Consider the following 57,671-nt stretch of genomic DNA (forward strand, 5'->3'; position numbering starts at 1 on the left):
TAGACCTTTTTGACTTGAACGTTCATGAGAGAAAAACTCCTTCACTTTCCTTGTATGTCAAGGATTCATTCGACGATGGACATAAAAAATCCTCCCGATTTTCGTTGGGAGGGTGCGAAATGTGAGTATTAAACGGGCAAAAAATTTTCATCACCAACGGCGCCCGCGCTTCTTGGGTCGTCGTGTTCGCCACGGTTGATCCGAAGTTGGGCCGCGCCGGGCACCGGGCGTTTGTCGTCGAAAAAGGGACGCCGGGATTTGTCGCGACCCGCACCGTCCATAAGATGGGTTTGCGCGCCAATGAAACGGCGGAGCTCTTGTTTGAAGACTGCTTTGTTCCTGATGAAAATTTGCTTGGCGGTGAAGAGTTGTATAGCGCAAATGCGAATAAACCGTCCGGTTTCCAAGTGGCGATGAAAACATTTGACAGCACGAGGCCGATCGTCGCGGCCATGGCCGTCGGCATCGCCCGCGCCGCCTATGAATATACGCTTGACATCGTTCGCAGCGAGTACCCGAAACAAGGACGGTTGTACTATGAAGCAGCCGCCCTGCTTGCCGAGGCGGAGCAAGAGATTGACGCTGCTCGCCTGTTGACGTGGGAAGCGGCGTGGAAAGCCGACATTGGCGAGCCGAATGCGATGGAAGCGGCCGTCTGCAAAGCAGTCGCCGGTAAAATGGCGCTTCATGTCTGCGCTATGTGCCTTGAACTGCTCGGTCCCGTCGGCCTTGGCGGACATTTGGTCGAGAAATTGTACCGCGATGTGAAAGTGTTTGATATTTTTGAAGGCACGCAGCAAATCCAGCGCCTTGTCACAGCAAGACGGTTGTATGCGCCATACGGCGTGCACGTATAGAAGAGCGAGGCGGCGACCCAAACATCTCCGCTCGCGGTGGAGAGCGATGATCATTTGTGAAGTTTGCCGGTTCGATTGAACGAAAGGGGGAATTCCGATGCCTTATGAAACGTTGCGCATAGAGCGGCGAAACAAAGGAGTCGCTTGGGTGATGATCCACAACCCGCCGGCGAACGCCATTAGCGAGCGATTAATGGAAGAATTGGAGAAAGCGGCCGATGAATTGGAAGCCGACCGCGGAGTGCGCGTTGTCGTCATCGCGTCGGCCCATCCGAAAACGTTTCTCGCCGGCGCTGATTTAAAGGACATGATTCAGCGAGGAACCCAGTTTGCCGGCAATGAAGCGGGCATCGCCGAACAAAGCGCCCGCATGCAGCGCTGTTTCGACCGCTTCGCGACGATGCCGAAGCCGGTCATCGCGGCCATCAACGGCTATGCGCTCGGCGGCGGCTGTGAATTGGCCCTGGCGTGCGATTTCCGCATCATGGGCGGCGGCAAAATCGGCCTGACAGAAGTCTCGCTCGGCCTCATTCCCGGCGCGGGCGGCACGCAGCGGTTGACGCGCCTCGTCGGGCGGGCGAAAGCGACGGAACTCATTTTTCTTGCCAGACGGCTTGACCCGCAAGAAGCGCTCGAACTCGGCCTTGTTCATCGCGTCACGCCCCCGGAGCGGTTGGAAGAAGAGGCGTCGGCGTTTGCCGAGCAACTGTCAGAAGGGGCCGTGCGGGCGATGGGGCTCGCCAAGCGGGCCATCTATGCGGCCGAAGGGCTTCCAGAAGACGGATTTGGCATCGAAGCGGCGTCATTTGCGGCAACGTTTAAGACAGGAGAGCCGGCGATTGGGCTGGCGGCGTTTTTCCAAAAGAAACAACCGCAATTTTTACGTTAAACGGAGGGATCACCGATGTCGTCATGGGCGGAACTGCTGAAAGGAAAAGTGGCGGTCGTCACCGGCGCCTCACGCGGCCTCGGGCGCGCGGATGCCTTGGCGCTTGCCGAAGCGGGAGCGGATGTCGTCATTACCGATATTTTGCTCGAATCGGATGAAGAAAGCAAACAGACGGCGCAAAAATATGGGCCGCTCTCACAAGTGATGCAGAGTACAAAAGTGGTGTACGCCGAAAAGACAGCGGAAGACATTCGCGCCATGGGGCGGCGGGCGCTGGCTCTCAAAATGGACGTCACCGACCGCGAGCAAGTGAAAGAAGTGTTTGCCCGCGTCAAGGAAGAGTTTGGTTCCATTGACATTCTCGTCAACAACGCCGGCACGCTCGACCACGTTTCGCAAATCGAAAAGCAAAACGATGAGTTTTGGGAGCGCGATTTGCGGGTGAACCTGACCGGCACGTACAACTGTACAAAAGCGGTATGGCCGTATATGAAAGAGCAAGGATGGGGGCGGATCATCAACATGTCGTCCGTCGCCGGGACGCTTGGCGGCTTTGGCCAAGCGAGCTATTCGGCCACGAAAGGAGCGGTGTTGAGCTTTACGAAAAGCATGGCGCTTGAGGGGGCGCGCTACGGCATCACCGTCAACGCCATCGTGCCGGGCATCATCAATACAGAAGCGTTCCGCATGGGCAATCCGAAAATGAACGAGCGGATGATCCAGCGCACGGCGTTCCGCCGCCCGGGCGAACCGGAAGACGTCGCCAACGCCATCGTGTTCCTTTGTTCCGATAAAGCGAAGTACATCACGGGGATTGGGTTGAATGTTTCAGGCGGCATCGAATTGTTTACGTTCTGATGAATAAGCGGCCCGCTTTGGAATGTGGCGATTTGAACATAGGAAGAGAGGCCTGCGGCGGCTCTAGCCGCGCAGGAAAACGGTTCGATTTTGATACGGAACAGGAGGAGCGGCATGAGGGAAGTGGTGATTGTTGACGCCGTGCGCACGGCGATCGGCAAGAAAAAAGGGGCGCTCTCAAGCGTCCATCCGGTCGATTTGCTTGTTCCGGTGCTGCGGGCGCTTGTCGACCGAAATGGGCTGGATGCCGGCCTGGTGGAAGATGTCATCGTCGGCTGTGTGACGATGACCGGAGAGCAAGGGGGCAACATCGCCCGCCAAGCGGTGCTCGCCGCCGGATTTCCGGTCGGAGTGCCGGCGTTTTCCTTAAACCGGATGTGCGGCTCGAGTCAGCAGGCCATCCATAACGCGGCGCAAGCGATTTTGGCTGGCGACATCGACATCGCCATCGCCGCCGGGGTCGAAAGCATGACGCGCGTTCCGATGGGAAGCGACATGGGGCGGTTCAGCCGCCAGCTGACAAGTCGGTACAACATCGTGCCGCAAGGGATTTCTGCGGAGATGATCGCGAAAAAATGGGGATTGTCGCGGGAAGAGCTTGATGCGTTTTCCTTGCAAAGCCATGAAAAAGCGGCGGCGGCAACCGACCGCGGGATGTTTGAGCGGGAAATCATTCCGCTTGACGTGCCGGGCGAGGAGGGGACGGTGTCCTTCACCCGCGACGAAGGGATTCGGCGCGACACCTCGCTCGAAAAGTTAGCAGCGTTAACGCCATCATTTCAGCCAAAAGGCGGTGTCATCACGGCCGGCAACTCAAGCCAAGTGAGCGACGGAGCGGCCGGCGTGCTGCTCATGTCGGCAGAAAAAGCCCGGCAGCTCGGTTTGCGACCGAGAGCCCGCATCGTCGCCCGCGCGGTCGTCGGCGAAGATCCGATTCTGATGCTCACGGGCGTCATCCCGGCCACGCGCCGCGTGCTCGAAAAAACGGGACTGCGCCTTGAGCAAATCGATGTCATCGAAATCAATGAAGCGTTCGCTTCGGTCGTGAAGGCGTGGGAGCGGGAGCTCGAGCCGGATATGGCAAAAGTCAATCCGCGCGGCGGAGCGATCGCCCTCGGACACCCGCTCGGCGCGAGCGGCGCCCGGCTGATGACAACGCTGCTCCATGAGCTTGAGGACATGGACGGGAAATACGGATTGCAAGTGATGTGCATCGGCTTTGGCATGGCGACAGCCACGATCATCGAGCGGCTGTAAGCAGAAAGGAGGAAAGCGGGTTGCACGCATCACTCGAAACGGCCAAGCCAAAACCAGCGCGCGACTTTGCGGCCATTGGCGCTGCCATTGAAGAGGAGCTGGCTGCCATTACGGCGGGAAAACGGCGGCGGAAAATCATCGCTGTGCTTGTCAAAAACGGGCTTGGCATGGTGCTGGGCGACGCCATTGCCCGCAAGCTGCGAGGGAACGAGGGAGACAAACAATATTTGCACCATATCGGCCGGAGGCTGCGCCTAGCGTTTGAGGAGCTCGGCCCGACGTTCATCAAGCTCGGGCAGGTGCTTGTCACAAGGCAAGACTTATTGCCAGAGCCGATTACGCTTGAGCTGGAGAAATTGCTTGACCGGGTGCCGCCCATTGAGTTTGCCAAAATCGAATACATTTTGGAGCGGGAGCTGCCTGACGGCTTGGAGACGTTTGAATGGATTGAGGAGGAGCCGCTCGGCTCGGCGTCGCTCGCTCAAGTGTACAAAGCGAAACTTAAAGACGGGCCGGTTGTCGCGGTCAAAGTCGTGCGCCCGACGGTCGAAAAACTGTTTCAAACCGATATCGCCATCATTAAAAAAATGGCCGCCCGCCTGCAAAAGCGGCTGCCGCCTGAACTGCAGGCCGCCCTTGACCTCGGGGGGCTCGTGCAAGATTATTACAGCAGCGCCATGGATGAGCTGGACATGACGGAAGAAGCAAGAAAAATGCAAGAAATGAAGCAAAAGTACGAAAGGAGGGCTGAACATGTCACGGTTCCGCACGTGTATGAAGCGACGAAAAGCGTCTTGATCATGGAATACATTGACGGCTGGCTCATTAAAGACTTCCCTGTCGATTTTCTCACCTTCGAAGAGCGGATCAACATCATGATCGATCTTGTCCATCATTACGTGCAAACGATGCTCGACGGCCATTATCATGCGGATGCCCACGGTTCCAACATTATGATCGACAAGCGGACGAAAAAGGCGGTCATCATCGACTGGGGGATGACCGGGCGGATGGACAGCGTGATGGCGCAAATTTTGATGCGTGTCATTTTGCACATCCAGCTCAACCAGGCGGAAGACGCCGCCGAAGTGTTTATGGAACTGATGTCGCCCACCATTTACACCGATGTTGTCAAATTGAAAGATGAACTGCGGACGTTGACGTTAAACTATGTGTCCGCCCATCAAGGGAGCAGCCGCTACAACTACGGCCGCCTCGTCCTTGAAGCGACGGCGATCGGGCTCCGCAACTACTGCAAAGTCCCGAACGGCTTGGCGCTTTGGGCGAAAGGATTTTCCGCCACCGAAGGGACGGCGCGCTGGATTTGCCCGGAAATTTCGTACGGCGAAGTCGTGGAGGCGTATGAAATTCCAATTTTAAAAAGCATCCTCGGAAAGCGCTTTAATTTTCGCGCCAACGCGAGTCTTGTCGCTGAAACGGCGGAAATGATCGCCACCTTCCCGCGCCGGTTCAACAAAGTGTTGGAGACGATGGCCGAAAACAAATGGCGCATGACCGTGCAAGTCCAAACCGACCCGGTGACGCGCAATACGCTCAACCAAATCGCCAACCGTTTGGCGCTTTCCCTCATCGCGTTTGCCATCATTATGGCCACCGGGTTTATTGTCGCCAGCATCCCGGGCGGAACGTTTCTCGGCATGGAGAAAACGACGATCGCCAACATCGGGTTGGCCGTTTCTGTCATCTTGGTCGTTTTCCTTGGCTGGCGGCTGTTCCGGACGCGCAAACAGCGGCCGCGATTTTAAAGAGGGAGGAAGGAACATGCGCGAGGAACAAGAAGAGCTGACGATGTCAAAGCGCATCGAAGCGTTTTACCGGCAAAGCGGCGGGCCGGGAAGCCCGACGATCCGGCGGTTGCTCGATAAGCATTTGCTGTATGGGAAAGACCACGGCCTGCCGGGGAAAAAGGAAGAGTTTGAGGATGTCATCCGCGATGTGTTTTTGCAAGACCATTCGACCCGGCCGCTCGTCATCGGCCTTTTCAAGCTGAAAGAAACGCTCAAGCAGGAATGGGACGCCTATTTGGATGCATTGCGGGGCCGCGGCATCCGTGAAGAGGAAGCGGATATGGCCGGCAAGCGGGCGTAATGGGCGGATGGAAAAGGAGGGAACGACATGGCAAAAGCCGCAGTATTGCACCGCTACGGGGAGCCGCTGTCAATCGAAGAACTGGATTTGGCAAGCCCCAAGCGCGGGGAGGTCAAAGTGAAAATGAAAGCGGCGGGCCTTTGCCATAGCGATTGGCATGTGGTTCAAGGGCAATTGCCGCTCCCGCTTCCCATTGTGCTCGGCCACGAAGGAGCGGGCATTGTTGAGGAAGTCGGGGAAGGGGTGACAAGTGTCAAACAAGGCGACCATGTGGTGCTCAATTGGGTGCCGTCATGCGGGACGTGCAGCTATTGCCGCACCGGGCGGCCCGATCTATGCGAGGAGGCGGCTCGGCTGATGGCGACCGGCACGCTGCCGGATGGGACGACGCGCTTTTCGCTGCATGGAAAACCCGTCTATCAATTTTTAACCGCCGGCGCGTTCAGCGAGTACACCATCGTGCCGGAGCAGGCAGCCATCCCGATTCGCCGTGATGTGCCGTTTGAGTTGGCGGCATTGATCAGCTGCAGCGTCATGACCGGGGTGGGCGCCGCCATTCATACAGCGCAAGTGCGCCCGGGCAGCACAGTCGCTGTGATTGGCGCCGGCGGCGTCGGCTTCAACATCATCCAAGGAGCGGCGCTCGCCGGGGCCAAACAAATTATCGCCGTCGACATTGTCGAGGAAAAATTGGCGATGACGAAAACGTTCGGGGCGACGCACACCGTAAACGCCCGCGAGGACGATGCCGTCAGCGCCGTGCTCGACTTGACCGACGGCATCGGCGTCGACTATGCGTTTGAAGCGATCGGCCGCCCGGAGACGATGGCCGACGCATACAACATGACGCGAAAAGCGGGAACGACGGTCATCGTCGGCATCGCCGCGCCGCATGAAGCGGTGGAGATCAACGCCTTTTCGCTGCCGTCCCAATCCAAAGCGTTGACCGGTTCTTGGCTTGGCCAAGGCAATCCGCCGATTGACTACCCGAAGCTGCTTGATTTGTACGCGGCGGGCAAGCTGAAGCTCGAACCGCTCATCAGCGCCGTCTATTCGCTCGACCAAATCAACGACGGATTCGCCGCCTTAAAGAGCGGGCAAAACATTCGCGGCATCATTCGCTTTGAAGAATGAGACGACAAGCCGCCCCGCGTGCGTTTGGGTGAACAAACAAGAGAAGCCGTTGGGCGGTCGGAAAGATGGCGTTCCATCTGCCCTTGGACGAAAACGGGAAGGCCGGTGTTTGGGCGGGCAAACAAGGGGATCGAAAAAAACGTGGAACGATCGAGACGAGAGGGGGATTGACATGCCGGTGTTTCAAAGCGAGCAGGAAGTATACGACGTTCTCGGCCGCTTTTTTGAACGCGTGGCCGAAACGGAAGAGTCAAAAGAATTGATTGCGGCGACGGAGCTAGGACCTGGATATGACGCGTTTGTCCAATACATTTTCCATAAGCCGGAAGCGAAAATTACGTGGACGCATGAAAACGGGAAATTGAAAATTGTCTGCGGCGAAACAGCGCTGCGCCCGGAGCTCATTTTTGAGCAGACGGCGGATGTCGGGCATAAGTTTTGGCTTGGGAAGCTCGACTTGCAGCAGGCGCTCGCCCGCCAGCAAATCAAAGTGCAAGGCCCGCTTGTGAACGCCTTGAAAGTATTGCCGCAGCTTGACGCCATTTACCCGGCGTACCGCGACTATTTGCAGGAAATCGGGCGGAGCGATTTATTGCCGTAGCTTGGTTTCAAGATCCGATCAATCGGGAACGTGGAGCGATGGAAAGGAGGAGATGACAATGATTTCGGCGCAAACGACGGAAGCCGATTTATGGATTGATGGAGAATGGCGGCCGGCTGCCAGCGGCGAACGGTTTGACGTCATCGACCCGGCGACGGGCGAAGTGACGGCCCGCGTCGCCAACGCTGGCGAGGACGATGTTGACGCGGCGGTCGCCATCGCCGAAGAGGCGTTTTCGGATCGGCGCTGGCTGGCCATTTCCCCGCTTGAGCGCGGACGCATCTTGCGCCGCATCGCTGAACTGATCCGCCAGCATCATTGCGAGCTGGCGCAGCTCATGACGCGGGAAAACGGCATGCCGATCAATCTAGCGTTGTTTATTGAAATTCCGCTCGCCGCCGACTGCTTCGACTTTTTCGCCTCGCTTGTCGTCAAGCCGCAAGGGGAGGTGCTGCCGTTTTCCGTCGCCGGCTCGGCGCCGGATTATATGGCGTGGACGATGAAGGAGCCGATCGGGGTGGCTGGGCTCATCACCCCGTGGAACTTTCCGCTTTTGATGCCGACGTGGAAAATCGCCCCAGCGCTGGCGGCGGGCTGTACGATGGTGGTAAAACCGGCGCCGGAAACGCCGCTGACGGCGTTGAAGCTTGCTGAGATTTGCCATGAGGCCGGCGTGCCGGAAGGCGTCATCAACGTCCTGCCTGGACTCGATGAGGCCGGAAAAGCGCTCGTCCGCCATCCGCGCGTGCCGAAAATCGCCTTTACCGGCGAAACGGAAACCGGGCGCCACATCTTGCAGGCGGCCGCTCCCCACATTAAGCGGGTGACGCTCGAGCTTGGCGGCAAGTCGCCGAACATCATCTTTGCCGATGCCGATCTCGAACAGGCGGCGAAAAGCGCGCTGTTTGGCGTGTTCTACAACTCCGGGCAAGTATGCCAAGCGGGAAGCCGCATTTTAGTGGAGCGGACGGTGTACGAACCGTTTGTCGAGCGGTTGGCTGAGCGGGCGAAAAAGCTGAAAGTCGGCCCCGGGACGAACCCGCGCAGCGACCTTGGCCCCGTCATCAGCCGGGAGCAATACGAGAAAGTGTTGCGCTACATTGAGATCGGCAAGCAGGAAGGAGCGCGGCTTGCGGCCGGGGGAAGGGCTTTGGACGGGGGTGGCGGCGGCTATTTCATCGAACCGACGGTGTTTGCCGATGTATCGCCATCGATGCGTATCGCCTGTGAAGAAATTTTCGGCCCGGTGGCGGCAGTCATTCCGTTTGCCGATGAGGAAGAAGCCGTCCGCATCGCCAACGGGACGATGTACGGCTTGGCGGCCGCCGTGTGGACGAACGACATCAAGCGGGCGCTCCGTCTTGCCCGGCGGGTGAAAAGCGGAACGGTGTGGCTCAACACGTACCAAGTGCTGTCACCGACCGCGCCGTTTGGCGGGTACAAGCAAAGCGGACTCGGGAGAGAGCTTGGTATGCAGGCGCTTGATGCTTATCTCGAGACGAAAACGGTTATTTGCGACTTGAATGACCGGCCGATGACGTTGTTTTAACAGGCGGGGAAGGCGCTCTTTTGTGGAGGGAACACGTGCCTCCTTTCAGAGGACATTCGGTGAAAGATGAACCGATTCCAGCGCAGCGGAACGATAGAAGGAGGGAATAGGATGGTCCATCATGACGGTTTTCAAACGGTGAAAGCGACGATCGATTGGGAACATCCGATGTTTAAGTTGTATGAAAAAGCGAAACGAAACGGGAAATGGAATCCGGCTGACATCGACTTCAGCCAAGATCAGAAAGATTTTGCCAGCTTGACGAGCGAAGAAAAAATTTCCGCGCTCCCGCTTGTCGCCGGTTTCTCCGCCGGCGAAGAGGCGGTGACGCTCGACATTTTGCCGATGGCGCACGCCCTCGCGCGCCAAGGGCGTCTGGAGGATGTCTTGTTTTTGACGACGTTTATGCACGACGAGGCGAAACACGTCGAGATGTTCTCCCGCTGGCAGCAAGCTGTCGGCATCGGACAAATGGACTTGTCCGTCTTCCATAACGACCATTACAAACGCATCTTTTACGAAGCGCTGCCGGAAGCGATGAACCGGCTGTATGCCGACGATTCGCCGGAAGCGGTCATCCGCGCCGCCACCGTCTACAACATGATCGTCGAAGGGACGCTCGCCGAATCAGGCTATTACACGTTCCGGCAAATTTACAAAAAAGCCGGGCTGTTCCCGGGCCTTTTGCAAGGAATCGATTACTTGAACATGGACGAAGGGCGGCACATTCAGTTCGGCATCTACACGATCCAGCGGATCGTCAACGAAGACGAGCGGTATTACGAACTGTTTATCCGATACATGGATGAATTATGGCCGCACGTCATCGGCTATGTCGACTACTTGACCGAGCTCGGCAAACGCCAGCAGCAGCTCGCCCGCACGTATGCGCTTGAGATCGACTATGATTTGCTTCGCCATTATGTCATCAAACAGTTCAACCTCCGCAAAAAGCAAATCAGCCGCACGAAGCGCGTCGATGTCGTTGAGGGGCTTGAAAAAACGGCTGCTGAGTCATGAACGAACGGGCGGGCTCTGCCCGCCTGCATGTAAAAAAGCGGGAAAGAAAATATTTTCACAAACACCTTTGTGGCTGAGCGTGAAAAGAGCTGCAAGGAGGCGCGGTGATGGCAGCATGACGGCAAGCTCTGCTGCTGCCTTCAAGGGGAGCAAGGTATTTATTTTGGGGGGAATAGGGATGAATCAAAGCTTGTCGGATGAAGGCACACAAAGGGGGAATGAAAAATGGGGAGCTTGTTTGCGGTCAATCCGAAACGATTTGCGATTGCGGGGGGAGCTGGGTTCCTCGCCGTCATCGCCTTGGTTGCCATGCTTCTTCTGTCGGGAACGGCGTTTGCGGCGTTTCCGCTTTCAGGAGTCGGGGGATTTACGATCAGCGCTGATAAAATTACGGGAACCGGGTTTAAACTGTATCCCGCCATCGGTGAAACCGAACAAAGAGGGGCTTGGGGACAGGCCGCCGTCGACTTGGCGTCGGCGAACATCACCAATTTGGTGCTGACGAAAAACATCAACACCGAATCGGCGCTTGGCGCTTACGGCATTAAAAGCATTGACGTTGTCGTCACTGGCGGCAATGTGAGCGGGCAAAATTTAAAATTGCGCGTCACCGGCATTCAAGCGGACAGCACATCATTTGCCGGCTTGGAAACGCAAGAGCATAAAACCGACAATCCGCTCAATGTCATCGATTTGAGCGCGCCAAGCTTGACTCTTGACAAACCGAGCTTGAACACGCATTACATGTCGGCTGGGTCGATCACGATTCCAAGCATGAAGCTGAAAGTGATCGCCAACATGAAAGACGGAAGCCGTGTCGGCGATTTTTAATTCGGTCTGATCATCATTTAGATGGGAGAGGTTCATCTCCTATTCCTCCCAAAATGAATCGGATGGTCTGGCATCTTGTTTCCTTCTGTCAAGGACTGCGTCAACCGTTGAGTCAGAGGGGTGACGAAAAGAGGAAGGGATGGCGGAGTGTTCAGCTTGCCCGCCGCCGTCACTCGCCAAATGGAAAGATGAAAAACGGATAAAGGGAGGCAAGACTATGAGAAAAACGTTCGAGATGGTGCAAATCGCGGTCATTGGTGCGCTCACGGGGGCGTTTATTGGCGGAATCGTGCTCCAAGGAGGGATGGATGGAGCGCTGTGGGGGGGATCGGCGCTGGCGGCTATTCTTGCGGCGCTCGTTTGGCCGCTTCTCGACCGCCCAACTGCTTTGATGCGAGCAAAATATGGAGCGGCGGCTTTTTTGCCCGGCATGCTTGTTGGCGGGAGTCAATGGCTGTCGATCGGGGTTGTTGGGGCAGCGGTGGGAGGGGCGGCGAGCAGCGTGCTGGCTGCTTTTTTTGTCTCGCGTCTCATCATGCGCCACGAAGAGCAGGGCCGTTATATTCGCACACGTTTTCATTATGTCTGGCTGTTTTCTGGCGGATCTCTCGCGACGTTTTTCGCTTTAAACGCCTTGTTTGTCGCTGAGAGGGCGGCGCCGTGGCAAACATGGGCGCGATCGATTCCGATGGCCGTTCAATCATCTATCGTTCTTGCCTTCGTGTTGCTTGGATATATGATTTGCATCGGCTGGAAAAAGAGAAAGACCGAGACATGGCGGCAAGCGCGGTCGGCTGCCCGTCGGGCGGGGGGAGCGCTGCTGGTTGGAGGGCTGCTGCTTATCGCCGCCGCTTCGATGTTCCATTACGACTTTTTGTCTGTTCACGATGCAGCCCGCTTTGTGGGGCCGCTGTTGTCGTATGCCTTAGGCTGGATACTGCCGTGCGCCGTCGGGTTTTTGTTTGCCGCCAACCGACATCGTCCTGTGTTAGGATCGGTGCTCGTAATGATTGGTGCAATATTCGTCTTGATCGTCGGCATCAGTGTGTTTCCGATGTTGCTGCTTCCCGGAAGCGGGCTCATGTGGGCTGGGCTGGTGACGGGGCTGGTCATGATCGTTTTGGCTATTTTAAGCATGATCAAACCGCAAAGCCATGTCACCATCGGTAGCTTTCTTATTCTCGCTTCCATTCTGTCTTTCGTTGGTGCGGCAGGAGGCTTGATCATCGGAGGAATCATCGGGCTTTTAGGAGGAGCGCTTGTAGTCGGATGGAGCGGGAAGCAGACAGAAAAACAAGAGGGCCATTCTTCACCCCCCGCCTCGCCGCTCCCGCCGCATTCGCCAACAATGACAGGGTAAAGGAGGAACTGAATGAAATCCTTCAAATGGCTGAAACCGTCGCTTCTTGCATTGATGCTTCTTCTCTGCCTGCCGCTTGGCGGTTCGCGTTCGCTCGCCGCAGGGGAGGAACAAGGATTTGTCATTCATGCTGATAAAGTCGTCGGCATCTTCGATTTGGGGGGCATCATTCTTGGGTCGCCGAAAGTGATCGTCGGCAAGCTTCCAATTGCCTTCATCCAAGCGGACATCAGCGGATTGTCAATGGAACGAGCCATCGACACGCCGCAAGGAACAATCGTGCTGTCGATTCGATCGGAAGGAACGGCGAGCGCTACTTGGATGAAGCTTGATGTGACGAAATTGAAGTTCGGGGGCCTTTGCTTGGATGGATTTCCGCTTAAGCAGTGTTTGAGGGACGTCACATTGGTGGCGACGAAGATGACGGCCTCCCGCCTCTCCATCCCTGGCATGTCGCTGTCGGCTTCATCTTCTGGCGCCGCTTTGGCGCCAGCGGAGCAAAGCGCGCTTGAACAAACCGATCTCGCGCAAGAAGCGGAACGGCTCGTCTGGCAGCTGGATGAACAAAAGCAAGGCGACAACAGCGCCGCCCGCATGGTCGAGACGCTGCAAGCAGACGTCCCGGCGTTGGCAAAGCGCGTCAAGGCTAGAGCAGCTGAATGGCAGGCGTTCGCCGAAAAGCTGGACGCTGTTTCGGCTTCCCTCCAACAGCTTGAGCAAGTCATGGCGGGCGGACGAACAGCTGAAAGCGTAGAAAGAGCACAATATGAAGAAATCACGGTTCGCCTGCAGGAGTGGAACGAAATGATCGATCAACAAACGGCTGCCCTTCGACAAGATATCGAGAAATGGAAAGAACAAGACGCTCTATGGAAGAACGCAGTTTCGTATGCAACAGAAACGTTGAAGCTTGGAGAACAATCAAAAGCGATGAATCTTCTTTCGGCTTTGCGTTCGTCGCTTGATAGCGTCAAACAACAACTTGACAAGCTGGAAACGGATGAAGCAGTTTGGCGCAAAACGGCGAACGAGCTTGAACAGCGGCTGAATGCAGTGGCTGAATGGTTGAAGTCCAAACCGGCTGCCGAAGCGAACAGCACGGATGGACGTTCTCAGCCCCCGCTTCCTTCGCCGGGAGCAGATGAGGAAGGAAAACGGTAAAGACATAGAAGGTTGGTAATGATAGAAAAGAAATGCTCTTCTTGAACTGCAAAACGATACAACGCTTTTTTCATCTCAAAGCGACAAGTTCGCGCAATGGTGGTTTTTTCACCGACCTTATAGGAAACGAGGGGCAAGGCGTTTGGCTCCTTGCCCTGTTGGTGTAGACCGATTTCAGCAAGAAGCGCTCATGCCGCCGCTGTGTTAAATGATTCCGTCGCGAATCGCTTTGACGATGGCTTCTGTCCTGTTTTTGGCGTTCATTTTTTGCAAAATGGCGGACACGTAATCGCGCACCGTGTATTCGCTCAAATGAAGCCGTTTCGCCGCTTCGTACGTCGATGCTCCTTCGGCGACGAGCTTCAGCACTTCGATTTCCCGCGGCGATAAATGCGGCGTCGGCTGAACGAGATCGGAACGCCCTCCGCTGCATTTGGCCAAAATCTCCCCCGCGCTTTGTCCGAATTTCATCACTGCCGTGTAAAGATCATTGGACAATTGAAAGGACGTCTTCGGCCCGCAATCCAAAATGGCGGCGCCGATAAGCCGATTTTCCGACGGCGCGTAAATGGGAGCGATGACGATCGATTCCAGTTGAAACTGCTTGACGTATTTCATCGGCAATCCTTGCGCCGCATGGCGGACATAAATGGGCGGCACGTTCGTCATCTGGCGGCCGAGCAGCTGCAGCCGTTGGATGTATTGCTTAATGAACGGAAGGCTGTCGATGTGTTCGTGAATGCTTTTGATGTCATGATTGTCCAGCTGATAGCCGTACAGTCCGAATCCGCTTTCATGAGTGCTTGAATAGGCGAACAGGGCACATCGTTCAAATGGCAAGTAAGCGACAAATCCGGTTGAAATGTACTCGATCGCTTCGTTCAGCGATTTGGCCCGCATAATCCATTGGTCAAACAACAAGACGGCGTCTTTCCAAAGCTGCTGCTCTTTTGTGCGGATGGCAGCCTTCCGGGCGGCATGAAACTGTTCGAGGGTGTGAAGAAGAAACGGGGTGACGAGCCGATCTTCCCCTTCCGCGCAAACGAGCAACAGATCGCCCCCCCATGGGAGCGGAATCAATCGCGTTCCACTCGCATCGATGCAGGAAAGAATACGTTCACATAAAGCGAAAATCGTTTCTCCATACATCGGTTCTTCTGTGAGCGCATCGGCCGCGCTTCCATGCCATTTGGCGACGATGAATCCGCCATCAGCTGTCCTTGCCAGCTGGGCGATCCATGCGATCGGCAGTTGCTTGGATGAAACGATTTGCGAAAGAAACTGCTCAAAATCGAATTCGGGGCAGCCAGACGCATTGACGGACTCAAGAAGTTTGGAAAAAACGTACTGAACGGCTTGATGAACGCGAAATTCTACAACACCGTCCGATTGGATGGCTTCGTGAACCGCGTTTTCCATCATCGATAAAATGGAGGTGAACTGGTTGGGCGACAGCTCGCCGTTTCGTTTTTCCCACTCGCGGCGAAATGACGCCAGCCATTCATCGATATCATTCATAGGATCAAGCCATTGCGAAGAGAACACGTCAACGGCAAGCCGCAAAGGATGGGCGGCAGCGTGCTGCTTGTCCTCTAGCTCGACGCATTTGTCCAGCCAAGCGGAGAAAATGTCGTCGCGGTGCTTCCGAATCATCTCCCATCCTTCTTTCAAAATGGCTTCTAATCGGATTGACAAGCGCAAGTCCATTCGTTTTCCCTCCTTAAGTTTTTTTCTTGTTTTTGTCCAACCGATATCATTGCTTCCGTTTCGGGTATCGATCGTTCCATACAATTGGGCGTCATGGGCGTCGGATGTTGGTTGATGCCGGGAGAGAAAAACGAGTGCAAAGATGTTGGGAACAAGAGAAACCGGTTGCGGAAAGTCCTATGATCATCGTGGTGATATATATTAATAATATTATAACAATTCTGCCTATTATGATACAAATGGTTTGCGAACCGTATTTGCGTTGTGTACGATAAGAGATAAAGAAACGAAAGGGGATCATAAACGGATGAGCACGACCGAACATAAACAAGAAGCCCCCAAAACCGTCCGTTGCAAAGTCATCACCGTCAGCGACACGAGAACGGAGGAAACCGACCAAAGCGGCCGGCTGATGATCGAGCTGCTCACGGAAGCCGGGCATGAGGTCGTCGGCTATGAGATCGTGAAAGACGAAGCGGACGCCATTCGCGAGGCAGTGCTTGACGGCTGCCGCCGCCTTGATGTTGATGCGGTGCTCACGAACGGCGGCACCGGCATCGCCAAGCGCGACGTGACGATCGAAACGGTCGGTGCGCTGCTTGAGAAAGAACTCGTCGGCTTTGGCGAGCTGTTCCGCTTCCTAAGCTACACCGAAGACATCGGCCCGGCCGCCATGCTGTCGCGCGCCGTCGCCGGCGTGGCAATGGACACCGCCGTCTTTTGCACTCCCGGCTCCACCGGCGCTGTGCGCCTCGCGATGACGAAGCTCATTTTGCCGGAGTTGGGGCATGTGGTGAGAGAGATTCGGAAGGATAGGGAGAAGCAGCGAAAGACGCTTTGACGAAAGGAGAGGATGAGCGGAAATGGGGGGGGCTGACCTAAAAGGTTGTTTTTTCTTAAACAAAACACAACACATCGTTTCTTCAAGATTGTTTTACGCCTACATATAGTTAAGAAAGGGTGTCCCGATCCTTTTGGGACACCCTCCTCTTTGTTTTTTTGTATATTTTACCAAATGGAAGAAAATCCCGATTCTGTTCACCCCTGATTTGCGCCACCAAGGACAATTGCTTGTCCCTAGCGGCTTTTTTGAGAAGATTGTGGGCAGCACAAATCAGCCCTTTTCACTCGTCAAGCCTTGATTGACTTTTCCCTTTCTTGATTGCGCAGGATGAACCGCTGGATTTTTCCGCTCGGCGTTTTCGGCAGTTCGGCGACAAATTCGACTTCGTGTCCTTATGCATCCTACGATTTAGCTTCTTTACAAAGACAGCAAATATTCATCTAATTACCATTTGTCCTCACGTGTAGAGGTTGGAGATTTTCTCAAAACCCCCTGTGTTTTGGTGAAGAGCCGAACACATCTTTTTTATTAATGTTGACAAAAAAATAAATTAATAGTAACATTAATTACGTAATTACGTAATTACGTAATTACGTAATTTTAGGGAGGTGCATTCGATGATTGATTTGAGAAGCGATACATTGACCTTGCCTACAGAGGAAATGAGAAATGTTATTGCCAATGCCTTGGTAGGTGATGATTGTTATGGAGAGGACAGCAGTGTTATTGAATTGGAAGAATATTGCAAACAATTGTTTCATGTGGAGGATGCTCTGTTTGTTCCGACAGGTACAATGGCTAATCAATTGGCTATAAAGTCACAAGTAACGGAAGGGAATGAAGTGATTACAGAAACAAACTATCATATAAACTTTTACGAAAGTGCTTCGATTGCCATGTTAAGTAGAGTCGTTTTGCATACATGCAGAACAGCCGATGGGATCCTAAGAGTCGAACATGTTGAGGAGTTAATTCATTCTAAACCTAGAGGTCCTTTTTACGCTCACCCTCAATTAGTTTCCATTGAGAACACCATTAATTATTATCAAGGGAAAATATTCCCTCTGAAAGTAATTGAGCAACTATATGGGTTTACGAGAGAGAAGAATATATCTTTACATATGGATGGAGCAAGGTTGTTTAATGCACACGTAGCAACGAACATTCCATTAAGGGACTATGCAAAATTTGTGGATTCACTTAGTGTATGTTTTGCAAAAGGACTTGGTGCTCCATTTGGGTCGATGCTTATGGGAAGAAAAGAAGTGATCAGCAAAGCTAGGATTTACAGAAAACAATTTGGAGCCGGGTTTCATCAAATAGGTATGTATGCAGCTGCGGCACTGCATGCTTTAAAACATCATATATCCCATTTGCGTACAGACCATCTGCTTACTAAAAAATTAGCAATGATGTTATCGAAAATAGATGGGCTGTATGTTGATCCTCATGCTGTTGAAACAAATATGATCTTTTTTCATGTGAATAACTTTCATATAAGTTCATTTGAGTTTGTCGATAGGTGCAAGAAAAAAGGCTTGCTTTTATTTCCTTGGTTACCTGATGAAGTAAGGATTGTGGTTAGTAGAAATGTTAATGAAAAAGATATAGATGAAGCAGCTAATATTATTGAAGCAGTATGCAAAGAGTTGACGAGAGGGGTCATGTATGTTTCTTAAGGTTAATGAGGGAATTTTGACGTTTGGCATCAGGGTTTTCAATTCCGTTGGTTTTTTTGTGTATGTTCCGTTGCTTTCTTTATGGCTAGTTAAAATGAAAGATCTGGATATTACGGAAACCAGTTTGGCAGTGGCGGCATTTACGTTTGTATCAAAGGCGGGTAATGTGCTGGTTGGGGGGGTTGTCAACAAGTTTGGGATCAAAAACAGTCTTATCGTTGGTCTATGGGGATCCGCTTTGTTGCTAACAATATTAACGATCATTCATTCTTATACATTGATATTCGTGATCGTGTTGCTATTGGGGATATCGATCTCGCTTTACAATGTAAGTTTGAAAACACATATTTCCTTATTAGAGGAAAATGAGAGGCTGCAGGCTTTTGCGTTATTAAACATCGCTGTCAACGTCGGTGCTTCTATTGGGCCTTTTCTAGGTGGATGGTTATTGGACTGGAATTCTTTTGGTATCATCATTGCGGCGATTGTTTGTTATGTTTTGGCCGGGGGGGTTTCGTTGCTATTACCTCGCATCACCATTGAGGATGCAGAGAAGGGAATCAATATCGTACAATTCGTTAAAAACAGCAGATCGGACCCGCATTTCTTTATCTTTATAAGATTTATTGCTTTTTCAGGGTTATTTTGGTTTTTGTACACACAACTATTTACAACTTTTCCTGTTGTCGTTTCTCAACATTTTTCTGGAAAAACGATAGGGTTGTTTTTTACGGTGAATGCGATGACGATTATTGTTCTTCAAGGTTTCTATCCAAAAATACAGCCGAAATGGAAAATGGAGTATTGGTACGCGCTGGCCTTAATGCTCATCACTGCATCTTATTTCTTGCTATGGATTTCACATCATTTTTGGATCATCTTTGTTAGCGTGATCTTGTTCAGCATGGCTGAAATCATTTGGGTTCCTACGATTGATCATCAGATTGTAGAAAAAAAGGGGATGTTAAGCTCTTCATGGGCCTTCGGAATATCAGGGGTGCTTTGGGGAATGTGGGAGTCTATCGGTGGATTCGTTGGTTTGAATTTATATCAGTACGTTGGACATCAAACCTTTTTCTATTTGACCATGATAGGCATTGTGATTTTTATTGGCTATATGTTTCAGCTGCCATATAGAAAAATGTCTTTCTTCACGAATAAAAATCAAGTAGAGAGAAAGGACTGGCGATGATGCACTTGTTATTTGTCGAGACGAATACAACAGGTACCGGTACGAAGGCGATGAAAATCGCTAAACAACTAGGTTATAAAATCCATTTTTGGACGATGGACTTAGAACAATACAACGCAATGACAGATGACCATCCGCTGAACTTCGCTGATCAAGTCGTCATCATCAATACGTATGATACGGATCGAATGAAAGAAGAACTGGCACGCTCTGAGGTGAAATTTGCCGGAATCCTCGCTTTTGATGATTATCACTTGATTCCAGTTGCTGAATTAGCGAGTTATTTGGGAGTGAGGAGTCACGATATCGAAGCATTGAAAAGGGCCCGTTATAAACATATAACGAGAACTTATCTAGAAAGTCAACATTTTAGAGAGTTTTTGCAACCTGCTTTCCATATCATCCATCATCCTGACGAAATCATAAATTTGGAGATCTCGTTTCCCTGTGTCATCAAACCTGTAGATGATAGTGGAAGTAATGGGGTGACGATTTGTCAAAATCGTCGTGATTTAGAACTGTCCCTGCGCCACGAATGGCAAAGACAGCGTAATGAACGCGGATATGAACTGGCAAGGAAATGGCTGATTGAAGAATGGATTGAAGGACAAGAATTTTCAGCCGAGATGTTATACACAGTTGATGGATGGAAATTAATATCCGTTACGAAAAAAGAAACGTACGGTCCTCATGCCGTTGAATGTGGACATGTAACGGGTCCGAAACTAAATCCTTTTTCCGGTTTAGAAGAAAGATGCAAAAAACTGCTGGACCTATTGGGATTAAACTATGGAGCGGCGCACATAGAATTTTTTGTTCGCGGAAACAACTTATATTTGGTTGAAGTCAATCCTAGACTGGCTGGTGACTGCATCCCCGAATTAGTAGAATTCGCTGCAGGGGTGGATATGGTTAGGCATGTTGTTTTACAATCAATCGGGACATATGAAGAGGTAACGATCACTAGACAACGCTATGCCGCCATTAAGTTTATCCTGCCTGTTGAGCAGGGGATATATCAAACGGTTAGGGGAATGGAGGAAGCGCAAAAAGTAGCTGGAGTAAAAAGAATAAGTATAGGGAAGTTGCCGTTTAAGGCGAATGGAATTAAAAGCAGCTACCAAAGGTTAGGGTTTGTCATGGCAGAAGGCGATAGTATGGAAAACGCGATCTCCTCGACACAAGAGGCGATGGATCGATTGGAATGGGGGATTGTACATGAATAAATACATTGTTATTTTAGGGGCAAGCCGTTATGGAGCGGAAGCAGCATTTCAATGTGGACTCAAACCCATTATTGTCGCGGATCGGTACTCAAGCATTGATAAGGAAATAGCGCAGTTGGCCGAAGTTGTATTTTATGTTCGTGACATTGCAGAGAAAACAGAGGTGTTTTGTACTGTTGAGAAAATCATGAGTTTATATCAAACAGTGGAGCTCGTCGTAAGCTTTACAGAATTAGGGCTAGAGACGGCTGCTTATATTAGTGAAAGGTTGCAATTGCCAACGAATTCGCTCGAAACGGTCGTGAATACGAGGAATAAAGGATTGATGCGCCAGATTTTGCGGAAGGATCCGGAATTACGATTAGACGTTGTGAGTGGCAAGGTATCTGTTCTTCCTAAACAGTTTCCATATTCAAGACCGGCCATCATCAAGCCGCTTGACGGATTTGGAAGCAAAGAGGTTGATTATATTTCCAATCAACAGGAGTGGGAAAAATGGTTAAAGAGAAATCAAGATCATCCTCACGAGTGGATCTTGGAGCCGTATATTAAAGGCCCGGAATATAGTGTGGAGACGGTATCTTGGAGAGGAACCCATTTCATTTTAGGAATAACCGAAAAACAAACAACCGGAAAACCTCACTTTATAGAGACTGGGCATATTGTGCCGGCGAGACTGGAACAACAGAAAGTCAAACGAATCGAACAAGTGGTGATGAAAGCGTTGCATTTGTTGAATGTCCAATATGGACCGGGGCATATTGAGATTAAATGGGATGTGGAAGAAGATAGACCAGTGGTGATTGAAATGCATACGAGACCGGGGGGGGATTTTATCCCTTATTTACATCAATTAGCGTCTGGTTTCAACCAGTATGAGTTAGGAATTTTATCTTATATGAACCAAATGCCGCCCGATGTAAAACCGATTTATAAAAAAGCAAGCCTTGTCAAGTTCTTTATGTTTCCAGAGGGCATGTTGCGACAAATCTCTCTTGACACAGAAGTCAATCGAGAATATATCCGAGATTGGGCCATCTACTATCAAGTAGGGGATCATATAAAGAAAACGGTGGACTCTTATACGCGCTCCGGTCATGTGATTGTTTGTTCGTCGACAGTTGAAGAATGCCAGCGGTTATGCGACAATTTTGTTGATCAGTTGAAGTATCAAATTGTTCATGAATAAAAACAGAAAGTATGGGATGTCGAATGGCTGTATACACAATGGAAGAAGTGAACCATTATTGTAAAGTAGAACTATCCACCTCTTCTTTATTTGAAATGATGGCGTGTTTAAGGAAGTGTTACATTTCATCGGGAAAAATGGATGGTGAACCTCATTTCCCGGTTGCTCGTTTTGAGCAGTTTTTTCGGGAACATGAATCGTTGCTGAAAAAATTTTACGGTCGGTATGAGTATGGGGCACAGCTCGCAGAATTTTTGGTCGATTTGCCTGCTCCTCATACCTTTTCTCAACTCATGGCATATATCGACCGTGTGTCCCAGTATGAGTTTTTGTATTATTTATTCGGTCGTTACTTGTCTGAAAAGGAGATCGAGATTTGTCTAACGCAAACCGCTTCCCCGTTTGATGAAATTCGCTCGAAAATCACGTCGTTGGGCGGATTTGTGAATGCCGAACAGCTTGAATTCGCGCAGAACTATGAGCAATATTTGCAGGAACTGACCTATCTTTGGGAACATTTTTATCAGCAATGCTACGTCCATATTGAGCCAATCCTGTCCCCTCTTTGGGATCAGGCGAATGAGCGATTGAGAGCGGAACTCAACCAGTCGGGGATTGAGAAAATGGTTCGAAAACTATTGTACGATTACCCAATCCCAGAACAGTTTCCGACGAAAGAGACGAAGTTGATCAAACTGTATCCCTCGTATTTTGTGTCACCGAAATTTATTTTGGTTTGGGGGCTCGGTGAACTTCATATTATTTATGATATAAGGCATTATATAAACGGGAAAGAGCTTTCCTTGAGCGGAAATCGGATGGAGATCCGATATGATGAGGAGCAGATTCAGTATGTTGCCGATATTGCCAAATCATTGTCTGAAATCGTTCGGATGAAAATATTGTCATTTATTGCGAATGAAGAAAACATGAAGTCGCAGGAGATGGCCGATCAGTTAAATATTACGGTTGCTACCGTTTCACGGCATTTAAATCTCCTGAAGCAATCCAATCTGATCATTGAGCGGAAAGAAAACGGTTATCACCTCTATGAGATCAACGAAAAGGAAGTGAAGAACTATTGCTCCGTTTTAAAGAAGATCTTGGGCATCGGAAACGATGAGCCATAACGGCCAAGAGGATGCTCCGTTGCCGGGGCATCCTCTTTATGGGTTAGGCTTTTTTCTGCTTTTCCCTTTCTTGATTGCGCAGGATGAACCGCTGGATTTTTCCGCTCGGCGTTTTCGGCAATTCGGTGACAAATTCGACTTCGCGCGGGTATTCATGTTTGGATAAGCGCGTTTTGACGAACAAGGACAGCTCTTCGGCCAGCTCGTCCGACGGCGCAAAGCCTTCTCTGAGCACGACAAACGCTTTGACGATTTCCCCTTTGACGGGATCCGGCTTCCCGACGGCGGCTGCTTCGACGACAGCCGGATGCTCAAGGAGGCAGCTTTCAATTTCAAACGGCCCGATGCGGTAGCCGGCGCTCGAGATGATGTCGTCCGCCCGTCCTTGGAACCAGAAATACCCGTCTTCGTCTTTTGTCGCCAAATCGCCGGTCAAAAACCACTTGCCGACGAGCCGCTCGGCGGTTTTTTCAGGGTCTTTCCAATACCCCTTAAAGACGTTTGGGATCGAGTCGGTGTTAAAGGCAATTTGTCCGACTTCGCCGTCGGCGACCGGGTTTCCGTTCTCATTGAGCAGGGCCACGTCAAAGCCCGGCAGCGGCCATCCCATCGAGCCTGGCCGGATTTCCATCTCGGCGGCGTTGAAGTTTCCGATCAGCATCAACGTTTCCGACAAGCCATAATGGTCATGGATCGTAACGCCCAAATGCTCTTGGAAAAAGCGGATGACTTCCGGATTGAGCGGCTCGCCGGCCGAGCTCATGGCGCGCACGTTCAGTTGATAGCGGCGAATGACGTCCGCGCCGGCCGCCGCCATCGCCCGATACGCGGTCGGGGCGTACGCGAAATTGGTCACCCGGTATTTTTCCATCAAGGAATAGCACGTCTCCGGCTTAAACGGCCCTTCGTAAAAGACGATCGGCACACCAAAGGCCATCGGCGCGAAGGTGCAAAAGATCAGCCCGTACGCCCAGCCCGGATCCGCCCCGCCGAAAAAGACATCGTCATCGCGCAGGCCAATCGCATAGCGCATATACGGATAAATGTTGATGAGCACGTTATGCGGCCACATGGCGCCTTTTGGCATCCCGGTCGAGCCGGACGTATACTGAATCGCGAGCAGATCGTCGACCGTCGTTTCTTCGATCGAGTGCTCAGTCGGCATCGATGAAAGCGTTTCCCAAAATGGCTGGTCTTGATCATGAGACGATCCGTCAATGACAAAAATGTGCTCCAATGTCGGCATGTTGTCCCGCGGCGGCAGTTTGGCGCGCTGTTCCTTGTTCGTCAAGAGGACTTTCGCCTCGGAATGATTGATGCGATATTCAATCGCCTGCGGGCCAAACGCGGTAAAGAGCGGCACATACACGGCGCCGACTTTCCAAGCCGCCAAAATGTAGACGACAAGGGCCGGGTTTTTCGGCATCAGCGCGCAGACGCGATCCCCTTTTTTCACGCCCAGCTTGCGGAACACGTTCGCCATTTGGTTCGACCAATCGCGCAATTGCCGATAGGTGATCGTTTTTTGCTCTCCTAAAGCGTTTTCATAAAACAGCGCAATGCGATTCGGATCCTCGGCATACCGGTCGCATACTTCGTGGGCGGCGTTGAACCGTCCGCGCGGATCGCCGTCGTAGTGGGCGAATGCCTGATCCCAAGAAAACGATTGAATGATAGAAGCGGGTGATAGATGGTTGGCCATGTCTGATCCCTCCGTTGTGTGAAAAGGAGTCAAATTAATAATAATTGAAATAAAAATAAAATTCAATATATTTTTGGCGGATAATAAATGGAAATCGTTTGAGAAAGGGGATAGAATGAAAAAAGAGGAGCTCTCCAGCTTGAGTGCTCCTCTTCAATCGCCAAGAAAGCTTTCGTTTGCGACAGCGTATCCTTCGTCATCGCGGCGGAATCCGCCGCATCAATCCTCGATCTTCTCGTCAAAATTGTTGCGGCCGCATGGTTTGTCTGCCGTCTTCAAAAAGGGGACAAGCGGCATCGGCGCTCATTTGTTATGGGGTGTTATGGTTTTTCGACCCGCTTTTTTCCGTGTCGGCGATGAAACGGATGGAGCAATGCGATACCAAATCCATAAATCGTTGACGATCGAAGCGAGCTCGGCGATGTCAGCATTGAGCTGGCACGAGCGCGCAAAATCCGCTTCTTGGCCGAGCGCGTCTTGTTTTTCGTTGATTTCCCGCTCCAGTTCGGCGATGCGGTCGGGGATCAAGCCGCGGATTGTTTCCCATTCCAGTAAAATCGCCTCTTGTTCGTTTGGGCTGTAGTCCTCCCAAGGCTTGTCCAGATGCGGCACGCGGATGCCGAGCCGCTTGTCGTCGATGAAGATGCCGTTCATTCTTGCCGCCTCCTTTTTTTCTATTATACGAAACATTTCCGCATATCGGTGAGGAATTTTTATTCTTTTTATTGAATAAGTATTGAAAAATCACGGGAAAGCTGATAAAGTGATAATGTGTTCAATTTGAATATTTATTTATATTTAAGTATATTTATGTGACAGGAGAGGAGAACGACCATGGCAAATCCGAAATTGGTGCTGGCATACTCTGGCGGTTTAGATACATCAGTTGCGATCAAGTGGCTTCAGGAGCGCGGCTATGATGTGATCGCGTGCTGCTTGGACCTTGGCGAAGGGAAAGACCTCGATTTCGTGAAAGAAAAAGCGCTCAAAGTCGGCGCGATGAAATCGTACGTGATCGACGTCAAAGACGAGTTTGCGAACGAGTATGCACTCATCGCCTTGCAGGCGAACGCGTTGTACGAAGGGAAATATCCGCTCGTTTCGGCGCTGTCGCGTCCGCTCATCGCGAAAAAACTCGTTGAAATCGCCGAGCTTGAAGGCGCGGTGGCGGTGGCCCACGGCTGCACGGGGAAAGGGAACGACCAAGTGCGCTTTGAAGTGTCGATCAAAGCGCTCAATCCAGATTTGGACGTGATCGCCCCGGTGCGCGAGTGGAGCTGGTCGCGCGAGGAAGAAATCGAATACGCGAAAAAGCACGGCATTCCAATTCCGGTTGACCTTGACAGCCCGTTTTCCATCGACCAAAACTTGTGGGGACGAAGCAACGAGTGCGGCATTTTGGAAGACCCGTGGGCGGCGCCGCCGGAAGAGGCGTATGAGCTGACGGCTTCGCTTGAGAACGCGCCGGATGTGCCGGATGTCATCGAGATCGGCTTTGAACAAGGCGTGCCGGTGACGTTAAACGGGAAGGCGTATCCGCTTGCGCAATTGATTTTGGAGCTGAATGCGTTGGCCGGCAAGCATGGCGTCGGCCGCATCGACCACGTCGAAAACCGCCTTGTCGGCATCAAGTCGCGCGAAGTGTACGAATGCCCAGGGGCGATCACGCTCATTAAAGCGCATAAAGAGCTGGAAGACTTGACATTGGTGAGAGAAGTCGCCCATTTCAAACCGATCATCGAACAAAAAATCGCTGAAGTCATTTACAACGGCCTTTGGTTCTCACCGCTGAAAGACGCGTTGGTCGCGTTTTTGAAAGAAACGCAGAAAAACGTCACCGGCGTCGTGCGCGTGAAGCTGTTTAAAGGCCATGCGATCGTCGAAGGGCGCAAATCGCCGTTCTCGCTCTATGATGAAAAATTGGCAACATACACGTCCGAAGATGAATTTGACCATCAAGCGGCGGTCGGATTCATTTCGCTGTACGGCCTGCCGACGAAAGTGCACAGCATCGTGAACAAGCAAAACAAGGCGTCAGTGCCGACCGGCCAATGAAGGAAAATGAAGGGAACTTCATGAAAGGAAGGAGGAAGTCGCATTCCTCTGCGGCGAGATTCGTGAAAAAGCTTTGGGGCGGACGGTTTACGAAAACAGCGGAAGAATGGGTCGACGAGTTTGGCGCGTCGATCCCATTCGACCAAGAGCTCGTTGAAGAAGACATTGAAGGCAGCCTTGCCCATGTGACGATGCTTGGCGAATGCGGCATCCTGCCTGAAGGCGATGTAGAGCAGATCAAAGGCGGGCTCATCCGCCTGTTGGAAAAGGCGAAGCAAGGGGAGCTCAAATTTTCCATTGCCTACGAGGACATTCATTTAAACATTGAAAAAATGCTCATCGACGACATCGGACCGGTCGGCGGCAAGCTGCACACTGGACGGAGCCGGAACGACCAAGTGGCGACCGATATGCATCTATACTTGCGCAAGCGGGTTGAAGAGATTCTCGGCCTCATCCGCGGGATGCAGCGGGCGCTTGTCGCTCAAGCCGAAAAGCATGTCGAAACGATCATGCCCGGATATACGCATTTGCAGCGGGCGCAGCCGATTTCGTTCGCCCACCATCTGCTGGCTTATTTTTGGATGCTCGAGCGCGACTATGAGCGGTTTTCCGAGTCGCAAAAGCGCATCAACCGCTCGCCGCTCGGCGCCGGGGCGCTCGCCGGGACGACGTTTCCGATCGACCGGCATCGGACGGCGGAGCTTTTGGGCTTTGCCGATATTTACGAAAACAGCCTCGATGCGGTGAGCGACCGCGACTTCATCATCGAGTTTTTAAGCAACAGTTCAATGCTCATGATGCACCTGTCGCGGTTGGCCGAGGAGTTGATTCTTTGGTCAAGCCAAGAGTTTCAGTTCATTGAGCTGGATGATGCGTTTGCGACCGGCAGCAGCATCATGCCGCAAAAGAAAAACCCGGACATGGCCGAACTCATCCGCGGCAAAACCGGCCGCGTGTACGGCCACTTGATGGCGCTCCTCACGGTGATGAAAGGGCTGCCGCTTGCTTACAATAAAGATATGCAAGAAGATAAAGAAGGCATGTTTGATACAGTAAAGACGGTCATCGGGTCGCTGAAAATTTTCACCGGTATGATTGAGACGATGAACGTGCGCACGGACGTGATGGAGCGGGCGACGAAACAAGACTTTTCAAACGCGACCGAGCTTGCCGATTACTTGGCCGCGAAAGGGGTCCCGTTCCGTGAGGCGCATGAAATCGTCGGCAAGCTCGTCTTGCATTGCATCGAACAAGGCGTCTTTTTGGCTGATTTGCCGCTTGACGTGTACAAAGAAGCGTCGCCGCTTTTTGAAGAAGACATTTATGACGCCTTGCACCCGCGCACGGCCGTCAACCGCCGCAACAGCGCCGGCGGCACCGGTTTTGCCGAAGTGCGCGCGGCGCTGGCGAAGGCGAAACAGTTGCTTAGCACCCCGTAACGGCGGGGTGTTCTTTTTTGACCGTCACATGTTTTCGCATCGGACAAGGAAGTTTTTCGGTCCATCTGCTTCATGTGACGAAGACATTATTCTTTCGGCGTCCTTACAACGAGCACATCGCATTTCGCATGGCGGACGATGTTTTCGGAAACGCTGCCGATCAAGAGCCGTTCGACAGCGTTTAAACCGGTCGCCCCGCAAACGATGAGATCGGCTTTGTATTTCGGAGCGACGTCTTTGGCGATTTTCACTTTCGGCGAGCCGAATTCGACCGCGATGTCCACATCGTCGAGCCCGGCGGCGATGGCTTCGTTTTTATACCGTTCCAGAAGTTCGTTCGCATATTGCTCCGACCGTTCGGCGAGGGCGTAATCGTGCGCTTCCACGGTTGTGAACCCGCGCAAATCGATGATGTGGGACAAAATGAGTTTCGCTCCGTTTCGCTTGGCGATTTGGATCGCTTTTTTCAACGCCCATTCCGCTTCTTTCGAGCCATCGACGGCGACGACGATCGTTTGGTAGGTCATGGTCATGTTCTCCCCTCCCTTTGGTTAAAAATGCTATCTCTATATATGGTATACCCATCGCCCTTTGACGAGAAACTAGGCCATATATTGAGATTTTGTGAACAGGGGAGGAAGAGCAATGGAAAAGCGGTATAACGACTGGCAGTACGATGAGGAGGAAGTGCGGACGATCACCGAGCAAATTACCGAGTCGTATGAAAGCGGCATTGTTGACGAGGATGAATCGTATTACGACCCGCGCCGCGAAGTCGGCGAATAGCCATAGCGCCTGCGCGTTATGGTTATTTTTTTGTATTCGCTCCGGTTTGTAGTAAAGTAAAAATGAGACAGCAAATCGCGACGAGGAGGGAGAAGGGTGCGGCACGCCTTGATTACGGCCGGAGCGAAAGGATTGGGGAGAAAAGTGACCGAGCTGCTGCTTGATAAAGGCTACTCGGTGACGGTGAACTACCGGAGCGATGAACAGGCGGTGCGCTCGCTTGCCGAGAAGTACCGCGGCGCCGCTGACCGCCTCCAGTTTGTGCAGGGAGATGTGACGGACAAAAACGATTTAGCGGCGCTTGTGGACGCCGCCATGGAGCGGTTTGGCCGCATTGACTGCCTCATCAACAACGCGGGGCCGTACATTTTTGAACGGAAAAAGCTGGCCGATTATACGGAAAACGAATGGTACGAAATGATTGAAGGCAATTTGAGCTCGGTCTTCCATTTAGTGAGAAGGACGATCCCGATTATGCGAAAACAACGGTTTGGCCGCATCATTACGTACGGATTTCAAGGAGCGGCGGATGCCCCGGGCTGGGTGCACCGTTCGGCGTTCGGCGCGGCGAAAGTCGGGCTTGTATCGCTGACGAAAACGATCGCCCTGGAAGAGGCGGAATATGGCATTACCGCCAATATGGTGTGCCCAGGCAATATTGTCGGCGCCATGAAAGAGGCGGGGATCGCCGACGCCCGCGCCAGGCGGGATGCGGAAACGCCGGTCGGACGCCCGGGGACTGGTGAAGATATCGCCCGCGTGATCGCGTTTTTATGCGAGGACGACTCGGATTTCATCACCGGCGCCGTCATTGACGTCACCGGCGGAGCGAACGTCATTTACCGCCACCTTTTCCGTTGAGAACAGCGCCTCCTCCTTTTTCGTTTGCTTTTGCGCGAAACGGGGCACAATAAAAGAAGAAGCGGGAAGGAAAAAGGAGGAAAAAGTAATGAAGATCGGCATTCCAAAAGAAATCAAAAACAATGAAAACCGCGTCGCCATCACTCCGGCAGGCGTGATGACGCTCGTCAAAGCGGGGCATGACGTGTATGTGGAGACGGAAGCCGGCGCTGGGTCGGGTTTTTCCGATTCCGAGTATGAAAAAGCCGGGGCAGTGATCGTGACGAAAGCGGAAGATGCCTGGGCGGCGGAGATGGTGTTGAAAGTGAAAGAACCGCTGGCTGAGGAGTTCCGCTATTTTCGCCCCGGATTGATTTTGTTTACGTATTTGCATTTAGCCGCGGCCGAAGCGCTCACGAAAGCGCTCGTCGAGCAAAAAGTGGTCGGCATCGCTTACGAGACGGTGCAGCTTGCGAACGGCTCGCTGCCGCTGTTGACGCCGATGAGTGAAGTCGCCGGCCGCATGTCGGTGCAAGTCGGCGCCCAGTTTCTCGAGAAGCCGCACGGCGGGAAAGGCATTTTGCTTGGCGGCGTGCCCGGGGTGCGGCGCGGCAAAGTGACGATCATCGGCGGCGGCACAGCGGGGACGAACGCGGCGAAAATCGCGGTCGGCCTCGGGGCGGACGTGACGATTTTGGACATTAACGCCGAGCGGCTGCGCGAGCTCGATGATTTGTTCGGCGACCAAGTGACGACGTTGATGTCCAACTCGTATCATATCGCCGAGTGCGTGCGCGAATCGGATTTGGTCGTCGGCGCCGTCTTGATCCCGGGGGCGAAAGCGCCGAAGCTGGTGACGGAAGAGATGGTGCGCTCGATGACGCCGGGATCGGTGTTGGTCGACATCGCCATTGACCAAGGCGGCATTTTCGAAACGACCGACCGCGTCACGACGCATGACGATCCGACATACGTCAAGCACGGCGTCGTCCATTACGCCGTCGCCAACATGCCGGGTGCGGTGCCGCGTACGTCAACGTTTGCCTTGACGAATGTGACGATCCCATACGCCTTGCAAATCGCCAACAAAGGCTACCGCGCCGCGTGCTTGGATAACCCGGCGCTGTTAAAAGGGATCAACACGCTCGATGGGCACATCGTGTACGAAGCGGTCGCGGCGGCGCACAACATGCCGTATACGGATGTTCATTCGTTGTTGCACGGATGAAATCATGAAGATGGAGCCGCCTTGATGGCGATGAGAAAACAAAGCTGTCCGAATCGGCTTGGGGATCGGGCCGGTGGACAGCTTTTTTGATGCGCTCATTCGCGGCAGCTTTTGCCAATGGCCTCTCTCGTTAAACAATGATCAACTCCTTCGAAAACGACGTCAACACCTCAACCCCATGATCCGTGACCGCGACGTCGTCTTCAATGCGCACGCCGCCGATGGATGGGACGTAAATGCCTGGTTCGATTGTAAACACCATGCCGGGGGCGAGCGGTTCGTTGTTGGCGCCATGAAGCGATGGGTATTCGTGGATCTCGATCCCTAAGCCGTGCCCGACGCGGTGGGTGAAATAGTCTCCGTAGCCGGCTTGTTCGATGACGTTTCGGGCGGCGCGGTCGATCTCGCCCATCGCGGTTTGCGGGCGGCAGGCGTCGATCGCCGCCTGCTGGGCGCGCCGAACGGTATCGTAAATGAGCCGCTGTTCGTCGCTTGCCGTCTGACAGACGACGGTGCGGGTAATGTCGGAGCAATACCCATCGACGATGACGCCCAAATCGAACAGCACGAAATCGCCTGGTGCGACCGCCGCCGTTCCCGGCACGCCGTGCGGATCGGCTGATTTTGCGCCCGTGAGCACGGTCGTGGGAAACGACATCCCTTCAACGCCGAGTTTTTTCAGCTCATATTCAATAACGGCGACAAGTTCGAGCTCTGTCACGCCCGGGCGGATGGCCGAGACGCCGATTTCGATCGCTTTGTCGGCAAGTTCCGCCGCCTGGCGCAACACCTTCATTTCCTGCTCATCCTTGATCAGGCGAAGCTGGCGCAGCTTTTCTTCGGCGTCGTGCCACTTGGCGTTTGGAAACAATGCCGAGAGACGCTCGAAACGGGCGAACGACAAATGGTTTTTCTCGATGGCAATCAAGCCGGGTTTTGCGCCGCGCGCTTCGAGATGGCGCCCGATCTCTTCCCATGGGTCGGTGCTGTCGTCGTAGCCGATCACCGTATACCCAAAGCCGCTCCGGCGGGCGCGCGGCGCTTCCATTTGCGGACAGACGAGCGCGGGCTCGCTGTCAGGGAAAACAAGCAATGCAAGCAGCCGCTCGTGCGGGTCGCACCGAAATCCGCTCAAATAAAAGACGTTGGCGCTTGACGTGATGAAGGCGAATGAACTATGTTGTTGTTGAAGCCAAGAGGAAAATGCTTGCAGCCGTTGGTTCATCGTTCCCTTCCTTCCTTTTTTCGTGATCGTCCATTTTGAGCGTATCAAGAAACGGGCCGTTTGTAAATGGACAGGCGGGAAAAGAAGGGAATGGATGGGCGGCGGCGAATCATGTGTAGTGGAAAGGAGAGATGTGACGATGAAAATCAGCTACCATGGCCATTCGGTCGTCCGCATTGAGACGAACGGAAAAACGATTTTGATCGACCCGTTCATCACCGGCAATACGACGACCGATTTGAACGCGGCGGATGTGAAAGCGGATGTCATTTTGTTGACGCACGGGCACGGGGATCATGTCGGCGATACGGTTGAAATCGCCAAGCGGAACAACGCCCTTGTCGTGGCCACATTTGAGCTGGCGACGTATTTAAGCTGGCAAGGCGTCGAGACGTTTGGCATGAACATCGGCGGGGCGCGCGAATTTGACTTTGGCACGGTCAAGTTCACGCAGGCGTTCCACAGCTCCGGGTTTGTGACGGACGACAAGCAAATCATTTATTTAGGCATGCCGACCGGCATTTTGTTCACGTCCGAAGGCAAAACGATCTATCATGCCGGCGATACCGGGCTGTTTTCCGACATGAAGCTGATCGGCGAGCGCCATAACATCGATGTCGCCTTTTTGCCGATTGGGGACAGCTTCACGATGGGGCCGGAAGACGCGGCGGTCGCCGCCGAGTGGCTCGGGGCGAAACTCGTCGTGCCGATCCATTACAACACGTTCCCGCCGATCACCCAAGACCCCGAGCGGTTCGTCTCGCTCCTTCCGCCGGGCGTCGGCCGCGCGTTGAAACCGGGGGAAAGCATCGAGCTGTAACAGAGGCGCTCTTCCCGCTTTGGGAAGGGCGCTTTCTGATGGCCGGCGCGACCGTTGAATCCCCGCCGCCAGGCCCGTTATAATGAAAGTAACAAACGCGTAAAGGGTGAAGAACCGTTGGCGACAAAACACGAGCAAATTTTGGAATACATCCACCGGCTGCCGATCGGCGAGAAAATTTCTGTCCGGCAGATCGCCAAGGAAATGGGCGTAAGCGAAGGGACGGCGTACCGGGCGATCAAGGACGCCGAGAACAAAGGGTATGTGAGCACGATTGAACGCGTCGGCACGATCCGGATTGAGAAGAAACGGAAGGAAAACATTGAGAAGCTTACGTACGCCGAGGTTGTCAACATTGTGGACGGCCAAGTGCTTGGCGGACGTGAAGGGTTGCATAAGACGCTCAACCGTTTTGTCATCGGCGCAATGCAGCTGGAGGCGATGATGCGCTATACGGGCGCAGGGGATTTGCTTATCGTCGGCAACCGGACGAAGGCGCACGAGCTGGCGCTTCAGGCGGGGGCGGCCGTGCTCATCACCGGCGGGTTTGACACGGCCGACCACGTGAAAAAGCTCGCCGATGAGCGGCAGCTGCCGATCATTTCGACGAGCTATGACACGTTTACGGTCGCGACGATGATCAACCGGGCGATTTACGACCAGCTCATCAAAAAAGAAATTGTGTTGGTCGAGGATATTCTCATTCCGCTTGACAAAACAGCGTACTTGCGCGTCCATGATCCGATTGAGCGGTGGTATGCGTTGAACAAAGAGACGCGCCATAGCCGGTTCCCGGTCGTCGATGATGAGCTGAATGTGCAAGGGGTTGTGACGGCAAAAGACGTGCTGGATGTCGACCGGCAGCTGCCGATCGAAAAGGTGATGACGAAGCAGCCGATTACGGTGAACGGAAAAACGTCAGTGGCGTTTGCTTCTCATATTATGGTATGGGAAGGAATTGAGCTTCTCCCGGTGGTGGATGACTATAACCGGCTGCAAGGGATCATCAGCCGCCAAGACGTGTTAAAAGCGCTGCAAATGGCGCAGCGCCAGCCGCAAGTCGGGGAGACGATCGATGATCTCATCACCGCCCAGTTTCGTGAGTCAGGCGACAAAGAAACGCTGTTTCGCTGCACGATCACGCCGCAGATGACGAACTATTTAGGGACGCTCTCGTACGGCGTGTTTACGACGATCGTCACCGAAGCGGCGGCGCGCATGCTTCGCGCGTACAAACGCGGCGATTTGGTGATGGAAAATATCACGATTTACTTCATCAAGCCGGTGCAAATCGACAGCACGGTCGACGTGCGGGCAAAGCTTTTAGAGCTCGGGCGCAAGTTCGGGAAAGTGGATGTCGAAGTGTATAACGAAGGCGATCTTGTCGGCAAAGCGATGATGATGTGCCAGCTGATCGACCGATAAACGGTAAAGGAAAAAAAGGATGTCCACTTCCTTATGGGAACATCCTTTTCCTTTATCGTTGACCGGCGCATACGCCAAACGGCATTACCCTTGTTTTGCCGCTTCCTTTGCCTCTTCGACCGCCTGCGGCAGATAGCAGCGGTAGGCGCGGTAGCCGGCCCAAACGCTCCCGAAGCCTAAGGCGATAAAAATGGCGCAGATGATATAGGTCACGGTTGTCTGATACAAAAACAATTGGTTGATCCCGAACAAGGCAACGAACAGTCCAAGCGCCATGCTCGATTTCGCTGAGAGAAAGCGGCGTTCCATCGGGCGCTGGGAGCGGACGTAGCGGATTTTATAATAGACGTAAAACGAAAAGGAAAATATAATGAAAATAACCAAGGCTGGCATGGTTGGGTCCCTCCGTTGTTCATTTCTTTTTTCATTGTACATAGAAGCAGGGAAAAATGCCAGCGGTTGAATATGACAGGTGACTAAAGGGGAAGAACGAATGAAACCGGTTCATCAACAAATTCTTGATGCGATTCGTGAATTTGACACGATCATCATCCACCGCCATGTTCGCCCGGACCCGGACGCGTACGGGTCGCAAGGCGGGTTGGCGGCGTTGCTTCGGGCGTCGTTTCCGGAAAAACGAGTGTATGCGGTGGGGACCGATGACCCATCGTTATCATTTTTACGACAAATGGATGTCATTGACGATGCCGTTTATGAACAGGCGCTTGTGATCGTCTGCGATACAGCCAATGAGGAGCGGATTTGCGACAGCCGCTATCGGCTCGGGCGAAAGCTCATTAAAATTGACCATCACCCGAACGACACGCCGTATGGCGACATTATGTGGGTCGATACCGCCGCCAGTTCGACAAGCGAGATGATTTATGAGTTTTATTTGGCGGGGAAAGAGGAAGGGTTGACGATGACCGCTGAGGCGGCGCGTCTCATTTACGCCGGCATTGTCGGCGATACGGGCCGCTTTTTGTTTCCGCGCACAAGTGAAAAAACGTTCCGCTACGCTGGGGAGCTCATTTCGTACGGTTTTTCGCTGACGGAATTGTACGACGGATTGTATCGGACGAGCTTGCCGCTCGCCCGCTTAAGCGGTTATGTGTTGTCGAACTTTATGATCGAGGAAGGGGTGGCGGCTGTGAAAATGCCGCGGGCGCTGCTTGGGGAATACGGCGTCACCCCGCTTGAGGCGTCGCAACTCGTCAGTTTGCTCGGCAATATTGACGGCATTGTCGCCTGGGTGTTTTTCATTGAGGAAGAACGGGAAATCCGCGTCCGCTTCCGTTCCAAAGGGCCGGTCATCAATGTGGTCGCCAAACGCTACGGCGGCGGCGGCCATCCGCTCGCAGCCGGTGCGTCCATTGCTTCTTGGGAGGAAGCGGATCGCGTGATTGAAGACGTAAAAGCGGTTTGCCGGGCTGAGCGGTGACGGAAACGGGTGGTTTTAACATCTTTCCGAAAGAAGTCTCCCACTTCTAAACGAAGTGAAAGTGGGAGGTGAATTTCAGTAAAACCGTGGGGCACACGGGGATCGCTCGGTCAACTTCCCATCATGAGATGGGATTACCCGAGAAGCCCCCACCTCTAAGCGAAGCGTAGGTGGTGGGAGTATGTCACAAAGTTGTTGTTTCAAATGAAGCGTCATGTTGATAGGAGAAGGCGTCCCGAAGGCTTTCGGGACACCCTCTTTTCCCGCAAGACGCGCTTGTTTGGCACTCCACCGCGGCGGAATGGGGCGGCAAGGCGCGCTCTACGGAAGCGGCGTCAGTTTCACTTCGACGGCCAACAAGGTAAAGATCGTGAGTGTGTGAAGTTCAAGCCGGTATGTCTTCTCGTGGATCGTATACGTTTTGTTTTCAATTGCCCGCTCAATCAGTTCGCGGCTGTTGTACACCGTTTCGATGTCTTTCGCAATCAAATGGGACAAATCTTCTTTGACGCTGTCTTCAATGCGAAACGTCGTGTATGAATCAAGTTTATATTGCTCGGCGTTGGCGAGATGGACGGAAACGTCCTGCACGGTCAGCTTTTTTTTCATTTCCTTATTGTAATGAATATAGTCTTCCTGCCAAATGCGAATTTCGTTTTGCAAATCGGCGATCTGTTCGTTGAGCTCATTGACGTGTTGCACTTGTTTTTCCTGCAAGACGCCGAAAATATACAAAAAGACAAACCAACTGATGAGCGCTCCGATCGCCGCGCCGGCGAAAAAGCGCTGCCATGACGGGTATTGGTAATACGGAGGAATTCTCATGGCGAAATGTGCTCCTGCGTCAGCCACGTGATGATCGCCACTCCGGTCTGTGCTCCGCCCATGGCGGACAAAATGAGCAAAAATTGCCGCACGATGTCTTTCGTTTCCCCTAAAAACAGCCCTCGCTCAACGACGTAAAACGTGTCAAACGTCCCGCCGATGGCGGCGACGACCGCCCAAATGCGCAAATCGCCGGCAAATCGGTACATGGCCGTCAGCGGCTGGCCGCCGCTCAAAAACGCGCCGAGCGCGCCGATGATGGCGCCGCCAAGCAGCACGCCGACGGCGATAAAATAGCTTTGAATAAACGCCGGCAAGAAGGCCGCTTTTTCGTTCATGCGTTTCCCCGCCCTTTCTTTCTCTCTTATCTATGTATATCAATAGGGTGGACGGAGTATGTAGCCGAAAGAAAAGTTTTCGCCCGTCAAGCGCACGGATGAGGGAGGGATGGTCATGATGTTCGTCCACTTGCATGTGTTGAGCGGATACAGTTTGTTTCAAAGTGCAGCGGCGGTGGAGGCGCTTGCAGCGAGGGCGAAACAGCTCGGCTATCAAGCGCTCGCGCTCACGGACCGGAATGTGTTGTATGGCGCTATTCCGTTTTACCGGGAATGCAAGCAGAACGGCATTCGCCCGATTATCGGCGTGACGGCTGATGTCGCTCTTTCTGGGGAGGAAGCGTTCCCGCTCGTGCTGTTGGCCGCCAATGAAGAGGGGTATCGCCATTTGCTTGAAATCAGCACCATGATGCAAATGGGGGAAACAAAGCATATGGAGGAAGCCGCTCTTGTACGCTTAAGCGGCGGCATCATCGCCATCACTCCCGGAAGCGAGGGACGCGTCGAGTCGCTTGTGGCCGCCGGCGAATGGGAGCGGGCGAAAGAGGCGCTTGGCCGCTATCATCAGCTGTTTCCAGGACGGCTGTATGTCGCCGTTCAGCGCGGCGAGCAAACGCGAGCCCCATATGAAGCCGGGTTGTTGCAGCTGGTGGAGGAAACCGGCGTCCCGATCGTGGCGACGAACGACGTCCGTTACGTGGAGCGCAGCGATGCCGTGGCGTGGCGTTGCTTGCAGGCCATCGGCCGCGGCGCGCTGCTCGCTGACATTGAGGACGATAACGGCCGCTATTTGGCGGGACCAGAGGAGATGGCGCGCCGGTTTGCGGACTTGCCGGAGGCGCTCGAGAACAGCCTGGCGATCGCCGATCAATGCGAGCTGCAAATCGAGTTTGGCGGCTGGCGGCTGCCGGCGTATCCTGTTCCGGACGGAGAGACGGCCGACAGTTATTTGCGCCGCTTATCGGAACAAGGGCTCGCCCGACGCGTGCCGTCGGCCGATGAGCGCTACTGGCGTCGGCTTTCGCATGAGCTGGATGTGATTCAGTCGCTTCATTTCAGCGACTATTTTTTGATCGTCGCCGATGTGCTCGCCTACGCCCGCCGGCGCGGCATCTTAACCGGCCCGGGCCGCGGTTCGGCGGCCGGGTCGCTTGTCGCCTACGCATTGTCGATCACCGATGTCGATCCGATCAAGTATGGGCTTTTGTTTGAACGGTTTTTAAATCCGGAGCGGGCGTCGGTGCCGGATATTGACTTGGATTTTCCTGATGACCGGCGCGAAGAAGTGATTCGCTATGTGGCGGATAAATACGGGCGCGACCGCGTTGCGCAAATCATTACGTTCGGTACGTTCGGCGCCAAAGCGGCGCTGCGCGAGACGGCCAAAGCGCTTGGCGTCCCTGGGCGGGAGGCGGAACAGGTCGCGGCGCTGCTGCCGAGCAAACAAAGTGTGACGCTCCGCCAATGGCATGCCGAGTCCGCCGCTTTTCGGCGCGCGGTGGCAGCGGTTCCGCAAGGGAGAGAGTGGCTGGCTGTTGCGCAAAAACTGGAAGGGCTGCCGCGCCATACGTCGATCCACGCTGCTGGTGTCATCATCAGCCCGGAGCCGCTCGTTCGCTTCGTGCCGCTGCAGCCAAGCCATGGCGAATGGCCGCTGACGCAATACGCGATGGGGGCGCTTGAAGCGCTTGGATTGCTGAAAATTGATTTTCTCGGTTTGCGCACGCTCACGTTGATCGAGCAGATCGTGCGTTTGATCGAGCGGCAGACAGGAAAGCCGTTTGACATCCGCACGCTGCCGCTCAATGATGAAAAAACGTACGCGCTGCTTGGCGCTGGAGATACAAACGGCATTTTTCAGCTGGAATCAAGCGGGATGAAGCGTGTGCTCGCCGGGCTGCGGCCGTCGCAATTGGAAGATGTCGTCGCCGTCAATGCCTTGTATCGGCCAGGGCCGATGCAAATGATCCCCGTTTACATCCGGCGCAAGCGCGGGGAAGAGCCGGTGTCCTATGCCCATCCTGATCTTGAGACGATTTTGGCGCCCACATACGGGGTGTTGATCTACCAGGAGCAAATTATGCAAATCGCCGCCCGGCTTGCCGGATTTTCGCTCGGACAAGCGGACGTGCTTCGCCGGGCGGTGGCGAAAAAAGAGAAAGCGCTGCTTGCTGAGCAGCGTCAGGCGTTTGTCGCCGGCTGCGTGGCGAACGGCTATCCGAAAGCAGTCGCCGAGGAACTGTACCGACACATCGTCCGCTTTGCCGATTACGGCTTCAACCGAAGCCACGCGGTCAGCTATGCGCTGTTGTCGTATGCGATGGCGTATATGAAAGCTCATTACCCGCTTTGTTTTTATGCGGTCATGCTCACCAATGCTTCCGGCGACCGAGAAAAAGCGGCGGTATACTATTGGGAGGCGGCGCGAAAAGGGATCAACGTCCTTTTGCCGTCGGTCAACAAAAGCGGTTTTCGCTCTTCCGTGGAGGGGAGCGCCATTCGCCTTGGGCTCGCGATGGTGAAGCAAGTCGGCTCGGCGGCGAAGCTGATTGTCGAGGAGCGGAAAGCGAACGGACCGTTTGCCGACTTCTTTGATTTCGCTGCTCGCCTGCTGCCAAAAGGGCTCGGGCGCCCGGCGCTCGAGGCGCTCATTTCCGTTGGGGCGTTTGACGAGTTCGGTGCAGATCGGGCTTCGCTTCTTGCCAGCATTGACATTGCGATCGAACATGCGCAATGGGTTCAGGCGCTGCAAGCCGGAGGGCTGTCGTTAAAACCGAAATATGCTGCCGCACATTCGTGGCCTTTGTCCGAACGGCGGCGGCGGGAAGCGGAGTTTCTTGGCTTCGCCGTCACCCCGCATCCGGCGGCGGTGTGCCGCCCGTTGCTGCAAGCGGCGGGGGCGGTGTGTGTTGCCGATGTACAAGGTCCGTCAACTGTAGTCGGGGGAGCGGTCGTCCGCATACGGAAAACGAGAACAAAGCAGGGTGAAGAAATGGCGTTTTTCACCGTCGGCGATGAGAGCGGGGAATTGGAGGCGGTGGCGTTTCCGAACGTTTACCGCCGCGCGGCGGACATATTGAAAGAAGGGCAGTTTGTATTGCTTGCCGGAACGATTGAGGTGCGCGGCGGACGGCGTCAGCTCATCATCCGCCGGGCCGAACGCTTGACGGCGTCGGCGTTGTATATCGACGCCAGCCGCCAAGACAAGGCGCGTCTTGCCGCGCTGAAGCCGCTGTTGGAACGACACCAAGGCCGCACTCCGGTGTATTTGTACGATGAAGCGAAGCGAAAGCTTCTCCGTCTTCCCGAGCGGTATGCGGCCGATCTCACCGCCCCGCTTGTCGATGAACTGCTTTCCTTGTTCAGCTTCGGACGCGTGGTCGTCAAGTAAATCGCTCTTTACTATTTCATTATTTTGTTATATCGTATAACCATTAGGTGGTCAGACCAGTGGATGAAGCGAAGGAGAGGGGTCATTGTATCAAAGAGGAGAACGTGTATGCCGAGACGTTGAAACACATCCGCCGCATGATGGCGGAAGACAACTTAGCCCCTGGCGACAAGCTGCCGTCGGAGCGCGAGCTGGCCGAACGGCTCGGCGTCGGGCGTTCATCGGTGCGCGAGGCGTTGCGGGCGCTTGAATTTCTCGGCTTGATTGAAACGCGGCGCGGCGAGGGGAGGTATAGGCGTGAGGTCGGCAGCCACCAGCTGATCGACCTGTTGGCGATGTTTTTGTTGGAAAACGAACGGGCGAAGGCCGATTTGGCGGAAACAAAATGGCTCATCGAGCGCCTGTTGCTTGCCCTTGCGTGTCGGCGCCGGAGCGCGGAGGACGTAGACGAGTTGAAAAAAATCGTTCGTCAAAAACCGATTGATTTCGCGCGGTTTTTCGAGACGGTGGTGGAAGCGGCTGGCAATGTTTTGCTCGCCCGCATTTGGCGGGTGCTGTCGGGGTTTGCCGCTTCATTTGCGCCCGAGCCGCCCCTTGCCGACGCCAGCTATGAACAGCTGCTCGCCGCTTTGGAAAGGCAAGATCCGGCGGAGACTGTCGCCGTCTGGGAGGCGCAACGGCCTTCGCCGTTGTCGAAACGGGCCGGACATCGTTTGACAAACAATGATGTCCATTTTCGATAAAGTAGTAGAGAGGCGAAAACGCAAAGGAGGGGCTCCCTCGTGTGGAAAGACTTGTTTGTGAAAAAGAAAAAGTATGCACCGCTGCCTTCAGAACAAGCGAGGCATGAAGTGCCGGAAGGCGTGATGACGAAATGTCCGCAATGCAAGAAAATTATGTATACAAAAGAGTTGATCAAAAACTTGCGCGTTTGCCTAAGCTGCGGCTACCATCATCCGATGCCGGCGCGTGAACGGATTGCAAGCCTTCTTGATGACGGCAGCTTCCGCGAGTATGACGCCGATATGATCTCGGTCAATCCGCTCGGCTTTCCGGGCTACATCGAAAAACTGGAAGAAGACCGGCGCAAGTCAGGGCTGAACGAGGCGGTCGTCACCGGCGAAGGGGCGCTTGACGGCCATCCGCTCGTCATTGCTGTCATGGATTCATCGTTTCGCATGGGCAGCATGGGCTCGGTCGTCGGCGAAAAAATCACCCGCGCCGTCGAACGGGCGCGCGAACAGCAGATGCCGTTTCTCATTTTCACCGCTTCCGGCGGCGCCCGCATGCAGGAAGGGGTGTTGAGCCTCATGCAAATGGCGAAAACAAGCGCGGCGCTCAAACGGTTCAGCAACGACGGCGGCTTGTTCATCTCCGTCATGACCCACCCGACGACCGGCGGTGTATCGGCGAGTTTCGCCTCGCTTGGGGATTATAACTTTGCCGAGCCGGGGGCGCTCATTGGTTTTGCCGGCCGCCGCGTCATCGAGCAGACGGTGCGCGAAGAGCTGCCGGACGATTTCCAGACGGCGGAGTTTTTGCTGAAGCACGGGCAGCTTGATGCCGTCATTCACCGCCACGAGCTGAAAGAAACGCTTGCGGTCGTCTTGGATCTTCATCAAAAAGGAGGGGAAGAGGGATGGTGGCGGAATTAGAATTCGAAAAGCCGCTTGTCGAGCTGCGCCGCAAAATTCAAGAGTTGAAAGAGTTCATGAAAACGGCGGACGTCGATTTATCGGCGGAAATCGAAAAGCTTGAGGCGCGCCTCGCCAAGCTGGAAAACGAGATTTATGCGAATTTGACGCCGTGGGACCGCGTGCAAATCGCCCGCCACCCGCAGCGGCCGACGACGCTCGATTACATCGAGCGGTTGTTTACGAACTTTCTTGAGTGCCACGGCGACCGCTGCTTTGGCGATGACGAGGCGATCGTCGGCGGCATCGCCAAATACGACGGACTCCCCGTGACGGTCATCGGTCATCAGCGCGGCAAAGATACGAAAGAAAACTTGCGCCGCAACTTTGGCATGCCGCATCCGGAAGGATACCGGAAGGCGTTGCGGCTCATGAAGCAGGCAGAAAAGTTTTCGCGGCCGATCATCTGCTTTATCGACACGAAAGGCGCCTACCCGGGCAAAGCGGCCGAAGAGCGCGGGCAAAGCGAGGCGATCGCCCGCAACTTGTTTGAAATGGCTGGGCTTACGGTGCCTGTCGTCTGCATCGTCATCGGAGAGGGCGGAAGCGGCGGGGCGCTTGCTCTTGGCGTCGGCAATCATATCCATATGCTTGAAAACTCGACGTATTCGGTCATCTCGCCGGAAGGGGCGGCGGCGATTTTGTGGAAAGACGCCTCATTGGCGCAGCGGGCGGCGGAAACGATGAAAATCACCGCTCATGACTTAAAGGCGCTCGGCGTCATCGATGAAATCATTCCGGAAGTCAAAGGCGGCGCTCATCGCAACGCCGACGAGCAGGCAAAAGAAATTGACCGCGTGCTGCGCCGTTCGCTCAAACAGCTGTTGGCGCTTGACGGCGAAGAGCTCGTCCGGCAGCGCTATGAAAAATTTAAACAAATGGGCCAAGTGTCGTTTTTGCCGGAAACGATTCGGGCAAGATAAGGAAAAAGCTGTCTCCGTCGCGGGACAGCTTTGTTCTATCGTGAAAAAATCCACTTTTGTAAGCCGTTTCAGCGATCGCTTCTATATTGTGTTCCGCTGTTGTTCATGGTACATTAGGGATGTTCAAGAAGACGTATGAGGTCGGACGTGTGCAATTCGATGCAAACGAGGTGGAAATGATGAAACGGATTGGTGTGTTGACAAGCGGCGGCGACTCGCCGGGCATGAATGCGGCCATTCGCGCTGTCGTCCGCAAAGCGATTTACCATGGGGTGGAAGTGTACGGAATCTACCACGGGTATGCCGGGTTGATCGCCGGCAATATCAAAAAGCTGGAAGTCGGGGACGTCGGGGACATCATCCATCGCGGCGGCACCATCCTTTATACCGCGCGCTGCCCGGAGTTTAAGACGGAAGAAGGACAGAAAAAGGGGATCGAGCAGCTGAAAAAGCACGGCATTGAAGGGCTGGTCGTCATCGGCGGCGACGGGTCGTATCAAGGGGCGAAAAAATTGACGGAGCACGGCTTCCCGTGCGTCGGCGTGCCCGGGACGATCGACAACGACATTCCAGGCACCGATTTTACGATCGGTTTTGACACCGCGCTCAATACGGTCATTGACGCCATTGACAAAATCCGCGACACGGCGACGTCGCATGAGCGGACGTACGTCGTCGAAGTGATGGGCCGCCATGCCGGCGATATTGCGCTATGGTCGGGGCTTGCCGGAGGGGCGGAGACGATTTTGATTCCGGAAGCGGACTACGACATGGACGACATCGTCGCTCGCTTGAAGCGCGGCCATGAACGCGGCAAAAAACACAGCATCATCATCGTCGCCGAGGGAGTCGGCAGCGGCGTCGACTTCGGCCGGCAAATTCAAGAGGCGACCGGCTTTGAGACGCGCGTGACGGTGCTTGGCCACGTGCAGCGCGGCGGATCGCCGACGGCGTTTGACCGCGTGTTAGCGAGCCGCCTCGGCGCCCGTGCGGTCGAGCTGCTCCTTGAAGGCAAAGGCGGCCGCTGCGTTGGCATTCAAAACAACCAAATCGTTGACCATGACATTGCCGAAGCGTTGGCGAAAACACATACGGTCGATCAGCGGATGTATACATTGTCGAAAGAGCTGTCGATTTAATTCCCGAGGGGAAAGGAAGAAGAAGTGATGAAGCGGAAAACGAAAATCGTCTGTACGATCGGGCCGGCAAGCGAGAGCGTAGACAAGCTCGTGCAATTGATCGAAGCGGGGATGAACGTGGCGCGACTCAACTTTTCGCACGGAGATCATGAGGAACACGGGCGGCGCATCGCCAACATTCGCGAGGCGGCGAGGCGGACGGGCCAAACGGTCGCCATTTTGCTCGATACGAAAGGCCCGGAAATCCGCACGCACAATATGGAGAACGGCGCCGTCGAACTGAAGGAAGGGGCAAAGCTCATCATTTCGATGAGCGAAGTGCTCGGCACGCCGGAAAAAATTTCCGTCACCTATCCGGGGCTGATCGATGATGTGTCCGTTGGTTCGAAAATTTTGCTGGACGACGGGTTGATCGGCCTTGAAGTCAACGCGGTCGACAAGCAAGCTGGAGAAATTGCCACGACCGTCTTAAACAGCGGTGTGCTCAAAAACAAAAAAGGGGTCAATGTCCCCGGCGTGCGTGTCAATTTGCCGGGCATCACCGAGAAGGACCGAGCCGATATTTTATTTGGCATCCGCCAAGGCATCGACTTCATCGCCGCCTCGTTTGTGCGCCGGGCGTCTGATGTGCTCGAAATCCGCGAGCTGCTCGAGGCGAATGACGCCTTACATATCCAAATTATCGCGAAAATTGAAAATGAAGAAGGCGTCGCCAACATCGATGAAATTTTGGAAGCCGCCGATGGCCTCATGGTGGCGCGCGGCGACCTTGGCGTTGAGATTCCGGCTGAGGAAGTGCCTCTCATTCAAAAAATGCTCATTAAAAAGTGCAACATGCTTGGCAAACCGGTCATCACGGCGACGCAAATGCTCGACTCGATGCAGCGCAATCCGCGGCCGACGCGGGCTGAGGCGAGCGATGTCGCCAACGCCATTTTTGACGGCACCGACGCCGTCATGCTTTCCGGAGAAACCGCAGCCGGCCAGTATCCGGTCGAAGCGGTAAGGACGATGCACCAAATCGCGCTCCGCACCGAGCAGGCGTTGGAGCATCGCGACATTTTGTCCCAGCGCACGAAAGAGAGCCGAACGACGATCACCGATGCCATCGGCCAATCGGTCGCCCACACAGCGCTCAATTTGGATGTCGCGGCGATCGTGACGCCGACGGTGAGCGGAAAAACGCCGCAGATGGTGGCGAAATACCGCCCGAAAGCCCCGATCATCGCGGTGACATCAAACGAAGCGGTCTCGCGGCGGCTGGCGCTCATTTGGGGCGTGTATACGAAAGAAGCACCGCATGTCAATACAACCGATGAAATGCTCGATGTGGCGGTCGACGCGGCAGTGCGCTCCGGCTTGGTGAAGCACGGCGACTTGGTCGTCATCACGGCCGGCGTGCCGGTCGGCGAAACGGGATCGACGAACTTAATGAAAGTGCACGTCATCAGCGACTTGCTTGCCAAAGGGCAAGGCATCGGCCGCAAGTCGGCATTCGGCAAGGCGGTCGTCGCCAAAACGGCAGAAGAGGCGTGCCGAAAAATGGTAGAGGGCGGCATTTTAGTCACCATCAGCACCGATGCCGATATGATGCCGGCGATCGAAAAAGCGGCGGCGATCATCACCGAGGAAGGCGGGTTGACGAGCCATGCGGCGGTCGTCGGCTTAAGCCTTGGCATTCCGGTCGTCGTCGGGGTGGAAAATGCCACAAGCTTGTTTAAAGATGGGCAAGAGATCACGGTCGATGGCGGCTTTGGCGCCGTCTACCGCGGCCATGCGAGCGTGTTGTAACGGACGTTGCAGCAAAACAGGGTGTCCCAAAAGCAGCGGGACACCCTTTCGCATCGTCCTATATACCCATTAAACATCTTTGTGAAACGAAAGATTGTATTCCTATTATAGAAAGCCGAGCTTTTGAGACAGCTCCCTTCGATTACGTGGCCGGCTTGCCGATAATAAAGCGCCAAAGATCACGAAAAACATTGGCGCTATGGAGCGTGCGGATGATGACAAGCGCGACGGGGCCGGCAATCAAGCCGAGAAAGCCGAGCAGTTTGAAGCCGACGAACAAGGCGATGAGCGTCGCGAGCGGATCGAGGCCGATCGTTGAAGAAAGCACTTTCGGCTCCATGATTTGCCGTTGGACGAGGACGACGACATACAGCACGCCCAATCCGATGGCAAACGGAATGTCGCCGCTAGCCATGGTGTAAATGATCCAAGGAACAAATACAATCCCCGTTCCCAAATATGGCAAAAGATCGACGAACCCGATGATCAATGCGATCGTAATGGCGTAATCGACGCGCAAAATAAGCAAGCCGATCAACACGATGACCGTCGTAATCGAAATGAGCGTCGCCTGCGCTTTGATAAAGCCAAACAGCGCCCGCTTTAAATCAAGAAACACCGTTTTTCCGCTTGTGCGGGCTTTCGTCGGCAGCCATTGCTGCGCCATGCGCATCAGACGGTGCCAGTCTTTGCTGATGAAAAACGTCGCCAACAGCGAAAAAATAAACACGGTCGCGGCATTCGGCAGCCAGGCGAGAAGCTGCGGAATGTTTTGCAGGATGCTCTGGACAAATTCACCAACCGTCGTCCCAATTTTTTTTCCGACGGCTTGAATGTTTTGCATAATCGTATCCTGTTGGGCGGCGCTTAAACTTTTAAACATCCCGGCCAAATCTTTGTAAATCGGGATGATTTGGTCGGCGACGAACGTCTCCATGTACGTGATCAATGCTTGAAATTTTTCCGGCACGACGCGGGCTAAATATTGCGTTCCCGAAACGATTTCGGCAACAAGAAGCGTGACCAAGCCGGCGACCGCGGCAAACAACATGATGAGCGTGACGCTGACCGCGAGCCAGCGCGGCATTTTCGCTTTCCGCTCCAAAGCATCGACGAGCGGGTTGATGATCATCGCGATGAAAAAGGCGATGATGAACGGATACGTCACCGTCGCGATGTAGTACATAGCGATGGCGCCGAGCGCGACAGCGGCGATGACAAGAAAAAAGCGCAAAAAGCGATCAACATAAACTCGGGACAATGTTTCACCTCCAACGACGTTCCATATTGATATATTACACGTTTTCTTACGGGGAAGCAAAAAGACAAGTTTCATAGGAAAGGACGGACGACCGTGAACGAACCGGTGTTGTTTTTATTGTTGTTGCTTGCGCTCGGCTTTCTTGCGAAAAACAAGTCGCTTATTGTCGCCGTCGTTGTGCTGTTGGCCATCAAACTTGTCGGCTTGGATCAAAAAGTGCTGCCGATCATTCAGTCCAAAGGGATCAACTGGGGAGTGACGGTCATTACGATCGCCGTGCTCGCTCCCATCGCTTCTGGGGAGATCGGCTTTCGGCAGCTTGTCGGCTCTCTGCAGTCGTTGTCGGCCTGGGTGGCGCTCGCATCTGGCATTTTTGTCGCCTTGATCGCCAAAAATGGAGTAACGCTCCTTGCCAATGACCCGCATATGACCGCCGCGCTTGCATTCGGCACCATCCTCGCGGTTTCGCTGTTTCATGGGGTGGCGGTTGGTCCATTGATCGGCGCTGGCATTGCCTATACGGTCATCAAAATGGTAGAATATTTTTGATCATCAGGCGGTGTGTGGGATCCTCCGTTTTGAGATGAATCGATTTCCATTTTATTCCTGATCATCATTTCTTTTGACGTGTGACAGCTGACAAAAGTCTGATAATTGTTTATAATAATAAACGTGAGTGAGTTTTCGGCCAAGCATTGTGCAGCTGTTGCGACGGGGCGGTTGTCGCCGGCGTCATGTAAGCACTTTCGCGCGCGCGTTTGTTTTTGCCTCCATTTCGAGCAAGCGCTCATCGGCCATCGGTCGTTATGGCCGGAACTTATGAAGAGAAGGGGAGATTGAACATGACAGTAACCCGTGGGTTAGAGGGAGTTGTGGCCACAACTTCAAGCATCAGTTCGATCATCGATGACACGTTGACGTATGTCGGTTATGACATTGACGATTTAGCCGAAAACGCTTCCTTCGAAGAAGTCGTTTATTTGCTTTGGCATCGCGAACTGCCGACGAAAGAGCAGCTTGGGGAATTAAAGAAACAGTTGGCGGAAAACGCTGAAATTCCAAATGAAATCATTGAACACTTCAAGCTGTATCCGATTGACAAGGTGCATCCGATGGCGGCTTTGCGCACCGCGGTATCGCTTCTCGGCTTGTATGACGAAGAGGCGGATGTGATGACGAAAGAGGCGAATTATCGGAAAGCCATTCGCCTGCAGGCGAAAATCCCGACGATTGTCACCGCCTTCGCCCGCGTGCGCAAAGGGTTGGAACCGGTTGCGCCGCGCAAAGATTTGAGCTTTGCCGCCAATTTCTTGTACATGCTGACCGGCAAAGAACCAGACGACATCGCCACGGAAGCGTTCAACAAGGCGCTCGTGCTGCATGCCGACCACGAGTTGAACGCGTCGACGTTCACGGCGCGCGTCTGCGTAGCCACGCTGTCCGATATTTATTCCGGCATCACGGCGGCGATCGGAGCCTTGAAAGGGCCGCTTCACGGCGGGGCGAACGAAGCGGTGATGAAAATGTTGACGGAAATCGGCACGGTCGACAACGTCGAGCCATACATCCGCAGAAAGCTCGCCAACAAAGAAAAAATTATGGGCTTTGGCCATCGCGTTTACCGAAAAGGCGACCCGCGCGCCAAACATTTGAAAAAAATGTCGGAAAAACTGACGAAGCTCGTCGGCGAGCCGCATTGGTATGAAATGTCGACGAAGATTGAAGAAATCGTCACATCGGAAAAAGCGCTGCCGCCGAACGTTGACTTTTATTCCGCCTCGGTTTACCATTGTTTAGGAATCGATCATGATTTGTTTACGCCGATTTTTGCCGTCAGCCGCACCTCGGGATGGTTGGCTCACATCTTGGAACAATACGACAACAACCGTCTCATCCGTCCGCGCGCTGAGTACACCGGCCCAGGCAAGCGGGCGTACGTGCCGATCGACGAGCGCGGCTAAAACAAGTGGACAAGGCGGTGAAGGCGCGCCTTCACGCCTTTTTATAAAAAAACTGCATTGGGGGTTTTGCTCGTGACGCAAGGAGAAAAAATTACAGTCCAAAATGGTGTGCTCAACGTTCCGAACAACCCGATCATTCCGTTCATCGAGGGGGATGGAACCGGCCCGGACATTTGGGCGGCCGCTTCGCGCGTGCTCGAAGCAGCGGTGGAAAAAGCGTACAAAGGTGAGAAAAAAATCGTCTGGAAGGAAGTGCTCGCTGGTGAAAAAGCGTACAAGCTGACGGGCAGCTGGCTTCCGGATGAAACGCTTGAGACGATCCGCGAATACATAATCGCCATTAAAGGGCCGTTGACGACGCCGGTCGGCGGCGGCATCCGCTCGCTGAACGTAGCGCTCCGCCAAGAGCTCGACCTGTTTGTCTGCTTGCGCCCGGTTCGCTACTTCCCAGGCGTTCCGTCGCCGGTGAAACGCCCGGAAGACACCGATATGGTCATTTTCCGGGAAAACACGGAAGACATCTACGCTGGCATTGAATATGCCAAAGGCACGCCGGAAGTGAAAAAAGTCATCGACTTTTTGCAAAACGAAATGGGCGTGCGCAAAATCCGCTTCCCGGAAACGTCCGGCATCGGCATTAAACCGATTTCCGAACAAGGGACGAAACGGCTTGTGCGCGCGGCGATCAACTACGCGATCGAACACGGCCGCAAGTCGGTGACGCTCGTTCATAAAGGAAACATTATGAAATTCACCGAAGGCGCGTTTAAAAACTGGGGTTATGAATTGGCGGAGGAAGAATTCGCCGACAAAGTGTTCACGTGGGCGCAATACGACCGAATCGTTGAAACGGAAGGCAAGGAAGCGGCGAACAAAGCGCTTGCTGATGCGGAAGCGTCCGGCAAAATCATTATCAAAGATGTCATCGCCGACATCTTCCTGCAACAAATTTTGACGCGTCCGCGCGAATTTGACGTCATCGCGACGATGAACTTAAACGGCGACTACATTTCCGACGCGCTGGCCGCTCAAGTCGGCGGCATCGGCATCGCGCCGGGGGCCAACATCAACTACGAAACCGGCCACGCGATTTTCGAAGCGACGCACGGCACGGCGCCGAAATACGCAGGGCTTGACAAAGTCAACCCGTCGTCCGTCATTCTCTCGGGCGTCATGATGTTTGAGCATCTTGGTTGGAACGAAGCGGCGAAATTGATCATCAAAGCGATGGAGAAAACCATCGCCGCGAAAATCGTCACGTATGACTTCGCCCGCCTGATGGAAGGGGCGACGGAAGTGAAATGCTCCGAATTTGCTGATGCGCTCATCCGCAATATGGACTAACCTTTGAAGGAAAGGGATGGCAAACGATGGCGATGAAACGGAAAAAAATCTCGGTGATCGGCGCCGGATTCACGGGGGCGACGACGGCGTTCCTTTTGGCGCAAAAAGAGCTCGGCGACGTCGTGTTGGTCGATATTCCGCAGCTTGAGAACCCAACGAAAGGGAAGGCGCTCGATATGCTCGAGGCAAGCCCGGTGCTCGGCTTTGACGCGAATATCATCGGCACATCGGATTACGCTGACACAGCCGATTCCGACATCGTCGTCATCACAGCAGGCATCGCCCGCAAGCCGGGCATGAGCCGCGACGATTTGGTGACGACGAACCAAAAAATTATGAAGCAAGTGACGAAGGAAGTCGTCAAATACTCGCCGAACTGCTACATCATCGTCTTGACGAACCCGGTCGATGCGATGACGTATACGGTCTTTAAGGAATCCGGATTCCCGAAAAACCGCGTCATCGGCCAGTCGGGCGTCTTGGATACGGCGCGCTTCCGCACGTTCGTCGCCGAGGAGCTGAACATTTCGGTAAAAGATGTCACTGGGTTTGTTTTAGGCGGCCATGGCGATGACATGGTGCCGCTCGTCCGCTACTCGTACGCCGGCGGCATTCCGCTCGAAAAACTCATTCCGAAAGATCGTTTGGACGCCATCGTTGAGCGGACGCGCAAAGGCGGCGGTGAAATCGTCAACCTGCTCGGCAACGGCAGCGCCTACTACGCACCGGCCGCCTCGCTTGTCGAAATGGTCGAAGCGATTTTGAAAGACCAGCGCCGCATTTTGCCGGCGATCGCCTACCTTGAAGGCGAATACGGCTATGAAGGCATTTATTTGGGCGTGCTGACGATCCTCGGCGGCAACGGCATCGAGAAAGTGATCGAGCTCGAGCTGACCGAAGAGGAAAAAGCGGCGCTCGCCAAATCCGTCGAATCCGTTAAAAATGTCATGCGCATGCTGGAATAGCGGCGAGGCAAAAATTCGGGCATTGCCCCGGATTTTTGCCCACAGTCAATGAAAGCGCTTTCTAGACAACGAAGGGGTGGGAACATGTTGAAAAAACGAAAGCTCGGGAGACGGATCGGGGAAATTCAAGCGGGGGAAAAGCTCGTGTTCCAAGCCGCCATCGAAGACAAAGACTTGCTTCTTTATCTTGGGCTGACGGATGATGCCAATCCGCTCTATATCCAGCATGATTATGCTTCACAGACGCCGTTTGGAAAACCGGTCGTGCCGCCGGTCATGTTGACGGGGATGATCACTTCCGCGGTCTCCAAATATTTGCCGGGCCCGGGCAGCTACATTACGCGGCAGGATCTTCGCTTTCTCCGCCCAGTTTATCATTATGAAACGCTCGAATTTTTGCTCGAAGTCGCCGATGTCGATGAGGCGGGCCATTGCGTGACGTTGTCCGTCATGGCGACGCGCGGTGCGGAGACGGTGCTTGACGGAACGCTGTCTGTCTGCCCGCCGCATACGTTGCCGCGCCTAGACGGGCGGGTGCTCGAGAACTTTTGACCTCATGTTGAAAGCAGTCCCCCACTTCGAAACAAAGGGGGAGTTTCATGCCGCTTTCCGCCAAAGGAAGCCAGCCAAACGCGAGGGGCAGTTTTCCGAGGGCAACCTGTCCGCAGGAAAACGCCCTTTTTTCTTTTTTTGTCCGAATCAAGGCGTCAATTGTGGTATCATAAAGGCAGAAACCATTGGACGGGATGGAGGAGCGGCATGGGACGAAAAATTTTAGTTGTCGATGACGAACAGCCGATTGTGACTCTGTTGTCGTACAATTTGGAGAAAGCCGGATTTCACGTCGTGACCGCTCACGATGGCGAAGAGGCGCTCGTGAAAGTAGCGTCCGAGCAGCCGGCGCTCATTATTTTGGACTTGATGCTGCCGAAGCTTGACGGCGTTGATGTGTGCAAGCGGCTTCGCCAGCAGCAAATCATGACGCCGATTTTAATGTTGACGGCTCGCGATGATGAATTTGACAAAGTGCTTGGTCTTGAGCTTGGCGCCGACGACTATATGACAAAGCCGTTCAGCCCGCGCGAAGTCATTGCCCGCGTCAAGGCGATTTTGCGCCGCACGGAGATCGTTCAGCCGGCGGCTGAATCGAGCGAGCGGCTTGTTGTTGGCGAGCTGGAAATTTTTCCGGAACGCTATGAAGCAACGATCGACGGCAAGCCGCTTGAGCTGACGCCGAAAGAGTTTGAGTTGCTCCTTTATTTGGCTCGCCATAAAGGGCGGGTGTTGACGCGCGACCAGCTGCTCAGCGCCGTGTGGAACTACGAGTTTGCCGGCGATACACGCATTGTCGACGTCCATATCAGCCACTTGCGCGAGAAGATCGAAACCGATACGAAAAAACCGATGTACATTAAAACGGTGCGCGGCCTTGGCTACAAGTTGGAGGAACCGAAGCGGCATGAATAGCTTCCGCACCCGCCTTTTGTTTTGGCTCGTGACGCTCATCGCCACGGTGTTGATCGCCCTCGGGCTTTTGCTCGGGCAATTGCTGAAAGATTTTTACGCCGAGACGATGAACAAACGGATGGAAAAAGAGGCCCAAGCGCTTGCGATTTTGCTTGAAAATGAACCGCTCGAGCAAATCCGCGCCGATTTGCAGGAAATGGGGAATGAACTGTCGTCCCGCATCACCGTGCTCGATAAAGAAGAACGGGTGCGGTTTGACAGCGGTCGCGTCGCAGCGATCAGCGACAAAGACCATGAGCGCATCGTCCGCGCGATTTTGCGCAAAAAGCAGTTTCCCCGCTTTTCCGTGATTGAAAAAACAAACGATGTCTATTACTACATCGTCCCGTACGAGCGCGGTGAACGGAGCGGGTACGTCGTTTTAAGCACACCGACGAGCTCACTCCAAAAAGTAAACGAGCAAATTTGGGGCGTGCTCACGAGCAGCCTCGGGATGGCGCTCGTTGTCATCATCGCCCTCGTCTGGAAAATCGCCAATCAATATATGAAGCCGATTGAAGAAGCGACGAAAGTGGCGTTTGAGCTGGAAAAAGGCAATTACGCCGCCCGTGTGCCCGATGGTGAATATAACGAGGCCGGGATGCTTGTGCGCTCGATCAACCGGCTGGCCCGCCATTTGCAGGAGATGAGCAGGGCGCGGGAAATTCAGACCGATCGGCTTCACACGCTCATTGAAAACGTCGGCAGCGGCCTGTTGTTTATTGACCACCGCGGACATATTTCTCTCATCAATCGGGCGTTCCAGACTCAGTTTCATCTCGATCCGTCGGATTGTTTGTACCGTCCGTACGCCGATGTGCTGCCGCATGGCGACATCGTCCGGTTTATCGATGATATTTTCATCACCGAGACGACGATGCGCCGGCATATGCGGCTGACGATTGGCATCGAGCGGAAACATTTCGATGTATACGGGGCTCCCATCATTGGCACGAACGCCGAATGGAAAGGGATTGTCGTCGTGTTTCATGACATTACGGAGCTGAAGCGCCTTGAGCAAATCCGCAAAGACTTTGTCGCCAACGTTTCGCACGAGTTGAAAACGCCGGTGACGTCCATCAAAGGATTCGCCGAAACGCTATTGGATGGCGCTATGAAGGATGAAGCGGCGCTCGAACATTTTTTGACCATCATCTTAAAAGAAAGCGAACGGCTGCAAACGCTCGTTGAGGAACTGTTGGACTTGTCGAAAATCGAGCAGCACGGATTTCAGCTGCAGCTCGAAGACGTGGATATCGCTCAAGTCATCGCCGAAGCGGCTGCTGTGTTTCGCCAAAAAGCGGCGGAAAAACAAATTGATTTGCATATCGAATCGCCATCCGGGCTTGTCATCCGCGGTGACAGAAATCGGATGAAGCAAATTTTGCTGAACTTGCTCGCCAACGCCATCACGTATACGCCGGAGCACGGACGGGTCGCTGTCGAGGCGGAAGAGACGGAGAAAGAAGTGCTGATCCATGTGAAAGACACCGGAATCGGCATTGAGGAAAAGGAAATCCCGCGCATTTTTGAGCGTTTTTACCGCGTCGACAAGGCGCGCAGCCGCGATTCCGGCGGAACGGGGTTGGGCCTGGCGATTGTGAAACATTTGGTTGAGGCTCACCATGGATATATTACCGTAGCGAGCAAAGTGGGGCGCGGCACCGTGTTCACGATCCATTTTCCAAAGCCGGGGCGGTAGCCGGCTTCTTTTGATCATCTCCAACTGAGAAGCCTCCCATTTTTCAGCGTGAGCGTAAGCAGGGGATGAATCGGCGCCTCCCATCATGGTGGGAGAGCGTTCAAGGCAAGCCGCAGGCATGGTACAATAGGACAAGGAAGCATCCGAGGAGGGATGAGATTGAAAAAAAAGCTTGTTTTAATCGACGGCAGCAGCGTGGCGTACCGCGCCTTTTTTGCCTTGCCGCTTTTGCATAACGACAAAGGCATCCATACGAACGCCGTCTACGGGTTTACGATGATGTTGAATAAAATTTTGGCGGAAGAAGAGCCAACTCATATGCTTGTCGCGTTTGACGCCGGGAAAACGACGTTCCGGCATGAAGCGTTTCAAGAGTATAAAGGTGGGCGCCAGCAGACGCCACCGGAGCTGTCGGAGCAGTTTCCGCTGTTGCGCGAGCTGCTGAGGGCATATCGCATCCCCGCCTATGAACTCGAGAACTACGAAGCGGACGATATTATCGGAACGCTTGCCGCCCGCGCTGAGCAGGAAGGGTTTGAGGTGAAAGTCATTTCCGGCGACCGCGATCTGACCCAGCTCGCCTCCCCCCATGTGACGGTGGACATTACGAAAAAAGGGATTACCGATATCGAACCATACACGCCGGAGACGGTCCGCGAAAAATACGGCTTAACTCCGGAACAAATCGTTGATTTGAAAGGATTGATGGGCGACAAATCGGACAACATCCCCGGAGTGCCGGGCATCGGGGAAAAGACGGCGGTCAAGCTGCTCAGGCAATTCGGCACGGTCGAAAATGTGCTTGCCTCCATTGACGAGATCAAAGGCGAAAAGTTGAAAGAAACGCTGCGCCAACACCGGGAGATGGCGCTGTTAAGCAAAAAGCTCGCCGCCATTCGCCGCGACGCCCCGGTCGAGCTCTCGCTTGATGACATCGTCTATCAAGGGGAAGACCGGGAGAAAGTGGTCGCTTTATTTAAAGAGCTTGGGTTTCAATCGTTTTTAGAGAAAATGGAATCGCCGTCATCAGAAGAGGAAAAACCGCTTGCCAAGATGGCATTTACGCTTGCTGACCGCGTGACGGAGGAGATGCTTGCCGACAAGGCGGCGCTTGTCGTTGAAGTGGTCGAGGAAAATTATCATGATGCGCCGATCGTCGGCATCGCTGTGGTCAACGAACATGGACGGTTTTTCCTGCGCCCGGAGACGGCGCTTGCCGATCCGCAGTTTGTCGCCTGGCTTGGTGATGAAACGAAGAAAAAAAGCATGTTTGACTCAAAGCGCGCGGCAGTCGCCTTGAAATGGAAAGGAATTGAGCTATGCGGCGTTTCCTTTGATTTATTGCTGGCCGCCTATTTGCTTGATCCGGCGCAAGGTGTTGATGATGTAGCTGCCGCAGCCAAAATGAAGCAATACGAAGCGGTGCGCCCGGATGAAGCGGTGTATGGCAAAGGGGCGAAGCGGGCCGTGCCGGATGAGCCAGTGCTAGCCGAGCATCTCGTCCGCAAGGCGGCGGCGATTTGGGAGCTCGAACGGCCGTTTTTGGATGAGCTGCGCCGCAACGAACAAGATCGGTTGCTCGTCGAGCTCGAGCAGCCGTTGTCTTCGATTTTGGCGGAAATGGAATTTGCCGGAGTGAAAGTGGATACGAAGCGGCTCGAACAGATGGGCAAAGAGCTCGCCGAGCAGCTCGGCACGGTCGAGCAGCGCATTTATGAGCTCGCCGGCCAAGAATTCAACATCAATTCACCGAAACAGCTCGGCGTCATTTTATTTGAAAAACTGCAGCTGCCCGTCTTGAAAAAAACGAAAACCGGCTACTCCACTTCGGCGGATGTGCTTGAAAAACTTGCGCCTTATCACGAGATCGTGGAAAACATTTTGCATTACCGCCAGCTTGGCAAGTTGCAGTCGACGTATATTGAAGGATTGCTGAAAGTCGTGCGACCCGATACAAAGAAGGTGCATACGATTTTCAATCAGGCGTTGACGCAAACCGGACGGCTCAGCTCGACGGAGCCGAACTTGCAAAACATTCCGATTCGGCTTGAGGAAGGACGGAAAATCCGCCAAGCGTTCGTGCCGTCGGAGTCTGATTGGCTCATTTTCGCCGCCGACTACTCACAAATTGAGTTGCGCGTCCTCGCCCATATTGCGGAAGATGACAATTTAATGGAAGCGTTCCGCCGCGATTTGGATATCCATACGAAAACAGCGATGGACATTTTCCAAGTGAGCGAGGACGAAGTGACGCCCAACATGCGCCGTCAGGCGAAGGCGGTCAACTTTGGGATCGTTTACGGGATCAGTGATTACGGCTTGGCGCAAAACTTAAATATTTCGCGCAAAGAGGCGGCTGAATTCATCGAGCGCTACTTCGAAAGCTTCCCTGGCGTGAAGCGGTATATGGAAAACATTGTGCAAGAAGCAAAACAGAAAGGGTATGTGACGACGCTGCTGCATCGGCGCCGCTATTTGCCGGATATCACGAGCCGCAACTTCAACGTCCGCAGCTTTGCTGAACGGATGGCGATGAACACGCCGATTCAAGGGAGCGCCGCTGACATTATTAAAAAGGCGATGATCGATCTGAACGCCAGACTGAAGGAAGAGCGGCTGCAAGCGCGCCTTTTGCTGCAGGTGCATGACGAGCTCATTTTGGAGGCGCCGAAAGAAGAGATGGAGCGGCTGTGCCGGCTCGTTCCGGAAGTGATGGAGCAAGCGGTCACACTTCGCGTGCCGCTCAAAGTCGATTACCATTACGGCTCGACATGGTATGACGCGAAATAAAAAGGAGTCTTGGTGTGGATCGCCGGCACCCCTAAAAGGCCGGTGATTTAAGGGGAAATACTGCTCTCCAACAGTGTTTCTCAAATTGAAAAACCTTGCAACACCATCACTTCATTCCTTGTGATTTCTCATAAATCAAGCGAATCCATTGTTTTTCATCAGCCTTCTAAGAAGGCCTGTGATGGAATGAAAAAGCAGTTTCACAACGACTCTTCTCCAGTTGAGAAGCCTTGGGACATCGAGTCGTCCTTCTCAACCAACATGACCGATTTTGCGAAAATCAGCGTTTCTCACCGGCCTTCTAGGCAGAATCTTTCGGTGCGACGATTCTCGGCTGCAACTCGATGAATTGGAGCGAAACAGCTGCCGCCCCATGGAGAATCTTTCTCTCGGCGGATGAACCGGCGTCAATGCGAAAGCGTCGGCGGGAACGATGCAGGAAAACGGAGGAAAGGGGGGATCGCCATGCCGGAATTGCCGGAGG

At 53.8% G+C, this 57,671-nt stretch carries 50 protein-coding genes and 1 pseudogene (1 of these 51 running past the window's edge); 42 read left to right on the forward strand and 9 right to left on the reverse strand.

Annotation, left to right across the window (positions count from 1 at the left end):
• Positions 1–125: 125 nt before the first annotated feature.
• From ACVBDQ_RS05225 to ACVBDQ_RS05285, 13 genes and pseudogenes are all read left to right on the forward strand, one after another.
• Positions 126–857: pseudogene (locus ACVBDQ_RS05225) on the forward strand (acyl-CoA dehydrogenase family protein); the annotation flags it as partial.
• 97 nt (positions 858–954) lie between these two features.
• Entirely contained in the window at positions 955–1,746 is a 792-nt protein-coding gene (locus tag ACVBDQ_RS05230) for an enoyl-CoA hydratase/isomerase family protein (RefSeq protein ID WP_011232253.1), read from the forward strand.
• A 15-nt stretch (positions 1,747–1,761) separates the two neighbouring features.
• Positions 1,762–2,604: an SDR family NAD(P)-dependent oxidoreductase gene (locus ACVBDQ_RS05235; protein WP_011232252.1), complete on the forward strand. Its 843-nt coding sequence runs from the start codon at positions 1,762–1,764 to the stop codon at positions 2,602–2,604.
• Positions 2,605–2,718: 114 nt separating this feature from the next.
• The gene (locus ACVBDQ_RS05240) at positions 2,719–3,861 is read left to right on the forward strand and encodes a thiolase family protein (RefSeq protein ID WP_011232251.1); all 1,143 of its coding nucleotides are present in this window, start codon (positions 2,719–2,721) and stop codon (positions 3,859–3,861) included.
• Between the two features lie 20 nt (positions 3,862–3,881).
• Positions 3,882–5,627, forward strand: a complete 1,746-nt coding sequence (locus ACVBDQ_RS05245) for an ABC1 kinase family protein (RefSeq protein WP_011232250.1) — start codon at positions 3,882–3,884, stop codon at positions 5,625–5,627.
• A 16-nt stretch (positions 5,628–5,643) separates the two neighbouring features.
• Positions 5,644–5,970, forward strand: a complete 327-nt coding sequence (locus ACVBDQ_RS05250; protein ID WP_011232249.1) for a hypothetical protein — start codon at positions 5,644–5,646, stop codon at positions 5,968–5,970.
• A gap of 27 nt (positions 5,971–5,997) precedes the next feature.
• The gene (locus ACVBDQ_RS05255) at positions 5,998–7,104 is read left to right on the forward strand and encodes a Zn-dependent alcohol dehydrogenase (RefSeq protein ID WP_011232248.1); all 1,107 of its coding nucleotides are present in this window, start codon (positions 5,998–6,000) and stop codon (positions 7,102–7,104) included.
• 172 nt (positions 7,105–7,276) lie between these two features.
• The gene (locus tag ACVBDQ_RS05260; protein WP_031212582.1) at positions 7,277–7,705 is read left to right on the forward strand and encodes a hypothetical protein; all 429 of its coding nucleotides are present in this window, start codon (positions 7,277–7,279) and stop codon (positions 7,703–7,705) included.
• Between the two features lie 58 nt (positions 7,706–7,763).
• Entirely contained in the window at positions 7,764–9,254 is a 1,491-nt protein-coding gene (locus ACVBDQ_RS05265; protein WP_014196545.1) for an aldehyde dehydrogenase family protein, read from the forward strand.
• 111 nt (positions 9,255–9,365) lie between these two features.
• A complete protein-coding gene (locus tag ACVBDQ_RS05270) occupies positions 9,366–10,274 on the forward strand; it encodes a R2-like ligand-binding oxidase (RefSeq protein ID WP_011232245.1) in 909 nt (302 codons plus the stop codon).
• A 225-nt stretch (positions 10,275–10,499) separates the two neighbouring features.
• Positions 10,500–11,105: a DUF6230 family protein gene (locus ACVBDQ_RS05275; protein WP_011232244.1), complete on the forward strand. Its 606-nt coding sequence runs from the start codon at positions 10,500–10,502 to the stop codon at positions 11,103–11,105.
• Between the two features lie 217 nt (positions 11,106–11,322).
• Positions 11,323–12,465, forward strand: a complete 1,143-nt coding sequence (locus ACVBDQ_RS05280; protein ID WP_020278084.1) for a DUF6114 domain-containing protein — start codon at positions 11,323–11,325, stop codon at positions 12,463–12,465.
• Positions 12,466–12,477: 12 nt separating this feature from the next.
• Positions 12,478–13,626: a hypothetical protein gene (locus ACVBDQ_RS05285; protein ID WP_011232242.1), complete on the forward strand. Its 1,149-nt coding sequence runs from the start codon at positions 12,478–12,480 to the stop codon at positions 13,624–13,626.
• A gap of 204 nt (positions 13,627–13,830) precedes the next feature.
• Here the strand turns inward: ACVBDQ_RS05285 and ACVBDQ_RS05290 are convergent, their stop codons facing one another.
• Positions 13,831–15,333: a response regulator transcription factor gene (locus ACVBDQ_RS05290; RefSeq protein ID WP_011232241.1), complete on the reverse strand. Its 1,503-nt coding sequence runs from the start codon at positions 15,331–15,333 to the stop codon at positions 13,831–13,833.
• 307 nt (positions 15,334–15,640) lie between these two features.
• Between ACVBDQ_RS05290 and ACVBDQ_RS05295 the strand changes: the two genes are divergently transcribed.
• The 6 genes from ACVBDQ_RS05295 to ACVBDQ_RS05320 all read left to right on the forward strand — a co-directional run bounded on the left by ACVBDQ_RS05295 (position 15,641) and on the right by ACVBDQ_RS05320 (position 22,593).
• On the forward strand, positions 15,641–16,174 hold the full coding sequence (locus ACVBDQ_RS05295; protein WP_011232240.1) for a MogA/MoaB family molybdenum cofactor biosynthesis protein: 534 nt from the start codon (positions 15,641–15,643) through the stop codon (positions 16,172–16,174).
• Positions 16,175–16,794: 620 nt separating this feature from the next.
• Complete coding sequence (locus ACVBDQ_RS05300; RefSeq protein ID WP_014196543.1) at positions 16,795–17,856, forward strand: threonine aldolase family protein; 1,062 nt, start codon at positions 16,795–16,797, stop codon at positions 17,854–17,856.
• Positions 17,846–19,048, forward strand: coding sequence for an MFS transporter (locus ACVBDQ_RS05305; protein WP_011232237.1), 1,203 nt, complete (start codon positions 17,846–17,848; stop codon positions 19,046–19,048). Before ACVBDQ_RS05300 ends, ACVBDQ_RS05305 begins: the two co-directional genes overlap by 11 nt.
• Positions 19,045–20,274, forward strand: a complete 1,230-nt coding sequence (locus ACVBDQ_RS05310; protein ID WP_014196542.1) for an ATP-grasp domain-containing protein — start codon at positions 19,045–19,047, stop codon at positions 20,272–20,274. Before ACVBDQ_RS05305 ends, ACVBDQ_RS05310 begins: the two co-directional genes overlap by 4 nt.
• The gene (locus ACVBDQ_RS05315) at positions 20,267–21,463 is read left to right on the forward strand and encodes an ATP-grasp domain-containing protein (protein WP_011232235.1); all 1,197 of its coding nucleotides are present in this window, start codon (positions 20,267–20,269) and stop codon (positions 21,461–21,463) included. The genes ACVBDQ_RS05310 and ACVBDQ_RS05315 overlap by 8 nt, the downstream gene beginning before the upstream one ends.
• A 38-nt stretch (positions 21,464–21,501) precedes the next feature.
• Positions 21,502–22,593, forward strand: coding sequence for an ArsR/SmtB family transcription factor (locus ACVBDQ_RS05320; protein WP_020278087.1), 1,092 nt, complete (start codon positions 21,502–21,504; stop codon positions 22,591–22,593).
• Positions 22,594–22,636: 43 nt separating this feature from the next.
• Here ACVBDQ_RS05320 and ACVBDQ_RS05325 read toward each other — a convergent pair whose 3' ends face one another.
• Together ACVBDQ_RS05325 and ACVBDQ_RS05330 are read right to left on the reverse strand one after the other, a co-directional pair.
• Positions 22,637–24,295 carry an acyl-CoA synthetase gene (locus tag ACVBDQ_RS05325; RefSeq protein ID WP_138187813.1) on the reverse strand — a complete coding sequence of 553 codons (1,659 nt, stop codon included), beginning with the start codon at positions 24,293–24,295 and terminating at the stop codon, positions 22,637–22,639.
• 303 nt (positions 24,296–24,598) lie between these two features.
• Positions 24,599–24,949, reverse strand: coding sequence for a hypothetical protein (locus ACVBDQ_RS05330; protein ID WP_446663067.1), 351 nt, complete (start codon positions 24,947–24,949; stop codon positions 24,599–24,601).
• Positions 24,950–25,129: 180 nt separating this feature from the next.
• On the opposite strand from ACVBDQ_RS05330, the gene ACVBDQ_RS05335 reads away from it, so the two are divergent.
• Together ACVBDQ_RS05335 and argH are read left to right on the forward strand one after the other, a co-directional pair.
• Complete coding sequence (locus ACVBDQ_RS05335; RefSeq protein WP_011232231.1) at positions 25,130–26,350, forward strand: argininosuccinate synthase; 1,221 nt, start codon at positions 25,130–25,132, stop codon at positions 26,348–26,350.
• A gap of 62 nt (positions 26,351–26,412) precedes the next feature.
• Positions 26,413–27,792, forward strand: a complete 1,380-nt coding sequence (gene argH / locus ACVBDQ_RS05340) for an argininosuccinate lyase (protein ID WP_021322121.1) — start codon at positions 26,413–26,415, stop codon at positions 27,790–27,792.
• 86 nt (positions 27,793–27,878) lie between these two features.
• Here the strand turns inward: argH and ACVBDQ_RS05345 are convergent, their stop codons facing one another.
• Complete coding sequence (locus ACVBDQ_RS05345; protein ID WP_021322122.1) at positions 27,879–28,325, reverse strand: universal stress protein; 447 nt, start codon at positions 28,323–28,325, stop codon at positions 27,879–27,881.
• Positions 28,326–28,437: 112 nt separating this feature from the next.
• Between ACVBDQ_RS05345 and ACVBDQ_RS05350 the strand changes: the two genes are divergently transcribed.
• From ACVBDQ_RS05350 to ald, 3 genes are all read left to right on the forward strand, one after another.
• Positions 28,438–28,578: a hypothetical protein gene (locus ACVBDQ_RS05350; protein ID WP_011232228.1), complete on the forward strand. Its 141-nt coding sequence runs from the start codon at positions 28,438–28,440 to the stop codon at positions 28,576–28,578.
• Between the two features lie 96 nt (positions 28,579–28,674).
• Positions 28,675–29,439 carry an SDR family oxidoreductase gene (locus tag ACVBDQ_RS05355; protein ID WP_011232227.1) on the forward strand — a complete coding sequence of 255 codons (765 nt, stop codon included), beginning with the start codon at positions 28,675–28,677 and terminating at the stop codon, positions 29,437–29,439.
• An 88-nt stretch (positions 29,440–29,527) separates the two neighbouring features.
• Entirely contained in the window at positions 29,528–30,646 is a 1,119-nt protein-coding gene (gene ald / locus ACVBDQ_RS05360; protein ID WP_138187811.1) for an alanine dehydrogenase, read from the forward strand.
• 130 nt (positions 30,647–30,776) lie between these two features.
• Here ald and ACVBDQ_RS05365 read toward each other — a convergent pair whose 3' ends face one another.
• The gene (locus ACVBDQ_RS05365; RefSeq protein ID WP_446663068.1) at positions 30,777–31,871 is read right to left on the reverse strand and encodes a M24 family metallopeptidase; all 1,095 of its coding nucleotides are present in this window, start codon (positions 31,869–31,871) and stop codon (positions 30,777–30,779) included.
• A gap of 139 nt (positions 31,872–32,010) precedes the next feature.
• Here ACVBDQ_RS05365 and ACVBDQ_RS05370 point away from each other — a divergent pair, with 139 nt between their 5' ends.
• Positions 32,011–32,691, forward strand: coding sequence for a metal-dependent hydrolase (locus ACVBDQ_RS05370; RefSeq protein WP_062898864.1), 681 nt, complete (start codon positions 32,011–32,013; stop codon positions 32,689–32,691).
• A gap of 117 nt (positions 32,692–32,808) precedes the next feature.
• Entirely contained in the window at positions 32,809–34,116 is a 1,308-nt protein-coding gene (locus ACVBDQ_RS05375) for a DRTGG domain-containing protein (RefSeq protein WP_446663069.1), read from the forward strand.
• 84 nt (positions 34,117–34,200) lie between these two features.
• Here the strand turns inward: ACVBDQ_RS05375 and ACVBDQ_RS05380 are convergent, their stop codons facing one another.
• The gene (locus ACVBDQ_RS05380) at positions 34,201–34,509 is read right to left on the reverse strand and encodes a YtpI family protein (RefSeq protein WP_011232222.1); all 309 of its coding nucleotides are present in this window, start codon (positions 34,507–34,509) and stop codon (positions 34,201–34,203) included.
• Positions 34,510–34,609: 100 nt separating this feature from the next.
• On the opposite strand from ACVBDQ_RS05380, the gene ACVBDQ_RS05385 reads away from it, so the two are divergent.
• Positions 34,610–35,557, forward strand: coding sequence for a DHH family phosphoesterase (locus ACVBDQ_RS05385; protein WP_011232221.1), 948 nt, complete (start codon positions 34,610–34,612; stop codon positions 35,555–35,557).
• Between the two features lie 321 nt (positions 35,558–35,878).
• Here the strand turns inward: ACVBDQ_RS05385 and ytrI are convergent, their stop codons facing one another.
• A complete protein-coding gene (ytrI, locus tag ACVBDQ_RS05390; protein WP_014196532.1) occupies positions 35,879–36,382 on the reverse strand; it encodes a sporulation membrane protein YtrI in 504 nt (167 codons plus the stop codon).
• Positions 36,379–36,720 (reverse strand): YtrH family sporulation protein, encoded by a 342-nt coding sequence (locus ACVBDQ_RS05395; protein WP_011232219.1) that lies wholly within the window; start codon positions 36,718–36,720, stop codon positions 36,379–36,381. Before ACVBDQ_RS05395 ends, ytrI begins: the two co-directional genes overlap by 4 nt.
• Before the next feature lie 115 nt (positions 36,721–36,835).
• Between ACVBDQ_RS05395 and dnaE the strand changes: the two genes are divergently transcribed.
• From dnaE to pyk, 6 genes are all read left to right on the forward strand, one after another.
• Positions 36,836–40,111 carry a DNA polymerase III subunit alpha gene (gene dnaE, locus ACVBDQ_RS05400; RefSeq protein WP_171011195.1) on the forward strand — a complete coding sequence of 1,092 codons (3,276 nt, stop codon included), beginning with the start codon at positions 36,836–36,838 and terminating at the stop codon, positions 40,109–40,111.
• Positions 40,112–40,170: 59 nt separating this feature from the next.
• Positions 40,171–40,854 carry a FadR/GntR family transcriptional regulator gene (locus ACVBDQ_RS05405; protein WP_446663070.1) on the forward strand — a complete coding sequence of 228 codons (684 nt, stop codon included), beginning with the start codon at positions 40,171–40,173 and terminating at the stop codon, positions 40,852–40,854.
• A gap of 39 nt (positions 40,855–40,893) precedes the next feature.
• Positions 40,894–41,766 carry an acetyl-CoA carboxylase, carboxyltransferase subunit beta gene (gene accD / locus ACVBDQ_RS05410; protein ID WP_011232216.1) on the forward strand — a complete coding sequence of 291 codons (873 nt, stop codon included), beginning with the start codon at positions 40,894–40,896 and terminating at the stop codon, positions 41,764–41,766.
• Positions 41,751–42,728, forward strand: a complete 978-nt coding sequence (gene accA, locus ACVBDQ_RS05415) for an acetyl-CoA carboxylase carboxyl transferase subunit alpha (protein WP_011232215.1) — start codon at positions 41,751–41,753, stop codon at positions 42,726–42,728. The genes accD and accA overlap by 16 nt, the downstream gene beginning before the upstream one ends.
• A 179-nt stretch (positions 42,729–42,907) precedes the next feature.
• Complete coding sequence (gene pfkA / locus ACVBDQ_RS05420) at positions 42,908–43,867, forward strand: 6-phosphofructokinase (RefSeq protein WP_025039132.1); 960 nt, start codon at positions 42,908–42,910, stop codon at positions 43,865–43,867.
• Between the two features lie 27 nt (positions 43,868–43,894).
• Positions 43,895–45,658, forward strand: a complete 1,764-nt coding sequence (gene pyk / locus ACVBDQ_RS05425; protein WP_025039133.1) for a pyruvate kinase — start codon at positions 43,895–43,897, stop codon at positions 45,656–45,658.
• Positions 45,659–45,800: 142 nt separating this feature from the next.
• Here the strand turns inward: pyk and ytvI are convergent, their stop codons facing one another.
• The gene (gene ytvI / locus ACVBDQ_RS05430) at positions 45,801–46,919 is read right to left on the reverse strand and encodes a sporulation integral membrane protein YtvI (protein WP_023633466.1); all 1,119 of its coding nucleotides are present in this window, start codon (positions 46,917–46,919) and stop codon (positions 45,801–45,803) included.
• Positions 46,920–47,012: 93 nt separating this feature from the next.
• Here ytvI and ACVBDQ_RS05435 point away from each other — a divergent pair, with 93 nt between their 5' ends.
• From ACVBDQ_RS05435 to mutM, 9 genes are all read left to right on the forward strand, one after another.
• The gene (locus ACVBDQ_RS05435) at positions 47,013–47,468 is read left to right on the forward strand and encodes a DUF441 domain-containing protein (RefSeq protein ID WP_021322131.1); all 456 of its coding nucleotides are present in this window, start codon (positions 47,013–47,015) and stop codon (positions 47,466–47,468) included.
• Positions 47,469–47,761: 293 nt separating this feature from the next.
• A complete protein-coding gene (gene citZ / locus ACVBDQ_RS05440; protein WP_042379937.1) occupies positions 47,762–48,880 on the forward strand; it encodes a citrate synthase in 1,119 nt (372 codons plus the stop codon).
• A 72-nt stretch (positions 48,881–48,952) separates the two neighbouring features.
• A complete protein-coding gene (gene icd / locus ACVBDQ_RS05445; RefSeq protein WP_011232209.1) occupies positions 48,953–50,224 on the forward strand; it encodes an NADP-dependent isocitrate dehydrogenase in 1,272 nt (423 codons plus the stop codon).
• A 26-nt stretch (positions 50,225–50,250) separates the two neighbouring features.
• Positions 50,251–51,189, forward strand: coding sequence for a malate dehydrogenase (gene mdh / locus ACVBDQ_RS05450; protein WP_014196524.1), 939 nt, complete (start codon positions 50,251–50,253; stop codon positions 51,187–51,189).
• Between the two features lie 84 nt (positions 51,190–51,273).
• Complete coding sequence (locus ACVBDQ_RS05455; protein WP_011232207.1) at positions 51,274–51,741, forward strand: MaoC/PaaZ C-terminal domain-containing protein; 468 nt, start codon at positions 51,274–51,276, stop codon at positions 51,739–51,741.
• Positions 51,742–51,948: 207 nt separating this feature from the next.
• The gene (locus ACVBDQ_RS05460; protein WP_015375585.1) at positions 51,949–52,656 is read left to right on the forward strand and encodes a response regulator transcription factor; all 708 of its coding nucleotides are present in this window, start codon (positions 51,949–51,951) and stop codon (positions 52,654–52,656) included.
• Positions 52,649–54,397, forward strand: coding sequence for a two-component system histidine kinase PnpS (pnpS, locus tag ACVBDQ_RS05465; RefSeq protein ID WP_446663071.1), 1,749 nt, complete (start codon positions 52,649–52,651; stop codon positions 54,395–54,397). The genes ACVBDQ_RS05460 and pnpS overlap by 8 nt, the downstream gene beginning before the upstream one ends.
• Positions 54,398–54,550: 153 nt before the next feature.
• Positions 54,551–57,187: a DNA polymerase I gene (gene polA / locus ACVBDQ_RS05470; RefSeq protein ID WP_011232204.1), complete on the forward strand. Its 2,637-nt coding sequence runs from the start codon at positions 54,551–54,553 to the stop codon at positions 57,185–57,187.
• Positions 57,188–57,652: 465 nt separating this feature from the next.
• On the forward strand, positions 57,653–57,671 hold the beginning of the coding sequence (gene mutM / locus ACVBDQ_RS05475) for a DNA-formamidopyrimidine glycosylase (RefSeq protein WP_025039134.1). The gene runs 806 nt beyond the window's last position; the window shows 19 of its 825 coding nt (coding positions 1–19); its start codon is at positions 57,653–57,655; the stop codon falls past the right edge of the window.

Source organism: Geobacillus sp. CCR (genome assembly GCF_052906625.1).

Bases quoted from the DNA above. Each gene is read 5' to 3' on its own strand.
- ACVBDQ_RS05230 (WP_011232253.1), top strand. From the start codon at position 955: ATGCCTTATGAAACGTTGCGCATAGAGCGGCGAAACAAAGGAGTCGCT.
- ACVBDQ_RS05235 (WP_011232252.1), top strand. From the start codon at position 1,762: ATGTCGTCATGGGCGGAACTGCTGAAAGGAAAAGTGGCGGTCGTCACC.
- ACVBDQ_RS05240 (WP_011232251.1), top strand. From the start codon at position 2,719: ATGAGGGAAGTGGTGATTGTTGACGCCGTGCGCACGGCGATCGGCAAG.
- ACVBDQ_RS05250 (WP_011232249.1), top strand. From the start codon at position 5,644: ATGCGCGAGGAACAAGAAGAGCTGACGATGTCAAAGCGCATCGAAGCG.
- ACVBDQ_RS05255 (WP_011232248.1), top strand. From the start codon at position 5,998: ATGGCAAAAGCCGCAGTATTGCACCGCTACGGGGAGCCGCTGTCAATC.
- ACVBDQ_RS05260 (WP_031212582.1), top strand. From the start codon at position 7,277: ATGCCGGTGTTTCAAAGCGAGCAGGAAGTATACGACGTTCTCGGCCGC.
- ACVBDQ_RS05265 (WP_014196545.1), top strand. From the start codon at position 7,764: ATGATTTCGGCGCAAACGACGGAAGCCGATTTATGGATTGATGGAGAA.
- ACVBDQ_RS05270 (WP_011232245.1), top strand. From the start codon at position 9,366: ATGGTCCATCATGACGGTTTTCAAACGGTGAAAGCGACGATCGATTGG.
- ACVBDQ_RS05275 (WP_011232244.1), top strand. From the start codon at position 10,500: ATGGGGAGCTTGTTTGCGGTCAATCCGAAACGATTTGCGATTGCGGGG.
- ACVBDQ_RS05280 (WP_020278084.1), top strand. From the start codon at position 11,323: ATGAGAAAAACGTTCGAGATGGTGCAAATCGCGGTCATTGGTGCGCTC.
- ACVBDQ_RS05285 (WP_011232242.1), top strand. From the start codon at position 12,478: ATGAAATCCTTCAAATGGCTGAAACCGTCGCTTCTTGCATTGATGCTT.
- ACVBDQ_RS05290 (WP_011232241.1), bottom strand. From the start codon at position 15,333: ATGGACTTGCGCTTGTCAATCCGATTAGAAGCCATTTTGAAAGAAGGA.
- ACVBDQ_RS05295 (WP_011232240.1), top strand. From the start codon at position 15,641: ATGAGCACGACCGAACATAAACAAGAAGCCCCCAAAACCGTCCGTTGC.
- ACVBDQ_RS05300 (WP_014196543.1), top strand. From the start codon at position 16,795: ATGATTGATTTGAGAAGCGATACATTGACCTTGCCTACAGAGGAAATG.
- ACVBDQ_RS05305 (WP_011232237.1), top strand. From the start codon at position 17,846: ATGTTTCTTAAGGTTAATGAGGGAATTTTGACGTTTGGCATCAGGGTT.
- ACVBDQ_RS05310 (WP_014196542.1), top strand. From the start codon at position 19,045: ATGATGCACTTGTTATTTGTCGAGACGAATACAACAGGTACCGGTACG.
- ACVBDQ_RS05315 (WP_011232235.1), top strand. From the start codon at position 20,267: ATGAATAAATACATTGTTATTTTAGGGGCAAGCCGTTATGGAGCGGAA.
- ACVBDQ_RS05320 (WP_020278087.1), top strand. From the start codon at position 21,502: ATGGAAGAAGTGAACCATTATTGTAAAGTAGAACTATCCACCTCTTCT.
- ACVBDQ_RS05325 (WP_138187813.1), bottom strand. From the start codon at position 24,295: ATGGCCAACCATCTATCACCCGCTTCTATCATTCAATCGTTTTCTTGG.
- ACVBDQ_RS05330 (WP_446663067.1), bottom strand. From the start codon at position 24,949: ATGAACGGCATCTTCATCGACGACAAGCGGCTCGGCATCCGCGTGCCG.
- ACVBDQ_RS05335 (WP_011232231.1), top strand. From the start codon at position 25,130: ATGGCAAATCCGAAATTGGTGCTGGCATACTCTGGCGGTTTAGATACA.
- ACVBDQ_RS05345 (WP_021322122.1), bottom strand. From the start codon at position 28,325: ATGACCATGACCTACCAAACGATCGTCGTCGCCGTCGATGGCTCGAAA.
- ACVBDQ_RS05350 (WP_011232228.1), top strand. From the start codon at position 28,438: ATGGAAAAGCGGTATAACGACTGGCAGTACGATGAGGAGGAAGTGCGG.
- ald (WP_138187811.1), top strand. From the start codon at position 29,528: ATGAAGATCGGCATTCCAAAAGAAATCAAAAACAATGAAAACCGCGTC.
- ACVBDQ_RS05365 (WP_446663068.1), bottom strand. From the start codon at position 31,871: ATGAACCAACGGCTGCAAGCATTTTCCTCTTGGCTTCAACAACAACAT.
- ACVBDQ_RS05370 (WP_062898864.1), top strand. From the start codon at position 32,011: ATGAAAATCAGCTACCATGGCCATTCGGTCGTCCGCATTGAGACGAAC.
- ACVBDQ_RS05380 (WP_011232222.1), bottom strand. From the start codon at position 34,509: ATGCCAGCCTTGGTTATTTTCATTATATTTTCCTTTTCGTTTTACGTC.
- ACVBDQ_RS05385 (WP_011232221.1), top strand. From the start codon at position 34,610: ATGAAACCGGTTCATCAACAAATTCTTGATGCGATTCGTGAATTTGAC.
- ytrI (WP_014196532.1), bottom strand. From the start codon at position 36,382: ATGAGAATTCCTCCGTATTACCAATACCCGTCATGGCAGCGCTTTTTC.
- ACVBDQ_RS05395 (WP_011232219.1), bottom strand. From the start codon at position 36,720: ATGAACGAAAAAGCGGCCTTCTTGCCGGCGTTTATTCAAAGCTATTTT.
- dnaE (WP_171011195.1), top strand. From the start codon at position 36,836: ATGATGTTCGTCCACTTGCATGTGTTGAGCGGATACAGTTTGTTTCAA.
- accA (WP_011232215.1), top strand. From the start codon at position 41,751: ATGGTGGCGGAATTAGAATTCGAAAAGCCGCTTGTCGAGCTGCGCCGC.
- pfkA (WP_025039132.1), top strand. From the start codon at position 42,908: ATGAAACGGATTGGTGTGTTGACAAGCGGCGGCGACTCGCCGGGCATG.
- pyk (WP_025039133.1), top strand. From the start codon at position 43,895: ATGAAGCGGAAAACGAAAATCGTCTGTACGATCGGGCCGGCAAGCGAG.
- citZ (WP_042379937.1), top strand. From the start codon at position 47,762: ATGACAGTAACCCGTGGGTTAGAGGGAGTTGTGGCCACAACTTCAAGC.
- mdh (WP_014196524.1), top strand. From the start codon at position 50,251: ATGGCGATGAAACGGAAAAAAATCTCGGTGATCGGCGCCGGATTCACG.
- ACVBDQ_RS05455 (WP_011232207.1), top strand. From the start codon at position 51,274: ATGTTGAAAAAACGAAAGCTCGGGAGACGGATCGGGGAAATTCAAGCG.
- ACVBDQ_RS05460 (WP_015375585.1), top strand. From the start codon at position 51,949: ATGGGACGAAAAATTTTAGTTGTCGATGACGAACAGCCGATTGTGACT.
- pnpS (WP_446663071.1), top strand. From the start codon at position 52,649: ATGAATAGCTTCCGCACCCGCCTTTTGTTTTGGCTCGTGACGCTCATC.
- polA (WP_011232204.1), top strand. From the start codon at position 54,551: ATGAGATTGAAAAAAAAGCTTGTTTTAATCGACGGCAGCAGCGTGGCG.